Annotated in this window: 51 protein-coding genes (1 of these 51 only partly in view); 21 read left to right on the forward strand and 30 right to left on the reverse strand. The window is 30.4% G+C overall.

From position 1 onward, the window contains the following. The 10 genes from NMK29_RS09010 to NMK29_RS09055 all read right to left on the reverse strand — a co-directional run. Nucleotides 1-1075, reverse strand: the 5' portion of a protein-coding gene (locus NMK29_RS09010) for an amidohydrolase family protein (RefSeq protein ID WP_108804212.1). 269 nt of this gene lie to the left of the window's left edge; the window shows 1075 of its 1344 coding nt (coding positions 1-1075); it begins with the start codon at nt 1073-1075; its stop codon lies off the left edge, out of view. Next, on the reverse strand, nt 1075-2184 hold the full coding sequence (locus NMK29_RS09015) for a serine hydrolase (protein ID WP_108804211.1): 1110 nt from the start codon (nt 2182-2184) through the stop codon (nt 1075-1077). The genes NMK29_RS09010 and NMK29_RS09015 overlap by 1 nt, the downstream gene beginning before the upstream one ends. Before the next feature lie 14 nt (nt 2185-2198). Then, entirely contained in the window at nt 2199-3722 is a 1524-nt protein-coding gene (locus NMK29_RS09020) for an amidohydrolase family protein (RefSeq protein WP_108804210.1), read from the reverse strand. A 99-nt stretch (nt 3723-3821) separates the two neighbouring features. Further along, nucleotides 3822-4949, reverse strand: a complete 1128-nt coding sequence (locus NMK29_RS09025) for an AraC family transcriptional regulator (RefSeq protein WP_108804209.1) — start codon at nt 4947-4949, stop codon at nt 3822-3824. Nucleotides 4950-5038: 89 nt separating this feature from the next. Then, the gene (locus tag NMK29_RS09030) at nt 5039-6082 is read right to left on the reverse strand and encodes a helix-turn-helix domain-containing protein (protein ID WP_159092277.1); all 1044 of its coding nucleotides are present in this window, start codon (nt 6080-6082) and stop codon (nt 5039-5041) included. Nucleotides 6083-6170: 88 nt separating this feature from the next. Then, the gene (locus NMK29_RS09035) at nt 6171-7277 is read right to left on the reverse strand and encodes a type 1 glutamine amidotransferase domain-containing protein (protein ID WP_108804207.1); all 1107 of its coding nucleotides are present in this window, start codon (nt 7275-7277) and stop codon (nt 6171-6173) included. Nucleotides 7278-7555: 278 nt separating this feature from the next. Further along, nucleotides 7556-8482 (reverse strand): YHYH protein, encoded by a 927-nt coding sequence (locus NMK29_RS09040; RefSeq protein ID WP_108804206.1) that lies wholly within the window; start codon nt 8480-8482, stop codon nt 7556-7558. Between the two features lie 43 nt (nt 8483-8525). Next, nucleotides 8526-9311 (reverse strand): hypothetical protein, encoded by a 786-nt coding sequence (locus NMK29_RS09045; protein WP_159092276.1) that lies wholly within the window; start codon nt 9309-9311, stop codon nt 8526-8528. 2 nt (nt 9312-9313) lie between these two features. Next, nucleotides 9314-9643 carry a hypothetical protein gene (locus NMK29_RS09050; protein WP_108804204.1) on the reverse strand — a complete coding sequence of 110 codons (330 nt, stop codon included), beginning with the start codon at nt 9641-9643 and terminating at the stop codon, nt 9314-9316. Nucleotides 9644-9879: 236 nt separating this feature from the next. Then, nucleotides 9880-11082 carry an ATP-binding protein gene (locus NMK29_RS09055; protein ID WP_108804203.1) on the reverse strand — a complete coding sequence of 401 codons (1203 nt, stop codon included), beginning with the start codon at nt 11080-11082 and terminating at the stop codon, nt 9880-9882. Between the two features lie 192 nt (nt 11083-11274). On the opposite strand from NMK29_RS09055, the gene NMK29_RS09060 reads away from it, so the two are divergent. Beyond that, nucleotides 11275-12435, forward strand: a complete 1161-nt coding sequence (locus NMK29_RS09060; protein WP_108804202.1) for an iron-containing alcohol dehydrogenase — start codon at nt 11275-11277, stop codon at nt 12433-12435. A 76-nt stretch (nt 12436-12511) separates the two neighbouring features. Here NMK29_RS09060 and NMK29_RS09065 read toward each other — a convergent pair whose 3' ends face one another. Genes NMK29_RS09065 through NMK29_RS09080 form a run of 4 tightly spaced genes read right to left on the reverse strand, consistent with a single transcriptional unit; the run spans nt 12512 to nt 14855 of the window. After that, entirely contained in the window at nt 12512-12844 is a 333-nt protein-coding gene (locus NMK29_RS09065; RefSeq protein ID WP_108804201.1) for a hypothetical protein, read from the reverse strand. Further along, nucleotides 12841-13413 carry an RNA polymerase sigma factor gene (locus NMK29_RS09070; RefSeq protein ID WP_108804200.1) on the reverse strand — a complete coding sequence of 191 codons (573 nt, stop codon included), beginning with the start codon at nt 13411-13413 and terminating at the stop codon, nt 12841-12843. Before NMK29_RS09070 ends, NMK29_RS09065 begins: the two co-directional genes overlap by 4 nt. Next, entirely contained in the window at nt 13403-13732 is a 330-nt protein-coding gene (locus tag NMK29_RS09075) for a hypothetical protein (protein ID WP_108804199.1), read from the reverse strand. The genes NMK29_RS09070 and NMK29_RS09075 overlap by 11 nt, the downstream gene beginning before the upstream one ends. Nucleotides 13733-13742: 10 nt before the next feature. Continuing rightward, complete coding sequence (locus NMK29_RS09080) at nt 13743-14855, reverse strand: serine hydrolase (RefSeq protein WP_108804198.1); 1113 nt, start codon at nt 14853-14855, stop codon at nt 13743-13745. A gap of 314 nt (nt 14856-15169) precedes the next feature. Here NMK29_RS09080 and NMK29_RS09085 point away from each other — a divergent pair, with 314 nt between their 5' ends. Beyond that, nucleotides 15170-18178, forward strand: a complete 3009-nt coding sequence (locus tag NMK29_RS09085; protein WP_108804197.1) for a GEVED domain-containing protein — start codon at nt 15170-15172, stop codon at nt 18176-18178. A gap of 82 nt (nt 18179-18260) precedes the next feature. On the opposite strand, the gene NMK29_RS09090 is transcribed toward NMK29_RS09085, so the two are convergent. Both NMK29_RS09090 and NMK29_RS09095 read right to left on the reverse strand, forming a co-directional pair. Then, the gene (locus tag NMK29_RS09090) at nt 18261-19169 is read right to left on the reverse strand and encodes a phospholipase A (RefSeq protein ID WP_108804196.1); all 909 of its coding nucleotides are present in this window, start codon (nt 19167-19169) and stop codon (nt 18261-18263) included. Nucleotides 19170-19255: 86 nt separating this feature from the next. Further along, nucleotides 19256-21442: a S9 family peptidase gene (locus tag NMK29_RS09095; protein ID WP_108804195.1), complete on the reverse strand. Its 2187-nt coding sequence runs from the start codon at nt 21440-21442 to the stop codon at nt 19256-19258. 399 nt (nt 21443-21841) lie between these two features. On the opposite strand from NMK29_RS09095, the gene NMK29_RS09100 reads away from it, so the two are divergent. After that, complete coding sequence (locus tag NMK29_RS09100; RefSeq protein WP_108804194.1) at nt 21842-24841, forward strand: carbohydrate-binding protein; 3000 nt, start codon at nt 21842-21844, stop codon at nt 24839-24841. A gap of 128 nt (nt 24842-24969) precedes the next feature. Here NMK29_RS09100 and NMK29_RS09105 read toward each other — a convergent pair whose 3' ends face one another. Continuing rightward, a complete protein-coding gene (locus tag NMK29_RS09105; RefSeq protein ID WP_108804193.1) occupies nt 24970-28242 on the reverse strand; it encodes a M1 family aminopeptidase in 3273 nt (1090 codons plus the stop codon). Between the two features lie 10 nt (nt 28243-28252). After that, nucleotides 28253-29119, reverse strand: coding sequence for an ABC transporter ATP-binding protein (locus NMK29_RS09110; RefSeq protein ID WP_108804192.1), 867 nt, complete (start codon nt 29117-29119; stop codon nt 28253-28255). A 215-nt stretch (nt 29120-29334) separates the two neighbouring features. On the opposite strand from NMK29_RS09110, the gene NMK29_RS09115 reads away from it, so the two are divergent. Next, the gene (locus tag NMK29_RS09115) at nt 29335-30105 is read left to right on the forward strand and encodes a sensor histidine kinase (protein ID WP_108804191.1); all 771 of its coding nucleotides are present in this window, start codon (nt 29335-29337) and stop codon (nt 30103-30105) included. Continuing rightward, on the forward strand, nt 30102-30800 hold the full coding sequence (locus NMK29_RS09120; RefSeq protein WP_108804190.1) for a LytTR family DNA-binding domain-containing protein: 699 nt from the start codon (nt 30102-30104) through the stop codon (nt 30798-30800). Before NMK29_RS09115 ends, NMK29_RS09120 begins: the two co-directional genes overlap by 4 nt. Nucleotides 30801-30828: 28 nt before the next feature. On the opposite strand, the gene NMK29_RS09125 is transcribed toward NMK29_RS09120, so the two are convergent. Together NMK29_RS09125 and NMK29_RS09130 are read right to left on the reverse strand one after the other, a co-directional pair. Beyond that, nucleotides 30829-31536: a LytTR family DNA-binding domain-containing protein gene (locus NMK29_RS09125; protein ID WP_108804189.1), complete on the reverse strand. Its 708-nt coding sequence runs from the start codon at nt 31534-31536 to the stop codon at nt 30829-30831. Continuing rightward, nucleotides 31537-32517, reverse strand: coding sequence for a sensor histidine kinase (locus NMK29_RS09130; RefSeq protein WP_108804188.1), 981 nt, complete (start codon nt 32515-32517; stop codon nt 31537-31539). Nucleotides 32518-32837: 320 nt separating this feature from the next. On the opposite strand from NMK29_RS09130, the gene NMK29_RS09135 reads away from it, so the two are divergent. The 4 genes from NMK29_RS09135 to NMK29_RS09150 all read left to right on the forward strand — a co-directional run bounded on the left by NMK29_RS09135 (nt 32838) and on the right by NMK29_RS09150 (nt 38661). After that, complete coding sequence (locus NMK29_RS09135) at nt 32838-33701, forward strand: ABC transporter ATP-binding protein (protein WP_108804187.1); 864 nt, start codon at nt 32838-32840, stop codon at nt 33699-33701. Between the two features lie 134 nt (nt 33702-33835). Further along, nucleotides 33836-35383, forward strand: coding sequence for an ABC transporter permease (locus NMK29_RS09140; protein WP_108804585.1), 1548 nt, complete (start codon nt 33836-33838; stop codon nt 35381-35383). 120 nt (nt 35384-35503) lie between these two features. Continuing rightward, a complete protein-coding gene (locus NMK29_RS09145) occupies nt 35504-36430 on the forward strand; it encodes a LamG-like jellyroll fold domain-containing protein (protein WP_108804186.1) in 927 nt (308 codons plus the stop codon). A gap of 38 nt (nt 36431-36468) precedes the next feature. Continuing rightward, the gene (locus NMK29_RS09150; protein ID WP_108804584.1) at nt 36469-38661 is read left to right on the forward strand and encodes an acylase; all 2193 of its coding nucleotides are present in this window, start codon (nt 36469-36471) and stop codon (nt 38659-38661) included. A 72-nt stretch (nt 38662-38733) separates the two neighbouring features. Here the strand turns inward: NMK29_RS09150 and NMK29_RS09155 are convergent, their stop codons facing one another. Genes NMK29_RS09155 through NMK29_RS09165 form a run of 3 tightly spaced genes read right to left on the reverse strand, consistent with a single transcriptional unit; the run spans nt 38734 to nt 41669 of the window. Further along, nucleotides 38734-38979 (reverse strand): peptide methionine sulfoxide reductase, encoded by a 246-nt coding sequence (locus NMK29_RS09155; protein WP_108804185.1) that lies wholly within the window; start codon nt 38977-38979, stop codon nt 38734-38736. Nucleotides 38980-39000: 21 nt separating this feature from the next. Further along, a complete protein-coding gene (locus NMK29_RS09160; RefSeq protein WP_108804184.1) occupies nt 39001-40563 on the reverse strand; it encodes a YdiU family protein in 1563 nt (520 codons plus the stop codon). A 56-nt stretch (nt 40564-40619) separates the two neighbouring features. Continuing rightward, the gene (locus tag NMK29_RS09165) at nt 40620-41669 is read right to left on the reverse strand and encodes a DUF3667 domain-containing protein (RefSeq protein ID WP_108804183.1); all 1050 of its coding nucleotides are present in this window, start codon (nt 41667-41669) and stop codon (nt 40620-40622) included. Nucleotides 41670-41866: 197 nt separating this feature from the next. Here NMK29_RS09165 and NMK29_RS09170 point away from each other — a divergent pair, with 197 nt between their 5' ends. Then, nucleotides 41867-43429 (forward strand): M28 family metallopeptidase, encoded by a 1563-nt coding sequence (locus NMK29_RS09170; RefSeq protein WP_108804182.1) that lies wholly within the window; start codon nt 41867-41869, stop codon nt 43427-43429. Between the two features lie 90 nt (nt 43430-43519). Here the strand turns inward: NMK29_RS09170 and NMK29_RS09175 are convergent, their stop codons facing one another. The 3 genes from NMK29_RS09175 to NMK29_RS09185 are packed head-to-tail and all read right to left on the reverse strand — an operon-like array spanning nt 43520 to nt 45402. Beyond that, nucleotides 43520-44434, reverse strand: coding sequence for a DUF5777 family beta-barrel protein (locus NMK29_RS09175; protein WP_108804181.1), 915 nt, complete (start codon nt 44432-44434; stop codon nt 43520-43522). Next, entirely contained in the window at nt 44424-44972 is a 549-nt protein-coding gene (locus NMK29_RS09180; protein WP_108804180.1) for a YceI family protein, read from the reverse strand. Before NMK29_RS09180 ends, NMK29_RS09175 begins: the two co-directional genes overlap by 11 nt. A 4-nt stretch (nt 44973-44976) precedes the next feature. Beyond that, nucleotides 44977-45402, reverse strand: a complete 426-nt coding sequence (locus NMK29_RS09185) for a hypothetical protein (RefSeq protein ID WP_108804179.1) — start codon at nt 45400-45402, stop codon at nt 44977-44979. Between the two features lie 253 nt (nt 45403-45655). Between NMK29_RS09185 and NMK29_RS09190 the strand changes: the two genes are divergently transcribed. From NMK29_RS09190 to NMK29_RS09220, 7 genes are all read left to right on the forward strand, one after another. Then, the gene (locus tag NMK29_RS09190) at nt 45656-46786 is read left to right on the forward strand and encodes a LytTR family DNA-binding domain-containing protein (protein ID WP_108804178.1); all 1131 of its coding nucleotides are present in this window, start codon (nt 45656-45658) and stop codon (nt 46784-46786) included. Between the two features lie 348 nt (nt 46787-47134). Beyond that, complete coding sequence (locus NMK29_RS09195) at nt 47135-47983, forward strand: hypothetical protein (protein ID WP_108804177.1); 849 nt, start codon at nt 47135-47137, stop codon at nt 47981-47983. Between the two features lie 106 nt (nt 47984-48089). Then, nucleotides 48090-48437, forward strand: coding sequence for a cytochrome c (locus NMK29_RS09200; protein WP_108804176.1), 348 nt, complete (start codon nt 48090-48092; stop codon nt 48435-48437). Nucleotides 48438-48447: 10 nt separating this feature from the next. Beyond that, nucleotides 48448-48876 (forward strand): hypothetical protein, encoded by a 429-nt coding sequence (locus NMK29_RS09205; protein WP_108804175.1) that lies wholly within the window; start codon nt 48448-48450, stop codon nt 48874-48876. Nucleotides 48877-48895: 19 nt separating this feature from the next. Beyond that, on the forward strand, nt 48896-49441 hold the full coding sequence (locus NMK29_RS09210) for a YceI family protein (RefSeq protein ID WP_108804174.1): 546 nt from the start codon (nt 48896-48898) through the stop codon (nt 49439-49441). 1 nt (nt 49442) lies between these two features. After that, nucleotides 49443-50357 (forward strand): DUF5777 family beta-barrel protein, encoded by a 915-nt coding sequence (locus NMK29_RS09215; protein WP_108804173.1) that lies wholly within the window; start codon nt 49443-49445, stop codon nt 50355-50357. A 16-nt stretch (nt 50358-50373) separates the two neighbouring features. Beyond that, nucleotides 50374-50772 carry a hypothetical protein gene (locus NMK29_RS09220; RefSeq protein WP_108804172.1) on the forward strand — a complete coding sequence of 133 codons (399 nt, stop codon included), beginning with the start codon at nt 50374-50376 and terminating at the stop codon, nt 50770-50772. Nucleotides 50773-51043: 271 nt separating this feature from the next. Here NMK29_RS09220 and NMK29_RS09225 read toward each other — a convergent pair whose 3' ends face one another. From NMK29_RS09225 to NMK29_RS09240, 4 genes are read right to left on the reverse strand one after another with little or no spacing between them, the layout of a single operon-like run. Continuing rightward, a complete protein-coding gene (locus NMK29_RS09225; RefSeq protein WP_234424292.1) occupies nt 51044-51634 on the reverse strand; it encodes an SCO family protein in 591 nt (196 codons plus the stop codon). A 46-nt stretch (nt 51635-51680) separates the two neighbouring features. Beyond that, nucleotides 51681-52244, reverse strand: a complete 564-nt coding sequence (locus tag NMK29_RS09230) for a toxin-antitoxin system YwqK family antitoxin (RefSeq protein ID WP_108804170.1) — start codon at nt 52242-52244, stop codon at nt 51681-51683. Nucleotides 52245-52281: 37 nt separating this feature from the next. Beyond that, a complete protein-coding gene (locus NMK29_RS09235; protein WP_371924097.1) occupies nt 52282-53061 on the reverse strand; it encodes a YHYH protein in 780 nt (259 codons plus the stop codon). A gap of 39 nt (nt 53062-53100) precedes the next feature. Continuing rightward, on the reverse strand, nt 53101-53400 hold the full coding sequence (locus NMK29_RS09240; RefSeq protein WP_108804168.1) for a hypothetical protein: 300 nt from the start codon (nt 53398-53400) through the stop codon (nt 53101-53103). 190 nt (nt 53401-53590) lie between these two features. Here NMK29_RS09240 and NMK29_RS09245 point away from each other — a divergent pair, with 190 nt between their 5' ends. The 4 genes from NMK29_RS09245 to NMK29_RS09260 all read left to right on the forward strand — a co-directional run bounded on the left by NMK29_RS09245 (nt 53591) and on the right by NMK29_RS09260 (nt 57633). Beyond that, nucleotides 53591-54643, forward strand: coding sequence for a sensor histidine kinase (locus NMK29_RS09245; protein ID WP_108804167.1), 1053 nt, complete (start codon nt 53591-53593; stop codon nt 54641-54643). Beyond that, nucleotides 54636-55310: a LytTR family DNA-binding domain-containing protein gene (locus tag NMK29_RS09250; protein ID WP_108804166.1), complete on the forward strand. Its 675-nt coding sequence runs from the start codon at nt 54636-54638 to the stop codon at nt 55308-55310. The genes NMK29_RS09245 and NMK29_RS09250 overlap by 8 nt, the downstream gene beginning before the upstream one ends. A gap of 116 nt (nt 55311-55426) precedes the next feature. Further along, on the forward strand, nt 55427-56536 hold the full coding sequence (locus NMK29_RS09255) for a hypothetical protein (protein ID WP_108804165.1): 1110 nt from the start codon (nt 55427-55429) through the stop codon (nt 56534-56536). A gap of 38 nt (nt 56537-56574) precedes the next feature. Next, nucleotides 56575-57633: an Ig-like domain-containing protein gene (locus tag NMK29_RS09260; protein ID WP_108804164.1), complete on the forward strand. Its 1059-nt coding sequence runs from the start codon at nt 56575-56577 to the stop codon at nt 57631-57633. Nucleotides 57634-57671 lie beyond the last annotated feature (38 nt).

The raw sequence follows: 57671 nt of genomic DNA on the forward strand, positions 1-57671 counted from the left end.
CAATTGCAGATTCTCCTGGTGCAGCAGCTGGAAATGCAGTATCTGTGCCTACAAGAATATTAACTCCAGCATTATGAAAATGTTTTACAATTGGAAAGTAAAATTTATAAACTTTCTCTATATAAGGCCTACTCTTTACATCTCTGGACCCATACCAATCAGCTTTATAAATCCTTTGAATTTTAGGATGTAACCTTTTAGTTTCGGGCAATCGTAAAATCGAATCCATTACTTGTGGTTTCCCCCAAGTAAGTTCTATTTTTTCATAAGCAATAATATTTGCAATTAACCATATGTTCTCTTCTGCAGCTTTTGTGGCAAAATCTTTTACTTCTTGCTCATCAAATTCTGTAAACTGAGTATAAATAAATTCCTCGGTATGAGCCATAGATTTTTGACCAATTCGTAATGCATCATCAGCGGTTAAGTTTCTTGGAATATGTCCCATTGCATGAATACCTTCTCTTTTAGCAATTTTCATCATATGTTCAAATTGTGGTATGGTCATTTTCCCGTATATTTTTATAAAATCATATCCTTTTGCCTTGTCTTCGATAATTCGTTCTTCTATTTTATCTAATGTTACTTTTTTATATTGTGGTCTATTCAACTCTTTTACAACTCCACCTCTACCTGCAGTATAAATATCTGGTCCTGTAATTTGCTTATCCTTAATTTGCGCTCTTAGTTTTAAAACCCTCTTTGAGCCTCCTAAATTTAAAACGGTAGTAACACCATTTACAACATATGAACGCATCCATTCTTCTGATTTTTTGCGATGTAAATGAACATGGGTGTCAGTTAAACCTGGGATGAGATATTTTTTATGTTCACCATCAATTATTTTTGCGTTATCTGGTATGTTAATATCGTTACTATTACCTAATGCAATAATTTTATCATTTTCTACAATAACTGTTTGTGACATTTTGGTAATAGAATCTTGCATTGTTAAAACGTTTACGTTAACAAATGCTTTAATCTGTTCTTGTTCTTTTACTTTATATGTTTGTGCATCTATTGTGAACACGCATATAAAAATCATTATCAAAATAATATATCTTGTATTCTTCATTAATTGGAATTATAGCTGTTGTTGTAATTAGTAGAGGTTATAGTTTCATGAGCTTTCATCAAGTTCAGTAAACCTGAATCCATATTTTTATTGATCAACCAAAACCCTGAACTTAACAAGGAATTTCCGGTGAAGTTTTGTTCTACTAAAGTCAAATTTTTATTTCTATTAATGATCATAAATCGTTCTCCATAGCCATCTGTCCAGATTGTATTTGTATCTGAAACTGTCCACCACTGATAACCAAACCCATCATATCTTCCATAATTAATATGATTAGTAGTAAGATCACTATAGGAGGATGTACTTTTTGTAATCCAATCTTCTGATATAATTTGTTTACCATTCCATTTTCCATTATTCGCTACCATAGCACCGATTCTTGCAAAATCCCGAGTACTGATATAGATATAATATTGTTTATGCATTGTTTTTTTCTTTGGCATAAACCAAGGGCTTCCCATAATTACATTATCCGAATCAAAATCTTGAAGACCAAGTGGCTTGGCCAAATTATCTTCCATAAACTTTCCAATACTAATACCTGTTTCTTTCATAAAAATGGTGCCTAAAACATTTGCATCAAAATTGTTATTAAAAAAATAAGTTCCTGGTTTATGACTTTCTCTTTTTGGTCGTTGAGTTATTTGATTATCATGCTCACCAGAAGCAGGTAAATAAACACCTGATTTACCCATTAATAAATCCCTTATCGTAGCACTTTTTTCTTGGGTAGTTAAAGGAATAAATTCATCTACTTCAAGTTGAGCAAGTGTTTTATCAAGATTTATTAGTTCTTGATCAACTGCTATTCCATATAACAAACTCAGCATAGCCTTTCTAGTAGAATGTCCATTCATTATTTTGTCAGTAGGCCCATACTCATAAATAACTTTTTCATTCTGCATAACCATTATAGCCCTAGTACGTTTAGGTTTTATGGTAGGAGTTAATATGCTATTTATTTTTTCTGAAACAGGAATGCCATAAGTGAGTGCAGTTTCATAATTTGGTGTGGGATTACTAACTTGTGGAATCAAAAGATATATCACAAGTATTAAAATTATAGTGCATACACCTAGTATAATTCGTTTTATTTTTATGCTCATTATTTTTTCTTTACTTAATTGATATATTGATTTATACTCATTTTTCTACTTCTGTTATTAGCTTCTTTTACAGATTCTAACATATTATCTAGTGTAGTTCGGTTTAGAAGTTTTCCATTAATAATTACTGACTGAATTGTTTTAGTATTAGTGATATCATCTAAAGGATTCTTTTTTAGTATCACTAAATCTGCATTATAACCAACTTCAATTTTACCAATATTATATTGCATCCATTCGCCAGCATGTACTGTTGTAGACTGTAATACACGAGAATTCGTTAAACCAACTTTGTTAAGAGAATGTAATTCTTTATGCAATGAAAAACCAGGAATAGCACATGCTACATTAGCATCGGTCCCCGCTACAACTATTACATTATGCTTAATTAATGCTTTGGTCATGATATGATGAGCTTTTACATAGGTTTCCCAATATCCTTTAACCCTTTTTTGAAGTTCAGGGTCGTTTTTTGCATTCAAATTCTCGTAGTAATTATTTCCTGGTGTCCAACCTCTAGTAATACTCGACCCTTCAACAATACCTGGATTAGCATATTCTAAGGGAATTGTTTTGATAAAACTATCTAATTCTAATTTTTGTTTAGGAAAACTTTCCACTAACCATATTGTAGAAGATACTACGATATTTTTTTCTTTAATTTTAATAGCTATAGTGTCAGCTCTTTCCTTCAAAAACTGAAGATATTCTTCTGTTTTATTATAATAAACTACACCAAACTCATTCATGGTGTTTTTAACAATCTCTTCTACATGAGCAAGTTGAGACTGTCCAGAATTGTACAAGCCATCTAATCCTACTTCTGAACCTAAATGACCTATCGCCGGTATATTTTGTTTTACAGCTTCATCTACAATAGCCTCATATATTTCTGGATTTAAATTAGTAAGTTTAATTGCATCATAACCTTGTTCTTTAAATTTACGAACTGCTTTGCGCGCTTTTCTTTGACTTGTATAGGATTTTGGTGCTCCAAACCAACTTTTAATCTTTGATATCATACCTTTTTCACTACCAAGTTTTCTAGTTGCTACATAAAGGTTTGGACTCAATGTTCCACTTTTTGCCTCTTCCCTCCATTCTAAATGTGACTTGTCACCGAACATCTCTCCTACGGTAGTAACTCCGTTAGCTAGAAATAATAAAAGATCATTCTTACTTTTCTTTAAGTGTACATGTGTGTCAATAAGACCAGGTATTAAATATTGACCGGTCCCATCGATATTTGTATACTCATTAGTAACATTAGTTCGTTTATCTATTGAAACTATTTTACCTTCTTTGATTAATACTGTTAGACTATCCAACATTTTAGTACAATCTTTAGATAACACACTAATATTGGTAATTGCTAATGGAGAATTAATAGAATTAAAAATTGAGGTATTAACAAGCTCTGTTTTTGCTCCTTGGTGTTGATTGATTTTCGAATTAACTCGGATACAAGAACCAATACTAATTACTAATATAACTAGTACTGTTCCCAAAACCCATTTTTTGATTAATGTTTTTTTCATTTGTTTTGATGAATTTTAAATTGACTATTAAAACAACAAAACAACTGTAAAATGAGTAATGATGGGTCTCTCTGCTTCTAAAGAGACAAGAAAATGAGATTAATTTTGATTTATTTTAAACTCTGATGGAGATTGGCCTGTTTCTTTCTTAAATAACCTATAAAAGCTCGCTTTAGATTTAAATCCACATTCATAAGCTATTCCTTCTATTGTATAATCTTTATATAATGGTAATGCTATTAATTGTTTAAACTCTTTAATCCTATAACTATTCACAAAATTATAGAAGGAAATTTCTAAATATTGATTTAACAAAGCTGATAATTTCTTGTCTGTAATATGAATTCCGGATGCTAACTTACTAAGTGTTAAATCTTCATCTAAATAAGGTTTTTCTTTTTCCATAAATTCTACAAGCAATTTTTCGAAAGAAGAAAACTCAGATTCTAATTTTTCATTGATCATTTTCTTTCTATCCTTACTACCTATAGAACTATCTAATAAAAAATATGGCACCAATACTTTAGATTGCTTAACACCATAATACAATCCATAACAAACAGAAATGGAAGTTAATAACATAATCAAATTTTGAGTCCTCCATCTCAAATAGCCAAATAGGATTTGATATCCAACAAAAAACAGATCGATAAAAATAATAATAAATGGGGCTATTAAAAGGTATCGTACCCAAATAAAATTATTATGCTCGATATGAGAATAATTACACTTTAATGCTTTTTTAAACTTATCAAAAGTTCTAAAACTGATATAGATATATATTAAATAAATAATATCTAATAACGGTCGCTTGATAAAAAGATATTGTTGAATAACATCGATATAGTCTACAAAATATTCTCCCGAAACCATTGCTATCTTGTATGGGGCAGAAATTAGAATAACAAAAACAACAAAAGGAGTTAAATGAATAATTCCATTTTTTAACACCTTTTTATCATCTAAAAATAAGGATTGAATATATAAAAGTAACAAAGGTCCAAGTGCTAATTTTACTCCATACACAATTAAAAAACTGATGTCTAGTAATATCTCGATATTATGTATCGAAGCATACGATTCTAACAAAACGAAAACCAATAATGCAAAAAATACAATCAAAATTGATTTATGAAGTCCTTTATCCTTTGATTTATAAAAAATATAGATATAAATGCACGAAAAAAGCATTCCTATGATAAAAAGAAAATCGTAAACTAATTTCACTTATAAAGTTTAGGCCAAATATAAGTAGTAAATATTTTTAAACCCATATAATTTTATCATTAGGTTTATTCGAAATATTGTATTGTTAATTAAGAATTTTTCTTTCTATAAGACGATGGTGTTACACCTTCAAATTTTTTAAATGCACTATTAAATGAAGAGAGACTACTAAAACCTGTATCAAAAGCTATGGAGGAAATTGTGTATTTATCTCCGATATTTAATAGCTTTTTTTTAGCTTCCTGAATTCTGTAATGATTAATATAATCATTAAAGTTTTTATTAGAATATTGATTAATTGCAGATGATGTTTGCTGTACACTTTTTCCGAGCAACTTACTCAATTTCATCAATGAAAGATCTGGTTCTAAATATAATTTTGTGTTCATTAATTTTGATATTTCATCAAATAACGAATGATCATCACTTACATTAAAAGCATTACCGTTTAAATCTGTAGCCTTTAGTTGAAATGCCTTATAACTCAAGAAATAAATAATTATAGAATACACTACAGGTCCAATAATATAAGGAACTGATTCATCTAATATATTTAGCACATATGTTATCCAAATAATTATAAAACCGAATACTAAAAGGCGCAACCAATCAAATATAGCTTTATGAGATTTAGTTTTCTTAACTGATTGATATTGATTCTTTGCTTTTTTTATAATAATCCATCCTAAGAGAATATAAACCGCAAAATGCAGGTAGATCAATACTAAACCACTACCAAATATTAAAATAACAAAATCACTTGTTTCATACCATTGTTTAGTAACTAAGAGGCTAGCAAAAAACACTAAAAGGAATGGTATAATTTCTATAAAATAGTACTTAGGCAATTTAAAACTGGGAACAGTCATTCCCAAAATATACCATCTAAAAAAAGGGCCTATTAATAGCAAAAAAGCTAATCCTATAAATATAAAAATAGGCTCTAAATTATTACCAAAATTGAGCATTACAGATTTACCAATCCGGAAAGCCATAAATACTAAAATCAGTCCAAGTAATAAATTTGTAAGCGTTTTTTTCTTTTTAAAACCTATCAAATAAAAAGCAAACAATATTCCGTGCAAGAGTCCTGCGCTGCTAAGTATAATAAGTAAAATATCGGAAAAACTCAATGGACTTTTTTTTCAAATGTAGGGATATTTCACATTTCGATGAAGTATATCCTATATAGAAACTTTTTCTATATAGGATATATAATGACTAGCTATGCTTATTTGATTTCTTTTTTGCATATGAAGTAAGACTTGTTAAACTAATAAAACGACCAATTTTTCCTTGCATAGCTGCAATAATCCCATGTTTTGCTATTAATACTCTAGACATAGGTTGCTTATCTTTTGTATACATTTGATCAATAAGTACTCTAGCTTTTTCTGGACCTTGCTCGTGATACGTTTTTAAAACTTTTACGGCATTTTCTTCTCCAGTAACTTTTCTAAATTTGGGTGTATAACCCAATTCAGCAATCATTGATTCTGCTAGAACCCAAGTGGACCAAGGATTTTGACCCGTAATCAGATTTTTATCTTTACTTATGTTTTCTAGATACATCATTCCTTCATTAAAAACCCCTCCTTGATCGACGAGTTTATCTTGTAAAAGAAATGGGAATATTGTTTTTGCATCCGATATTAATAATAATTCTTCTGCATTAGTGAATCCACTTACTTTCTTATTCTCTAATAAATGTTTTCCGGTATTAAGCGTTACATTTACTAAAGCAGCTGGACCATGACATACGGCTCCAACTACTTTGTCGTTTTCATACAAATTTCTGACTATAGCTTGTATTGACTCATTATCTGGAAAATCAAACATAGCTCCTTTACCTCCTGCAAAAAATACCGCCTCATATAGATCAGGGTCAATTTTATCTACAGGAATTGTATGTTTAACTTTATGCTGAGCAACACTATCATTAAGAAAAGCGTAATCAAATTCTCCCATATCCTCCGCATCTATAACTACTGGAGGTTCCCCTCCTAAAGGACTTGCTATATCAACATCAAATCCATTCGCCTGAAAAACATAATATGCTCTAGATAATTCGGTTAATTCATAACCGGTACTTTTTTCAGTATTTCCCATCACATCCGTACTAGTAACGATTGCTAGAATCTTTCCACGTTTATCAATCTTATTTTTTGATATATATGGTAAATCAGATATCTGAGTTGATGTAATGTCTATCCTATTTTCTGATGACGGTATTAAACCCATAAACCACCACCCAAAAATGAATAGAGAAATAATAATACTCCCAAAGGAGATAAGAATCCATTTAAAAATTTTATACTTTTTGAACATGCTATTTGTTTTAAAATTATAGCACGAAATAATAGTAAATACTAAACAAAATATGTCGAAATTATAATTCCGTCAGAGTATATTATACTTTTAAATGGTATTTAATTAATCAATAAGCTCCGTAATTACTTACGGAGCTTATCTTACAAAACTAATTAATTACACAAAACTCTATAAGAGCATATTTAACACAAATTAACTAGACGTAACATTAAAATTGTAAACACTGTTTTGAAATTTAGTATTGTAGAAAATATCTTTAAAAATTACTATGTGATTTATCCTTTTCTTGGTCCTTTGTTTGGAGGAAAAGGTCTTCTAGGTCTTTTCTGTTCTTTAAATTCCCCCATTAAACATCTACTGATATAAGGAAAACTTTCGGTAACTAAATAAATATAATTCCCATTATGTATAATTCCATTACATTCATCTAAATCTCCATAACCTGCGACATATTCGAAATCTGATCCATAGGTACCATCATGATGACCACCAACAGCAATATCCATGCGAGTCATTGGATTTTCATAACTACAATCTTCTCCTTCTCTTGTTCCCTTTAAAAGTTTATAACTAGGCTTATATATTCCACTTTTAGAATAATATATTGGATATCCATCATGAGCAAATCCAATATGTACTAAATCTTTTCCAGTATCAAAATCAGTTATAATAGAAGTTGGAGTGCCATGATAATGATACGCTCCAGTAGGTTGTACATGCGCATGATTAAAATCCAAACCCAAATCAATTAGATCTTGCAAAGCTTCTACTCTGTAATTTTCTCCACTCGAACATTCTACCACTTCTGCAGTTCCTGGTTCAAATTTAACACCATTTAGAGCTACACCTGGTTCTCTTACCCAAACAGACTTACCTGTATAAATTGGATTAACAGGAAAACTATATGTTTTTTCTTGCGCTCTAATCTTATTTGGATTTCCAGAGTTAGGAAAATCACCTGTTTTATGGTTCGGAAGCGCATTAGTAATCATAATTCTTTTGTTCTTGGAAACAGTAACCTTGGTTTTTGTTCCATACTTTTCATTAATCAATGAATACGAATCAAAATAATCTATTGCATCTTGATGTATATGACTAAATCCATCGTGAGAATGACTTGTTTTTTTGAATTGCGTATCACTACAACTGATTATAACAATACTCATGGTAATTAAAAGCGAAGGGATTTTAAACTTTTTCATATCGTTTTTAGTCTTCTTTTATTGTTATTTGCAACTCTGATGATTATTTGGATGTTGTTTTAAACCAAAAATCTATAGTCGATACAGATTCTATTTTTCTGTCTTTAGATCTACCTTGATTTCCTCCTGGGCCATTACCGGATCTTCCTTGGGGAGCTCCTCCTCTAGATCTTCCCCCGCCTCTACCACCTCCTCCAACAGAAGCTTGTTGTGTAGGTCTAGCTCTTTCTGAATTATCTCGTGATCTCTCGACTGTTTTTACTCCAATAGAAAGTTTACTAAAATCAATATCTGATTTTACATTAATTTTATTTTTAGGAATTTTTAAATAATAAATAAAACTATTTCTTTCTTCATTAACTTTTAATTCAATCGCGATACCTTCATTATTAAGAAGTGTATTAAACTCCTTAGTTTTATCATAATATTGATATAGTGCTTTTTGTGGCATATTGTTTTTTAACCTATGCCCTATTTGACGTATTATACTATCATTATCAGGAAACCCTCTAGTTTCATCAGGCGCATCCTTATTTCTTCTTGGAGGCCTTTGATTATTAGCGATTGGATAGGTAATAGATACATTCTTTTTCTTTTTGCCTTTAGTATCAAAATATATATTTATTCCTTGACGTAGTATAGATGTTGCAACTTTAGAATCAATAGTTTCAATACTAAAGTATACATACGCTTTATCATTATATGTTTGATAAGTTTCGGTATTATTAATTACTGTCGTTGTGTCTATCACAATATCCGTATATAAAGAAATTGCGAATGATGATTTCATCGTAAGGATACAAATGAGTAACAAAATTTTCGTTTTCATAATTAGTTATTTGAAGGTGCTAGTGATTCTATTTTTGGATATATAGAGATTCTTATTAGTATGGTAAGTAATGCGATCCCAAGAACAATCAATAACCATATATTTTTTATTGATCGTTTATCTTTTATAAATGATTGTGTGTCTATTTTAAAAGAATCAGCAAAGGTATTTGTTACATTTTTAACTAATTCAAGATTCATTAACTCACCCTTAAAAGAAGAATGATTTATAACTGATGTATATGGATTAAACGGATTAAAAAAAGCTTGTACATATATACTCCCTATAAAAGTAATAATACTGATTGTTGTTATTAATGTGATTTGTTTCATAATCTGTTGATTTGAAATTACACATTAATGACTAAAAAAAACAAGAGAAGTTTAATCGGAAAATTGCATTTTCTATGAAGTGCTGTTCGTTTTCTGTGAAATGAAGATAATATTAGGTAATTACTTAACTAGATAAGTTACAAATATCAATGGTTAACACAATTTTTTATTGAATCAACTATCATTTTTAAAGATTCATAACCTTATTTTTTCTAAATAATACAATTGGGAATTTTCTAAGTTTTTGATATAGAAAAAGTAAATGTACTACCAGTTCCCTTAGAAGAAACAACAGAAATATCACCACCTAAATTCCTAATTATTTTCTTAACGGTAGCTAAGCCGATACCAGTACCAACATTACCATCTCTATCTTCTACTCCTACTACGGTAAAAAGATCAAATATTTTATCTAAAAAATCTTTTGGGATTCCATCACCATTATCCTTTACAGAAAATATATAAAAACTCTCTTCTTCCTTAAGTGCTATATCTATTACTATCTCAGATTTTGAATTATACTTGATTGCATTCGTAATTAAATTAATCAAAATCTGCATCAATGCCGTTTTATTTGCAAAAACTTGATTTACATCTGAAGAAAGATTAAAATCAATTTTATGTTCAGAATCTGTTATTTTCTTTAACTCTTCTATCAAAAGATCAATAGCAATCTCTTCTTCATTATTTTTTACGATATCATCACTTTTATAAAACTTAAGAATACCATCTATATAATCTCTAAGCGAATAAGAAGAAGTTCTTAGATATTCTAAATATTGAAGTGATTCTGCATTAAGGTTATCTTTATTATCATCCTCTAAAAGTTCGGTAAGCGAAATGATATTAGCCAAGGGAGATTTCAGGTCATGAGAAACTACACTTGCGAACTTTTTAAGATCTTCATTTCTTTTCTCCAATTTATCACGAAGTTGAGTTAGTTTTAGATTCTGATATCGCTGTTCAAATAAATTGACTACTTGCTTAGACATTGCTAGTAATGCATTTTTTTGTTCAAGGGTCAATTCTCGTGGTTTAACATCATAAACACACAAAGTCCCTAATTTAAAACCTTCAGAATCAATTAAAGGTGCACCAGCATAAAAAACAGCCTGATGCTCAGTTACAAGAGGATTTCCGTCAAAACGTTCGTCTTCTCTAGAATCTTTAATTATTGTAATAGGATCATCCGAATTGATAGCATGTCCACAAAATGAAATTTCGCGAGGTGATTCACTAAAAGGAATTCCATGATGAGACTTTAAAAAATTACGTTCTTTATCTAAAAGTGTTATTAACGAAATGGGAACATCGCAGATGTATGACATTATTGAAGTAATATTGTCATAGCTCTCTTCTGGTAAAGTATCTAATAAATCATACTTTTCTACAGCAGCTTGTCGAAATTTTTCATTTTTAGGTAATATAGGTGCTATCATTGGGGTAAATCTAAAAAATAATCTGATTCTAATTATTTACAAAACCAAATAAATTATCTGGTTTACTGGTACAAAAGTCGTAATATTTTTGTTTTTCTTACCATAGATCAATTATTAACCGCATATTTATTTTGAAATTTGTAAAATAATATTGAAAACAAGGTTTAATCAACATATATAACAATAAAAATCATGAGGAATTTTGAATTATACGTACCTACTAAAGTGATTTTTGGTAAAGGAGAGATTAAGAAATTAAGTAACGAAATACCAAAAGACAAAAAGATTTTATTATTGTACGGTGGAGGAAGTATTAAAAAAAATGGTGTTTATGATCAGGTAACTGCTGCTCTAAAAGAACATACAGTAATAGAATTTTCTGGAATTGAAGCTAATCCAGAATACACAACCTTATTAAAAGCTTTAGAAGTAATTAAAAATGAAGATATTGGGTATATGCTTGCTGTCGGTGGTGGTTCAGTTATAGATGGAACTAAATTTTTATCTTCTGCAGCTCTTTATGAAGGTGATAATCCATGGGATATATTAGCCAAAAGAATAAGAACTCTAAAAGGATTACCATTTGGAACTGTATTGACACTACCCGCTACCGGAAGTGAAATGAATAGTGGTGCCGTTGTTAGTAGATCAGAAACTAATGAAAAAATGGTGATGGGCGGACCTGGATTATTTCCTAAGTTTTCTATTTGTGACCCAACGGTAGTACACAGTATACCTAAAAGACAATTGGCTAATGGTATAGCAGACGCATATACACATGTTTTAGAACAATATATGACGTATCCTGCAGACGCACCTTTACAAGATCGTTTCTCAGAAGGAATTTTACAAACATTAATAGAAATAGCACCTTCTGTAATAAAAGATCCTAGTGACTACACCGCTGCATCTAATTTTATGTGGTGTTGTACAATGGCATTGAACGGTTATATTCAAAAAGGGGTTCCTACCGATTGGAGTGTTCATATGATAGCACATGAGCTTACAGCTTTTTACGGTATTGATCACGCAAGAACATTAGCTGTCATATTACCTAGTGCATACACTAAAAAATTCGAGCATAAAAAAGAAAAGTTAGCTCAATATGCTGAACGTATTTTTAACGTTACAGAAGGTAGTACGGAAGAAAGAGCTAGAGAAGCTATAAAAAGAACTGAAGGCTTTTATCAATCATTAGGAATAGATACCAGATTAAGAGATTATACTGATGATTACGAAGGTTTTTCTAAAAAAGTGGCAAAAAACCTTACAGATCATGGTATGACTGCTTTGGGAGAACATCAAGATATTACGCCAGAAGTTGCAGCCGAAATAGTGGAAATGGCATATTAAATACATATACATAGATAAACACAGTTAATTATTTTAAAAGATGTTAACTGTGTTTATTTAAAGTGTTACTTCAAGATTAATTTTGTTTTTCATTGAAATGATTTAATCTTATAATACTGTTCATAAAGCACAATATTGTTATAATAATCATTAAAAAAAACGGAGTCTTCGGAATATTATTGAAAAATGAACCAAACATACTGAAATTATGTTCTGGAAAATTGTGAAGAGATCCTATTGCAATAAATAGTAAAATTGAACAAGCAACAATAACAATTTTAAAAGACCAAAAAGAGGACTTTTTAGTATTTTGCTGAACATCAACTTTCTTCATTAATTTATTGATAAAATCATCCGAAGTTTCTACTGTACTTTTTTCTAATATTTTTTTTACATTTTCTTCTTTCATAATAAGTTATTTAAATCATCTCCTAATAACCTTTTTAGCTGGAAATGCATATTTTCTCTCCCTCTATATAAATCTACCTTAATTTTAGAGGTTTTAAATCCTGTAACCTTTTCAATTTCCTTTATTTTATATTCACATAAATAAAAGAGACGGAGTACTAATGCCTCATCCGGGCGCAATTGCTGTAATGCTAAATTTATAAATCTTTTTTGATCAGCTTCATCCATTGCATTTTTTTCTACCAATGGAATTATAAAACCACTCTCTAATTCATCAATATTTATACTATTCCTTCTCTTCTTTAATTCATTATAACTGGTATTAATCACTATACGATATAGCCAAGTAGAAAACGACGATTTGAACCGAAATGTGTGCAACTTATTATATACTTTTAAAAACACTTCTTGTAAAACATCTTCTGCAATAACTTGATTTTTAAGTATTGAAATAGCAAGTGATAGTGATACATCTTTATAGACATACACGAGTTGTCTAAAAGCTGATGCATCACCATCATTTATTCTACGAATTAGATCGTATTCTTGCTTGTATTGACTATTTCTCAAGTCTTTTTCTTATAAAATGAGCAACAATCAATCCAGTAGCTCCAAAAATTAAAATGGTACCCCAAATCAATAAATCCGCGGCATCTTCAGATAAATTAAATGTTGTAAATACCGAGGATACAAATAACCCAATACCTAAACCAAAAATGATACAGCCAATATCTAAATATTTCAATTTATTATTCTTTTGATCTATATATATTCCTTTTTCTATTAATGTCTTCTTTATTAAATACGTATATCTAGCAATTATGAATACAATCAATACAATAGCTATTATCATTGTTATGAATACAAATACTTCGTTTAAATCTTTCATTTATCTTATATTAAAAATGTTCTCCTAAAAATTTCTCTATTGTTTCCAGTAAAGGAAATAAATTATCTGAATTTGCAAAAATCACAAAACCATATTTTTGGTCAGGAATAAACATCGCATATGCCTGAAAATCATGATTGTTACCTGTATGCAAATGCATCAGTCCATTGGGAGTAGGTTTTTGAGCAAAACCAAGACCCCAACCAGTTTGACCGGTTTCTTTTAACAACTTATTATCAGGTTTAAAATGATTATGTTCCCGTAGCATTTGATCACGTGTAGTCATCTTAATATTTTTCGGGTTCATCATTTCGATTAAAAACAATGCATAATCTTCTGCATCTGAGTGCAAACTAAAACCAGGACCAACTTTTTTGTATTTATTAATTTCTGGATTTGTTTTTCCTTTTATATGGCCATTTGCAACATCTTCATTATAGATGTTGTTCCAAGTATATATACTTCTATCCATACCGATAGGATGCGCAGCTTCTTTTAAAAATAAAGAATCCAATTTGCTCCCCCATCCTATCCCTAACTTAGTACCAAAAGCTGCGCCCAAATGTTGATAAGCTTCTCCAGAATATGAAAAATCTGTACCCGGTTTGAATTTAATTTCAATTGGCTTTCCTTTTACCCAATTAGGAATACCAGAACCGTGGGATAAAATAATTCTTGGAGTTAAAATCTTATAATTCTCAAATGAGTCTTTATGAATAACTCCTTCAGGAAATATAGGTTCTAGATATGGATATATTGGTTCATCTAAATCCAACACTCCTTTTTCTACCATTTTCATTAAAAAATATGCAAAAAGAGGTTTTGAAAGAGAAGCACCTTCAAAGATGGTTCTTTTTGTAACCGGTTTCTTAGTTTTAAGATTTGCAAAACCAAATGTATTATGATATGCAATATCGTTACCATTTATTATTGCTATAGAAAGACCAGGTAAATTAATAGAATCCATAGCTTTTTTAATATGCTTATTTAATAAAGCAACATTAATCACTCTTCCATCCGGTACTCGAATTGTTTTATTACTATTTTGTCCATAAGACGTTGGTAAGGATATTAAATAAAAAATCAATATCCATAGTTTTACTGTTCGTTTTGATAAAATCATTTTGATTAATTTAAAATGTGATTATTTTTTTGATTGTGAATTCACATGTATTGGACAAAATGATTTTTAAAAAGGTTACAAATTTATTTTTAAACTAAAAATAATACAGAAAACGATAGTAGAATTAATTATGTTATTTGACCATTATTTTTATAGAATATTTGTATAAATTCTAATTCAACTAAGCTAATAAATGGTTATTACTCAGCCATAATATGGTCTTCCCTTTCATTTAAAAAAAACACAAAATAATTTTAAATTACTGTTGAAATTTAAGTTAAATTTAAATCAATTAACCATTTAAATTAACACAAATGAATTTAAAACTCAAGTTATTAACAGTCTTTCTTGTGGTCTCTTTTATGACCCAAGCCCAACAAACTGGAACGAAAGCATTTTACCATGGAAAAGTATCCTCAGTAGAGTACGTATCGTCAATCGCATCAAGGCCTAATGATCTTATTGCACCTGATAATTCTGTTAGGGAAGCTAAGGATAAAAGATCTTTAGGAAATCAAATTACCTCGGGTAAAGACCCACAAACTGAAAACGATTATTTCTTTAGAAACAAAAACAAAATGGAGCAAAGCGTTCAACGTGCTCCTGCTAGTCTTGTTTTTGATACGTATTCATCGAATTCTCAACCAACTGACCCTTCTATTGCTGTAGGTCCAAATCATGTTTTCGTTGTTTACAACACTGGTTTTATGATTTATGATAAATCTGGTAATCAGTTAGTAGGACAAACATCTCCTAATCCTGCAATTTTTCCGTCAGGTGGTTGTTGTGACCTTACTGCTTCTTACGACAATGCAGCGGACAGATGGGTTCTTTCATTTTTAGGATCTGGTGCTCAAGTAGCAGTTTCTGATGGTCCAAATCCTGTAACATCTGGATGGTTTGTATATAACATATCAGGAATACAAGACTATCAAAAATTATCTGTTTGGAGTGATGGGTATTATATTACCGAAAATACAGGTGGAACTAATAAATTATGGGCATTAGAAAGAGATGCTATGTTAGCAGGAGATCCTAATGCACAAATTTTAGGTTTTAATCTTCCTGGCATTGTGACTAGTGGTTTTTTTAGCCCTCAAGCTCTAAATGTTACCAATGGCAATTTACCGGCTCCTGGAGGTGCCACAATTCTATATTTACAGGATAATGCTTGGAACGGTGTATCGGTAGATCATATAAAAGTATGGACCGCTGACGTAGATTGGAATAATCCAAATAATTCTACAGTATCTAACCCGCAAGAAATTGTTACAACGCCTTTTATTAGTGTTTTTGATGGAGGAAGCTTTGTTAATTTATCACAACCAGGAGGAGGTACTTCTATAGATGCTTTACAAGCAACAATAATGAATCAAGCACAATTTAGAAAATTTGCAACTCATAACTCTGCAGTATTCAATTTTGTGGTAGATGCAGATGCTAGTTCTGGAGAATTGGCAGCAATCCGTTGGTACGAATTTAGACAAAGTGGTGATAATCAACCTTGGTCGTTATATCAAGAGGGAACTTATACAGCACCTGATGGAAGACATGCTTGGCATGCTAGTTTAGCAATGGATGGTCAAGGAAATATTGGAATGGGATATACTTCTATGTCTGGTCCTACTACTCCATCGACTGTAAGAGTAAGTTCTTATTTCACAGGTAGATTAAGTTCTGATCCTTTAGGAACTATGACTACAGCAGAAGAACTTATTGCTAATGGATCAGGTAATATTCCTGGAACACGTTATGGTGATTATAGTAAAATTGATGTAGATCCATCAGACGATTCTTCATTTTGGTTTATTAATGAATATGTAAATGGTAGCAGAACTGGTGTAGTAGGAAAATTTCAGATTGAAGCTGGAGTTCCAGATACGCAAGCTCCTACAGACCCTACAAATGTAGTTGCTAGTAATATTACAGCTGGTAGTGCTATTCTTAACTGGACAGCTTCTACTGATAATGTAGGTGTAGCCAGATATACTATTTCGATTGATGGTACTGTAGTAGGAACTTCTACTACAACAGACTTTAATGTTACGGGTCTCTCACCATTAACTTCATACACCGCCTCTGTAACTGCAGAAGATGCTGCTGGTAATGTCTCTGGAAATGGAACTACTACGTTTACCACTATCGATGGTAGTACTACAGTTTATTGTGATTCTGCTAGTACTAACGTAAATGATGAATTTATCAGTAATGTGCAATTGAATACAATTAATAATACTTCTGGAGCTCAATTTTATTCAGATTTTAGTGGTATTTCTACTGATTTAAATGAAGGTCAAGCCTATACTGTTTCTGTAACACCTACTTGGACTGGAACTGTATATGCTGAAGGATATTCAGTTTGGATAGATTATAATAACAATGGAGATTTTGATGATGCAGGAGAACTTGTTTGGTCCAAATCCCCATCTACAGATAGTAGTAATAGTGGATCTTTTACTGTACCTAGTGGAACTTCTGAGACTTCTGTAAGAATGAGAGTTTCTATGAAATATAATGCGATTCCAACTTCTTGTGAGACCTTTACTTATGGAGAAGTAGAAGATTATACAATTAACCTTAGCACCGATGGAGGCGGTGGTGGTACAATACCACCAACTGGCTATTGTGATTCTAATGGACAAATAACCAGTGATGAATATATTTCTAACGTACAAATGGGAAGTATAAATAATACAACCACAGCTGAGGCCGGTGGATATGGGGATTACACAGCTATAACAACAAATTTGAGTAATACTAACACTATCACTATTACACCAACTTGGACCGGAACAATTTACAATGAAGGGTATGCTGTTTGGATAGATTATAACAGAGATGGTGATTTTGATGATTCGAATGAATTAGCGTGGTCAAAAAGCCCTTCTACAGATGCTGTTAATACTGGTAGTTTTACTGTACCATCTGGAGCATCTGCTGGAGCAACCCGTATGCGAGTATCTATGAAGTATAATGGTATACCTTCAACTTGTGAATCATTTAGATATGGAGAGGTTGAAGATTACGTAGTAGTTATAGGAGCTTCTAGCCGTGATGAATTAGTGTCTTTTACAAGAATAGCAGATAAGAGTATCCAGCTTTATCCTATTCCTGCAACTTCGACATTGAACATTGAGATCAATGAAGGGAAGTATGATGAGATCATTATGATTTCTTCTAATGGTTCTATTGTAAAGAAAATAAATCCAGAAAAATCTTCTTTTGGAATTGATATTTCTCAATTCGCAGATGGACTATATTTTGTAAGATTTACTAATTCTAATGGATTAGCTATTACAAAAAGATTCCTCGTAAAAAAGTAACAAAACATATTTATTAGCCAATAAGTATTAAAAAAGGCTGTCGTCATTATGATCGATAGCCTTTTTGTTATTTAAATAAAATTTATCTCCATTGAAGAAGAGATAAACCTATTCCAAAAGTTGTTTGATTATGATTATAATCTATTAAACTTTCGCCATATCCATGAAAAATTTGCGCGTGAACTTGTAGTTGATCTAGAACTTTAATAGCGTAATCAAATCGGATGCTCCCTCTATTTTTATTCCCACCACGCAAAGAATGTTTTGCTAAAACACTAATATCGTGTCTACCTTTTGAAAAAACTGTTAGAAATTCGGTTCTACCGATATAATCCTCTATTCCAGGATTATCATCTTCCACCCTATCTTCTGGTAATCTCCACCAAGGCCTTAGAACGAAACTCCATGAAGGTGTTTCCCAACCGAACTGCAATACAATTCTATTCCAGCTCCTAGATAAAGGATTTGATCTTCCATTACTTTGATGATTAATTCCTATTCCAGCAAATACACCATGTAAACCAAGAATTTCATACGTTGTAGGGAATACTAACATTACTTCAGGCTCGTAATTGGTTTCTCTAAATGGCCTAGAAATATTTGCACTATATAATTGCCATCTAGAAGATTGTGTATATCCTACCCAAACATCACCTCCTACTCGTTTACCAAATAGATTCCTTACGGCTCTGGTTTTAAAACTTAATTGAAACTTTAACTCTGTATCAGAAAAATCAGATGATTCTACTACTGAATTAAGTGGATTATCACTGGTCGGAAAATTATTAATATCAGTCGTATAATTAGCAACTAAAAAATAAACTGGTTTATAAGGCTCTATTTTAAAACGTTTAATACTATCCCCTTTAATTTGCCATCTCTTAGATAAACTTCCTTCATAAGCTTTTGTAACTACTTGACCATAATTAAAAGAAAACATAAGAACTGATATTATTATAGTAATTATTACTTTCCTAAAGTTCTTATTCATTAATTCTACCACTTTTTTCAAATTTATAAAAAAGCCAGTAAGTATTAAGATACCTACTGGCTTTAGATCAATATTTTTATAAATATCTATTTCTCTATTCCTTCTAAATCAAGCATAAAAGCGTACTCCAATGCCACACTTTTATATCTTTCGAAACGTCCCGAAGCACCACCATGTCCAGTTTCCATATCACAATCCATAATTAATAGATTATCATCTGTTTTAAGCTCTCTAAGCTTGGCTATCCATTTCGCTGGTTCCCAATATTGTACCTGACTATCCCAGTATCCAGTTGTTATTAATATATTCGGATAATCTTTCGCTTCTACATTATCATAAGGCGAATATGATTTCATATAATCATAATATTCCTTATTCTTAGGATTCCCCCATTCATCAAATTCAAATGTTGTTAGAGGTATCGTTTCATCCATCATAGTAGATACTACATCTACAAACGGTACTGCTGCAACGACACCATTCCAAAGCTCTGGTTTCATATTTAAAACAGCTCCCATAAGTAGACCTCCTGCACTACCTCCTAAGGCATACATATGATCAGGGCTTGTATATCCTTCTTTTACTAAATAATCTCCAACATCTATAAAATCAGTAAATGTATTTTTCTTTTTAAGAAGTTTTCCATCTTCATACCAATATCTACCCATTTCCTGACCTCCTCTAATATGAGCCATGGCAAAAACAAAACCACGGTCTAACAAACTTAATCTAGTAGAACTAAATCTTGGTTCTGTACTACTTCCATAAGAACCATATGAATATAATAAAAGTGGTGTACTAGCATTTTTTTGTATTCCTTTTTTATATACAAGAGATATAGGAACTTTTACACCATCTCTAGCTATTGCATATAAACGTTCCGATACATAATTATCCTTAGAAAAATTAGAATCTAATACTTCTTGTTCTTTTAAAACAGTTTGCTCCTTGGTATCCATGTTATAATCAATAACGCTATTAGGAGTTGTTAAAGATGTATAACTATAACGTACAATATTTGTGTCAAAATCCATATTAACACTAGTTCTGGAAAAATATGCTGGATCATTAAAAGAAATATAATGATCATCATTACCATCCCATTTTCTTACTCTGATAGTACTAAGACCATTTTTTCTTTCACTTAGCACTAAATGATTTTTAAAAGCAGTAAAACCTTGTAACAAAACATCATCTCTATGTGGTATCACATCCACCCAATTTTCTTTTGTTGTAGCGTTTACTGGTGTTTTTACTAATTTGAAATTTTTAGCATTCAGATTAGTATTTATATAAAAATGATCCCCAAAATGAGCCACATCGTACTCAAGATCTCTTTCTCTTGGTTGAATTACCTTCCAAGTACCATTAGGAGTATCTGCATCTAAATATCTGTATTCTGTAGACAACGTTTGATAGCTCCCACTAATAATATATTTATCCGATCTAGATTTATAAACAAATGTACTGAAGGTGTCATCTTCTTCATTAAAGATTAATACATCTTGAGACTGATCTGTACCCAATACATGTTTATAAATTTTGTTTGCTCTTAGTGTAATGGAATCTTTAGAAGTATAAAAGACTGTTTTATTATCATTAGCCCAAGCTACACTTCCTGTAGTATTTACTAATTTATCAGAAAGCGTTTCGTTAGTTACCAAGTCTTTAAAATAGATAGTATATCTCCTTCTAGAAACGGTGTCAACACCATAAGAAAGCATTTTGTTGTTAGAGCTAACTGACATTCCTCCTAAAGCAAAATAAGCTAACCCCTCTGCCATCTCTGGACCATTAAGCATAATTTCTTCTACTGCCTCATCGTCTAATTTCTTACGACAATACAATGCATAATCCATCCCTTTTTCAAATCTTGTATAGTACGAATATCCATTATCATTATATGGTACTGATGAATCATCTTTTTTAATTCGTCCAACGATCTCATCGAATAATGTTTTCTGTAGACTATCTGTATGCTTCATAGCAGCATCCTTATAATCATTCTCTGCATTTAAATAATCCAAAACATCTTGTGTCTGGGCATCTGGAGTGTCCGCATTCTTCTGGTCATCACTTAAACGCATCCAGAAATAATTATCTACGCGGGTATCACCATGCGCTTTTAATTCTTCAGCTACTTTTTTAGCTACCGGAGCATCTAATGATTGATGTGGTTTTTGTTTTACCTCTGTTTTTTCTTCTCCCGTTTTTTTACAGCCTATAAAAAGTACTGAAACGATAAGAAATAGATTGATGATGTTTGTTTTCATTATAATAGTTTGATTAAAATTGTAAAATGAGTGTTTTAATTTATATGTATAATTTTTAATATTTGGATTTAAAAATACTAGTATTCTGCCACAATTAGCAATTAATTTAATTTTAAATTGAATAAGTCTTATTCCTCACCAATATTTTACCACAAATATTAAACGAATTCTATATTATTCTCTACGTATTCTAAAGACTAAATAATGTTTTGAAATCATATGTTAATTTTAAAGTTAAAATTGGTTAACCAATTAAATATTTAAAACGAATTCACCCTTTTACACCATACCAACCCAACCCAAATTACTTCTATTAATAAGAACCATACCGGTAGTTTGTGAGAAAGAAAGAAGCAAAGCAACTAACTAATACTGAAACAATAACTATACACCATCAAAATGAAAATTTCAAATTATAGCATCTCAATAATACTTGTGATATTCTTACTACTTACAAATACCTCTAAGGCACAAATTCTTGTTTCTCATGATTTTAATAATGGTAATCTTGGTCCATTTAATGTATGTACAACTCAAAACCCTAATTATTCTAAAGTGGTTAATGGACGTCTAAAAACTTGGTGGACATCAGAAGGTTATAATGGAACCAGAATGGACAAAGGAGCCGAAGCTTGCGGAGATCAATGGACAACATACAAAGAAGGATGGTATGGAATGAATTTGGAGTTAGGCTCGGACTATCCTAAAAACAAAAAAGCAGGTATTGCACAAATTTTTGGATTTATCCCTGGCTTTTGGTCTTGGGAATCAATGTTACAGGTCGAAAATGGAGACTTAACAATTATTCATAGGTCTAATGGTGGTAGTAGTAGCAATGTTGAAGAAGTAGTATATTCTAATTTTCCTTACGAAACAGAGGTTCCGATTGTGATTCATTTTATTTTATCTAATCAAAACAAAGGTGAATTTGAGATTTGGGTAAATGGAGTTAGTGAATACAGGAAAACAAATATAAATTTTGGATTCGGAAATTTTGATAGTAATGATAAGAAAATAGGTAATGCTGATGAAGATTTTGGATCCGAAAGTGCTGGTTCATTAACGGTTTTAAAAATGGGACAATATAATTTCCAAGATTCTGAATATGAGACTAATGAAACAAGAACTGTATATTATGATAATGTTTCTTGGTATAATGGTCCTAACGGATATGATATTGTAAATCCTAGCGAAGCTACAGTAGAAATTTGTGAAAGTCATGATGCATTTTCAAAGATTGAAGCAGAAGATTTTTGTGAACAATCTGGTATACAAACTGGAACTACTAATTCTTTTGTAGGATGGGTAAATAATGGTGACTGGGTGCAATATAAAAATATTGATTTTGGTTCTGGTGCAAATTCAATAGAAATGTCTGTATCAAGTGGAACATCTGGAGGGATAATTGAAATAAGACAAGGAAGTATTTCCGGAGCTTTATTAGGAACAGTAGAAGTTACCAATACTGGATCTTTTACATCATGGGAAACTCTAACAGTAAATATATCTGAAGTAAGTGAAAAGCAAGATGTTTATTTTATCTTTAAGGGTGGAAGTGGATATTTATTAGATGTCGATTGGTTTCAGTTTTCGGAAGATACAACAACTAACCTTTGTAATTCACCATTAATAGATGTAACACCTCCTTCTAACCTTACTTCCGGTATTAGTTATGCATATTATGAAGGTAATTGGAATTCACTTCCTGATTTTAATTCACTATCACCAATATCTACTGGAATAGGATCTGCAATTGATCTTAGTAATACGCAAAGTCAAGATAATTTCGGATTGACATTCGATGGCTATATAAATGTCCCAAGTAATGGTAGTTATACATTTTATACAACATCCGACGATGGTTCTACTCTTTGGATTGACGGAATTAAAATAGTAGATAATGATGGATTACACGGTGCACGTGAAGAATTCGGAACAGTTTGTTTAGAAGCTGGGTATCACGAGATAGAAGTTCAATTTTTTGAAAGAACTGGTGGAAATGTATTGTCTGTGGCATATGAAGGTCCAGGTATTTCTAAGCAAAATGTACCTACTTATTATGGAGCTACTAATAATACAATTACCATTCAAGAAGATGAAACTGGATTCTGCTTTGCTGATGGTACTGTTGATAACAATCACACAGGACATACGGGAACAGGATTTATTAATACCGATAATGTGTATGGTAATGGTATTGATTGGAAAATAAATGGATCAACTGGGTCATATACTATTATATGGAAATATGCTAGTACAAGTAACAGATTAGCAAAATTAGTCGTTGATGGGTCTACTGTAGCGAGTAATATCAATTTTAATGCTACAGGAAGTTGGACTACTTGGGAAACAGAATCTATAACAGTAAATCTTTCTGATGGTATAAAAGACATACGCCTAGAAGCTACTAATAATTCAGGACTTGGTAATATAGATTATATACAAATAATAGGACCAAATGTCTCAGCATTGTCTTGCGCAACTATTGGTGAAGATTGTTCAGATTTCTTTGGAGGACTTTCAATTACACAAACTAATCCTGGTTGTAGTAACAATAATGGCCAAATTATTGTCAATTTTGAAGATTCAGATGTGTATACACAAATTCAATTAAGTATTGATGGAGGAAACTCCTACCCTATTACTGTTAATGACAATACTGGCTCTTATAGTTTTACAGGTTTGAGCAATGCAGAATATCAAGTAGCTGCTAGATATGCAGGTGGAGATTGTGAATACAATGTGGCGCATCTAATTCTAATTCAGGATTGTGGAGATATTCCTTTAAATCCTGGAGGAGTTTCTTGGCATGACAGTTATGAAGCTAACGGATTTTGTTGGTGTAGCACTAATTTTGATCACAATTTAGGAAGTAAAAAAGTAATTGTTAATGGAACACAGTACAGTGTAGTTGATATTTGTGATGAATTAGAAAAGCATCCATTATTTAGATCAAGAAATAATGGAGACAATATCTATAATGATGTTCAATGTGGAAATGGACCTATTAATGATTCGAATGACGAACCATTATGTCCTGGTAGAGTTGATATGGGTGTTGAAGGATGTTTAGTAAGAGGTGTACATTGGGATATGGAATGGCTAGCAAGTAGAGATCGTTTTAAAACAGATAACAAATTCCCTGAAGATGTAGCAAAAGAAGCACCAACAGTATACCCTAATCCTTTAAAAGAAAGTAGTTTACTAAACATAACTGTTTCTGGTTTAGGTTTATCTCGAGTAGAAGTTTATAATTTAGCCGGTTTACGGATACACTCAGAGAATATTAATGGAAAATCAGCAGCTTTAGATTTACAACACTTGAATACTGGTGTTTATATCATAAAAATTCTTGATAATAAACAATCATACTTCAATAAAATAAGTGTTCAAAAATAAGTGTTTTAAAACTTAAGATGAATTAGATAAAGATTATATTCTTACATATAAAATCTCTAAAATAAGTAAGCCTTTCAAAAATGAAAGGCTTGCTTATTTAATCATTAGACATTACCTTAACAAATAAATTATTCTACTTTTTCAAATAAATCAGTAATAATATACTGCAAATCTTCTGCTGTAACCTTCCTAAAATATGAGAGTAAATCTTTTGTAGTTGCATATCTGCCAGACACCGTTTTAAGCATCCCATTCTGACTGTGCCAATCTTTTATAAAATCCTCTAATGCTTTGTTAACAGCATTTTCACCTATTTCTTGTTGCAATGTATACATAGCTACGGCTCCTTTGTTATAATAGACATAATCTTCATTCTCTACTAATGCCAGCGGAGGTTCTTGCACATTGGATTTTTTTCGTTTTTTGTTATATGTCTCTTTTTGAAATTCTAAAAACTGTTGCACCTTTTCTTCTGAATAATTATTTTTTAAAACCATAAGAGCTGCATATTGAGACAAAGTTTCTAAAATCATATGACGCCCTTGTACGTTTGCTGCTTCTACTTGCATACCAAACCATTGATGTGCAACCTCATGTGCTGTAACATAAAAGGCCATATCCACATCTTGTTCATCATCAATATCTAATACAAATCCTATAGCTTCAGAAAAAGGAATAGTATTAGGAAAAGACTGAGCAAATACTTCGTATCTAGGAAATTCCATAATACGTAATTGTTCATATTGATAGGGACTGAAATTAGTACTATAATAGTTTAAAGAAGCTTTCATCGAAGCCATCATTCTATCTAAATTATATATATGATTATTGTGATAATATATTTCTAACGATACAGGTTTAGTAAAATCAGTGATAGACGACTCCCAAACATCTTTTCTTGTTTCATATTCTGCAGAAACAATAGAATAGAAATTTATTATCGGAGAATTCGTTTTATAATGAAAATAATTTCGACTATTCTCTTCCCATTGGTTTATTAAAGTACCAGAAGTAATTGCAGTTTGCTTATTATTTGTACCAATAACAGCTTCAAAATTAATTCCATCAGAATCGCCACCAGAAACTGCATTAACCAATTCACGTTCATCCTCTCTCCTAGCCTTATTTTGTCTAGTACCAAGTTTATATTCCTCCCGCTTATCCTCATCACGAACTTCATATTTTTTATTATAACCTATTGTTGGGAACTCCTGATTATTCAAAAAAGTACCATTATTTACTATTTGCGTACTGGAATTATCATCTTCGAATCCTATGGGGTTATAAGATTGTCTAAAATTCATTTTAATGGAATCACCCGGTTGTAATGTTTCGGATAATGAATAAATGGAATAATCAAATTGACTGTATTTAGTATTTAAAGAGACATTATTCCCTATGAAAATGATAGAATCCAATTGTACGTGTGATGCTATTTTTTTTTGAATATGAATATCACGTATTGGTTGATCCAATGTATTCTTTAAAATAAAATATCCATGAACTTCATAAGACCTATTTTCAGGAAACAATTCAACGTTTAAATGCACTTTGGTAATCTTGGGTTGCGGTATGTACTCATATTGTTTTAGTGCCTTTTCATAATTAACACGAAATGTTATTTCTTCTGAATTTGTCCAATAATCATTGAGTATGTTAATATTATAAAATATATAAGTTCCTATACCTATGAATACAAAACTGGCAGAAATAACAAACCGCTTTATTGGTTTAGAAAAACGATATCTAATAGTTTTAAAACGTTTAACTAACCCTGTTTCTGATCCTCTGACAGAGAGAGTGGCACTAATGATTAATAACAAACTACCAAATACCAACCAATAGCTTTTAATCCAGAGATATGGTTTTAGAAAATGTCCATAACCATTCATGCTCGAATATGTCCCCAAAGTTTTACCTCCAAACTTGTACAAGCTATGTTGAAACCCAAAATATTCAGAACTTATATTGATAATAAAAAACAATAATGTAAGTAAAATTCCAATAAATTTATTATTACTTATAACTTGAAACAAAAATGCAATGACGGTATAAAGCATCAAGAATGGTAATATTTCTAAAAAGAATCCAAAGAAATAAACCTTAAATTCAAAATTATAATACCCCTTAGCAACCTGAAACAATATCCCTGTTACAATTAAGCTTAACATCAATACGATATAAATACTAACAAGAGCAACGAATTTACTAATCAATGGAATGGTATCAGAAATGGGGGTAGCATCAAATATTAAGTGTAGTTTAGCATTTCTTTCTTTCCAAATAAGCTCTCCAGAATAAAAAAGAAGAAGAATTATAAAAAAATAAAGAGACATTTCCTGTAACTCTTCTACAATAAAATATGTCGCAGGATAGCTATCCACTCCGTAAACAGTTCCTAAACTCACAGAATTGATCAAAATAATGATCATTCCACAGATAACGATTGCCCAAAATGAAGTTTCTTTTAATAAGGAAATAATATAAAATTTAGAAAGTGCTATTAATTGAAGACAATATGTTTTGATTGTATATTGTACGCTTATATTGGGAATAGAATACCCAACTACTGATAATCCTTCTTCAATATTTGATTTTTTAATCTTATTTTTTTTAGAAGTTTTTGAACTAATAGTAAAGGAAAATTTACGATAACCTATCACTAAAATAATGCCCCCTAACACCATCCAAAATAACTTATTATGAAGCATCACACCATTAAATAATATTTCTAACGAATTACGTTCCGTAACAGACCAGTTTTTAGAAATCTTGGTTAATGTAGTTAGTGAAAATGGATCTAAAAGTGCTTGCAGGTATTCATTCTTAATGGCTTTTGTAAGTAAAAAAACTACAAATAAAAAGATCCCTTGGGTATAGACAACTAATAATTTTCTACTTAACATTCCGGTAACAAAAAACAAGGAAGCACCAAAAAATAATATTGGAAGTACTATAACTACAAACGATTGCACATAATTTATTAGCATAAAAGGTAATAAATCTTGATGCCAAGGCATGAATTCACCGACAATCATACCACACAATACCCCACTAAAAATGAATAATAATACTGTAAATGATCCTAAAAATCGCCCAATGATATAATCACTTTTTTTAATAGGATTAATAAAAAGTAACGATTCTATATTATATTGAAAATCACGAAGTACAGGAACTCCCATAATCATTGATGCCATAACCATAAAAATGCCTGTAATGGCTCCCATAGTTTTGCCAATTACCAACGGAGCATTTTTTTTTACCAATCCCATCTCTACTCCTTGAAAAACAAAATCTACACCAACAATGGAAAACAAAAAAAGGAATACAAAAAACACATACGTTTCTGGACGTTTTGCTCTATATTTAAGTTCAAATTTGAATACTTCGTACCACATAACTTTTGAATTAATTATTAATTTGTGAAAAATAAACGTCCTCTAAACTTGCATTTATAGAAGCAAAACCATCTTTGGGATCCTCATTACTAAGAACATGAATAACAGGTTTCCCCAAAAACAGTTTTTCATTGATAACCTTATATTTCTTTTTGTGGATATCTAATTCATTTTTAGCTATTGTTTTTTGATATACTTTACCTTCAATTTTTTGAATAAGCTCTAAGGGTTTTCCTTGTAGTACTACTTGACCTTGATTAATGATTGCCATATTAGTACATAACTCCTTTATATCATCCACTATATGCGTTGATAAAATAACAATTGTATTTTCGCCTATTTCACTTAATAGATTATAAAATCTGTTACGCTCCGCAGGATCTAATCCTGCAGTTGGTTCATCTACTATAAGTAGCTTTGGGTTATTCAATAAAGCCTGAGCAATCCCAAAACGTTGTTTCATTCCACCGGAATATCCTCCTAAGTTTTGATTTCTTACATCATATAGATTTGTTTTATGTAATAAATTATTTACAACTTCTTTTCGTTCTTTTTTATTAGTTATACCCTTTAAAACTGCTAAATGATTGAGTAATGTGTTTGCAGATATTTTTGGATAAACACCAAATTGTTGTGGTAAATAACCAAGAGTTTTTCTAAGTTCATTTTTCTCTTTCAAAACATTGATGTTATCGAATTGAATTGAACCTGTATCAGCTTCTTGCAGTGTTGAGATAGTCCTCATTAAAGTGGATTTCCCTGCCCCATTGGGCCCTAATAATCCAAACATCCCTTTAGGAATATGTAGTGTAACATTCTGTAATGCTTTTACACCATTTGTATAGGTTTTTGATAAGTTATCTATGATTAGTTCCATACTGTTCGTTTTTTAAATGATTCTATATTTCCAACAAACCTATGATCAAGTAACAAAAGAGGTAAATAATAGTTACTAACGAATTCAAAATAGGGATACAAACACGAACTAGAAATAGCAAGTAAATTCATCCCTAGTTTGATCAGGTTTATATAGCGTTAAATAGTGTTCATCAACTTCTTTGGTGGATATACTTTATTTAATTAATATTGAATATGAGACCTAGAATTCTAAAAATTATTTTTTGGCTATTTGCTATATGTACTCCTTTTGTTTTAATGGTTTTAGTGGCCACGGAAGAAGAATTAATTGCTACTCTTTTATCATTCTTTTACTTCGGGATTCTATTTGTTGTCGGAATTCGTTGGGTATCCAGACAATTAAAGACAATCATTAAACTAAAAAACGAAAAATCTAAAACTGAATTATTACATCTAAAAAGTCAAGTGAACCCTCATTTCTTTTTTAATACTCTTAATAACTTATATGGTTTAGTAGAAGAAGATTCTAAAAAAGCTCAAGAACTAATACTAAAACTATCTGATATGATGCGGTATAGTATTTATGAAGGACAACGAGATTTTGTAACGGTTAAAGAAGAAATAGAATATCTTAAAAATTATATTGAGCTTCATAAAATGCGTTATCATAAGAAGACAGAAGTCAATTTTAACCTACATATTCAATATGAAGAATCTAAGGTTATGCCATTACTGTTTATCATACTCCTAGAAAATGCATTTAAACATGGAGTAGAGAATTTAAGAGATGGAGCTTATATTCATATAAATATGACATCTGGCATCGATGAAATTCATTTTGCGATAGAAAATAACTTTGATGCATCCGAGGTTACCAAAGAACCTGGCATTGGTCTTAATAACTTGAAAAGAAGACTAGAATTAGTGTATCCAAAAAAACATTCTTTATCTTTTGCAATAACAGAAGATGTGTATAAAGTACAACTAACCCTTAAGCAATTATGATTAAGTATTTAATTATAGACGATGAACATGTAGCACATGGTATTATAAAACGTTACTGTGATTTATTACCAAACATGAAATTACTTAAACATTGTTATGATGCACTAGAAGCTTTTGAATATATGAATACTAATGAAGTGGATTTGATTTTCCTTGATCTTAATATGCCCAAATTAAAAGGATTCGATTTTTTAAAAACACTTTCTAATCCTCCTAAAGTTATTGTTACCACAGCTTATAGCGAATTTGCTTTAGAAGGATATGAATTGAATATTCTGGATTACTTATTAAAACCTTTTAGTTTCGAACGTTTTCTAAAAGCAGTAAATAAGGCTACAGCATCAGAATCAAAATCTATTTCCCCTAATCATCTCCGTACAGAAGCTCCTGAAAAAAGTATTTTTCTAAAAAGTAATAAAAAGTACATACAAGTTTTAATTGAGGATATTAAATACTTGGAATCTGCTGGGAATTATGCTAAGGTTGTTACCACTCAAGAAACCATAACTGTAAGAGAAAAAATAACTGATCTATTAGCTACAATAGCCAGTGATGATTTTTTACAAGTTCATAAATCATTTGCAGTAGCCAAAAAACATATAAAAAGTATCGAAGGAAATAGAATTTTAATTGCGGATCAAGTAATACCTATTGGCACTATGTATAAAATGAACATCACCCAATTATTTAAATAAAACTTAGGTATATATCTAATTGATATCGCTAAATACCATCTATTCTATTTAGAATTAACTTTCTATAAGATTTACTTATAGGTAATTTACTATCATTTTGTAATACTATTTGATTTCCATCAATTAACTTAAGTTTATTAAAATTGACAACATATGACTTATGAATTCTAACGAAGTTATCAGATAATTTTTCTAAAAAATCGGATAATGTTAGAGGTGTTAGAATCATTTGATTTGTATATATTTTGATATAGTTACCATAAGCTTCTATATAGTTAATAGTTTCTAAGTCTAATTTAATAATCTTCTTATCACTCTTAACATATACAGATTTTGCACTTTTTTCTTTTTCTACAACAACAGTATCCTGAATAGGACTTGTTTGCTGTTGCACTTTTAAAACAGCTTGTAAAAATCGTTCCAAACTAAAAGGTTTTAGTAAATAATCTGTTACCGATAATTCAAAACCTTCTACTGCATACTCAGGATATGCTGTAGTAATAATCACATGAGGTTTGTGACGAATTGTTTTTAATAAACTAATACCAGATAATTTTGGCATATTGATATCTAGAAACAATAAGTCGACCGTATTATCCTGTAAAAACTCCATTACTTCAAACGCATTTTTACAGGTATTTACTACCTCTAAATATGGTATTTCTTTAATGTAACTCTCTATAATTTGTCGAGCTATTGGTTCATCATCTGCTATTAAACACTGTAGTACTTTCATTTAAAAATTAAGACTTAATGCCACTTGATAAAAATCTTTTTCTTGTGTAATTTGTAACTTGTTTTTGTCTGTGTACATCAAATCTAAACGTTTTTTCGCATTTTGTAAACCAATGCCACTTTTTCCTTTTTCAATATCATTATTGGTTGTATGAATAGAATCTATAGTATTCATACAATTAAAATTAAGAGAATCCTTTTCTATCTCAATATTTACAGACACTTTGCTTTTTACTCCTTCTAAAACTCCCAAATGCTTAAAAGCATTTTCTACAAAAACAATAAATAACATCGGGGCTATAATTTTATCAGAAGGATCATAACCTTTAATGTTTAATTGGATATCTGCTTTATCTTCTAATCTTATTTTCTCTAATGAAATATAGTTTTCAAGGTATTTGATTTCTTTCTCTAAAGGAACAAATGTTTCCTTCGTTTCATACAAGCTATATCTTAACAAATCAGAAAGTTTGAGCATCAAGTCTGGTAATTTTTCGGATTTAATCACAGATAAACCATATAGGTTATTCAAGGTATTAAACAAAAAATGAGGATTTAATTGTGCTTTCAAGAGCTTTAACTCAGCCTCTTTTTCTTCCTGACGTCTGTAAAAACTATCTCTAGCCAACTTCAAAGCGGTTCCAAATAGTATTACCAATAGAACAGCTCCAAATATATTTAATAACATTCTCCATTGAAAGCTTTCAAAAAAACTACTTAACAAAGCAACTCCCAAAAAAGTAAAAAATATAATATTTAAAGAAAATAAAACAACTCCTAGTACCCTTTTATTCGTAAAAAACAGCGGTAATATTTTCAGGTTACTGATATAAACAGGAGGTATTATAAAAGCAATAATAGCAGAAGATGCCAGCAATCTATTTTCGGCTTGGATAACCATCAAAAATATAATCATCAAAAACAACCAAACGAGTATGTTTTGTACAAGTTTATTATCAACCCAAGTATCTAATCTTGACATATTAATTTTTTAAATTTTACATTCAAAAATAAGTTTTGGTTTATGAAATACCTCTTTTTCATGATGTAAGTACTACTTTTTTATTCAAGTTGATCAATTTAAGGGTTAAACGGACATTTGTTACTATATCACGATACACCTACCTCTCATCATTCTTTTTTCTTTCTATTGGTATAATATATCACTTTTGATCTCAATCAATTAAATATCATATATATGAAATCGCTAATAGAATTTATCATTGAATTAACCATCCTTATAATAGAAAGTATCGGAATGTATTAAAATCTAGTTATTAATAATTTAATAAATAACAAAACATGAAACTGGAAATCAAAAACGTATCAAAAAAATACAATAGAAATAAATATGGGTTGAAAGATTTTTCAATTACTATAGAAAAGGGAATATTAGGGTTATTGGGTCCTAATGGAGCAGGAAAATCTACGCTTCTTAAAATGATAGCAACCATTAGTAAACCAACAAATGGCACAATAATTTTAAACAGAAATAACATTCTGAAAGATGCAAATTACATCAGAAAACAATTAGGTTTTCTTCCTCAAGATTTTGGTGTATACCAAAACCTTAATGCCTTCGAGTTTTTAGAATATATAGCAGCTTTAAAAGGTATTGGAGGTCCAAATCTTAAAACAAAAATACAACAATTACTAGAAGGACTTAATTTATTAGAGGCCGCTAAAAAACCAATAGGAAGCTATTCTGGAGGTATGAAACAACGCGTAGGAATCGCACAAACACTTTTAAATGATCCTAAAATTATAATATTTGATGAACCTACTGTAGGGCTAGATCCAGAAGAAAGAGTTCGATTCAGAAATCTTATTTCGGATTTGGCGCAAGATTGTATCGTTATTTTGTCATCACATATCGTATCCGATATCGATACCATAGCGGATCAAGTGGCTGTAATGAAAAACGGTACGCTATTATCCCTAGGAAACCAAGAACAACTCATAAAATTAGTTGATCAAAAAGTTTTTGAAATCATTATCAATAAAGAAGAATTAAAAGACTTTAAGGCAAATCATATTATCGTAAGCACGGCTAGAAAGGAAGGAAACTTATCCGTTAGGTATATCTCCGAAAATCCAATCATTGGATCTAAATCTAAAAAAGCAAATCTAGAGGATGCTTATTTATACTTAACAAAAACAAATTAATATCATGAAAAAATCAACAAATAAAAAAACTATAGCAACTATATCTATTACCACAATATTATTAATAATTGCAATTATAATTTTCCTAAAAAAAGCACATATAGGAGTTTATTATGCCTACTAATACCATCATTATGAAAACATTCTTATCAACTATAAAATTTGATTATCTGCAACGAGTTAGAAGTTACAGTTTTCTTATCACCTTATGTATAAGTCTAGCGGTAGCATATACATTTGTACCAGAACCTAATGCCAATTATTCTACTATTAGAATTGCTGATCATGTTGGATATTATAATGCAGCTTGGTTCGGATATGTCACTGCTATAATGACTAGTATATTCTTATCATTAATTGGTTTTTATTTAGTTAACGGTAGTATTAATAAAGATTTAACCACTAAAATTGGGCATATAACTGCTTCCACCCGAATTACTAATTTCAAATATCTTTTATCCAAAGTACTCAGTAATTTTTTGGTATTAGTTACGATAGTGTTCATTGTTTTTTTAATGAGTATTATACTATTTTATTTATATAATGATGGTTATTCATTAAAAATATTAGACTTTTTAATTCCCTATCTATTAGTTCCAATTCCGGCAATGTTTTTTATAGCTGTTTTGGCAATAATTTTTGAAATAGTATTTAGAAAATATTCAGTGCTACAAAATATCGGGTTCTTCTTTTTATTTTCAGCATTAGTATTTTCAGCTAATAATGATAAATCACAATTTGCTCTAGACCCATTTGGTACTAAAATAGTAATGCATCAAATGGAAGAAACGGTTAGAAGCATTATAAAAGTAGATGAAAAAACAGATTTATCCATCGGATATGCTATTGGAAATATAAAAGAGACTAAAAAGTTTGAATTTAATGGAATATCATTTTCCACAGTATTTATCCTAAGTCGTTTCATATGGGTATTACTAGGTATGATGATGATAATGACCGTTACGCCATTATTCCACAGGTTTAGTATTAAAGAGAAACTAAGAAGTATTAGTTTGACTCCTAAAATTCTGAAGACGCAAAATAATCAAGAGATCATAGTATCTGAATTAAAAAAATCCACCACTAATTATGGAATTATTTCTTTAGTCAAAACAGAACTAATGCTACTCTTTAGAAAAGGAAAAAGATGGTTATGGATTATTAACATAATTGGAGTTATATCCTTGGCAATTGCACCTATTAATATAGCATATCCATTGATCCTTCCAGTCCTATGGTTTTTACAAGTTCATAGACTATCAGAAATATCTTCAAAAGAAATATATAATAATGTACATCATATTACATTTACATCGTATAAACCACTAAGTAGATTATTAAGTTCACAGTTAATAGCTGGAACCATACTAATGCTATCACTAGCTTCACCATTAATTATAAGACTATTTATAACATTTGATTTATTATCCAACGCTCATATAATCATTGGATCAATTTTTATTGTTTTGTTGGCATCAACTTCGGGAATACTGACTAAAGGAAAAAAGTTATTCGAAATAGTATTCTTTATGATAACGTATGCAAACATGAACAAAATACCATTTACGGATTACTTCGGAGGACTAGACCATAATAACAATTACATAGTATCCTTAACAATAATAACTTTTGTTTTGGGTATGATCGCATTCTTAACAAGAAGACATCAATTAAAAAATTGAAAAACTAATATTATAATATCATAAAGTTTATTTAAAACTCTGGTTTCAACTACCCACCCTAGTATTTGGTGGGTATATTTTTATATATTTATAACCATCTAAACACACATCTATCATCTCATGAAATCTTCAAAACCCTCCCTTCAGTGTAGTCTTATTTTTACCTTAGCGTTATCTTTTATGGCAGTTTCCTGCGGGAATGACAAGGCAAAAAAAGACAAAACCCAAAACGATGTAGTTAAAAAGGATACTACAAAAACAACATTAAAAAAAGCCCTAACATTTTATACTTCTTTTGACAACGGAATCGATGCTGATTTTTCCTTAGGAGACCCTAAACTGTATACCGTTCCATCAAGAAAGGCAAGAGATTCTGCCAAAGTAGGTTTGTACAAAGAAGGAATTAGTTTATCAGAAAATCAAGGTTTGAAAGGTGGAGCTCTGCTTTATGAAAAGGATAGTAAAGGTTATATTTATTACACCAGTAAAGATAATATTGCTTACAATCAAAACGAATGGAATGGAGCTATTTCTTTTTGGCTCAGTCTTGATCCTGCTACAGATTTAGAACCGGGATATTGTGATCCAATCCAAATTACGGATGTAAGTTATAATGATGCTTCTATTTGGGTAGATTTTACCAAAGAGAATCCAAGAGATTTTAGACTTGGAGTTATTGGAGATAAAATTTCTTGGAAAAAAGATACTACCATATCTGATAATGATGACCCTGTTTTTAAAAATCAATTAATTCCAGTCTCTAAACCTCCTTTTGCTAAAGGAACTTGGACGCATATTTTTATAAATTTTAAAAATTTAAATTCTGGAAAAGGTGAAACTTCTTTATACATTAACGGTGTATTAAAAGGACAGCGAGATGATATTACAGATCCTTTTTCATGGGAATTAGAAAAATCTAATATTTATTTAGGATTAGGATACATAGGATTGATGGATGAACTGTCTATTTTTAACAGAAATCTAACTCAAAAAGAAATATCTACATTATTTGCTCTAGAAAATGGAGTTCACACAATTTTAAAATAACGTTAGCACTACCATTTATTTATTATATGATTAATCCTATGAAAAGCTCAAAAATCACTCTTTTTTGTATTATCTCTTTCCTATTTTTCTCCTGTAAAACTGAAACAAAAATAGAAATTAGTGATGAAGAAAAACGTTGGCAAGAACATTCAATAAATACTACAATTATAAGAGATGATTTTGGTGTACCTCACATCTACGGAAAAACAGACGCAGATGCTGTTTTTGGATTGTTATACGCGCAATGTGAAGATGATTTTAATCGTGTAGAACAGAATTATATTTGGGCTACGGGTCGATTGGCAGAAGTAGAAGGAGAAAAAGCTCTTTATAGTGATCTTAGAGCTAAACTATTTATGACTAAAGAAGAAGCAATAGCTAATTATGAAAAGAGCCCGCAATGGCTTAAAGAATTGTGCATTGCTTTTGCTGATGGTATCAATTATTATCTAAAAACACATCCTGAAGTAACTCCCAAATTATTAACACATTTTGAACCATGGATGCCAATGTATTTTAGCGAAGGTTCTATAGGTGGTGATATAGAACGTGTTTCTACTCGTAAAATTAAAGCGATGTACGAAGGCGGTATGGAACTCCCAATATCAGAAGAGATAGCTTTAAAAAAGGAAAAGGAAATGCTAGAACCGCAAGGTTCTAATGGAATTGCTATTTCTGGATCATTAACAAAATCCGGAAATGCTATGTTATTAATTAATCCACATACTTCATTTTATTTTAGAGGAGAAGTACATGTGGTAAGCGAAGAAGGTTTGAATGCATATGGAGCTGTTACTTGGGGACAATTCTTTGTATATCAAGGTTTTAATGAAAAAACTGGATGGATGCATACTTCTACCTATACAGATGTTATAGATGAATTCATTGAAACAACTACTAAGAAAGATGGTAAACCCATGTATAAATATGGAGACGAACTAAAATCTATAAAAGAATATGAAGTTGTTTTAAAATATAAAGAAGATGATACTTTAAAAGAAAAAACATTTCCGGCTTATAGAACGCATCATGGTCCTATTACACATCTTAAAGATGGTAAATGGGTTGCAACCTCATTAATGTGGGAACCTATAAAAGCATTAGAACAATCCTATATACGTACTAAACAAAATGGTTATAAAGGATTTAGAAATATGATGGATATAAAAACGAATTCATCAAACAATACCGTTTATGCAGATGCTGAAGGAAACATTGCTTATTTCCATGGTAATTTTATCCCTGTTAGGGATCAATCTTTTGATTATACCAAACCTGTTGATGGAAGTAATCCTAAAACCGATTGGAATGGATTACATCCTGTAAATGAAGCTATAATGCTTTTGAATCCAAAAAATGGCTGGTTACAAAATTGTAATTCTACACCATATACCGCGGCATTAGAGTTTAGCCCAAAAAAAGAAGAATATCCTGCATATATGTCTATTGACAGAGAAAACTTTAGAGGCGTTCACGCTATTGAATTATTGAAGGACAAGAAGAATTATACGATAGATAGTCTTATATCATTAGCCTATGATCCATATTTACCCGCATTCGAAAAATTAATTCCTGGACTCGTAGAAGCTTATGATAAAATTGATAAAACAAAAGAATTAGGCAGTGCTATCGAAATTTTACGTAATTGGGATTACAAAACTTCCGTAGATTCCAAAGCAATGACGCTAGCACATTTCTATGGGACAAATTATGCAAAAAAAGGGAAAAGGCCAGAAGAAAGAATTAGTGATATGGCACTACTCACCTATTTTGGTGAAAAATCTCCGTTAGAAGAAAGACTGTCTATTTTTAAAGAAACTCTAGCTCAAATAGAAGAAGACTTTGGAAGTATACTTCCATGGGGAGAGGTAAATCGCTTTCAACGTATTAATGGAGATATAAAACAACCATTCGATGATAATAAACCTAGCACTCCAGTTGGATTTGCATCTGGACGCTGGGGAGCACTTGCAGCATATGGAGTTCGGTATACTAATAATACTAAGAAAATTTATGGTACTAGAGGAAATAGTTTTGTTGCAGTTGTGGAATTTGGTGATAAAGTAAAAGCAAAAACTAGTTTAGCTGGTGGACAAAGTGGTAATCCGGATTCTACACATTTCGACGATCAAATAGAACCGTATGTAAATGTTCAATTTAAAGAAGCTGCATTCTACAAGGAAGATGTAGAAAAACGTGCTAAAAAAACATACCACCCAGGAGAAAAATAACCTAAACTAAAACAATAAATTAAATACCTTAGATTGCTTAAAATCAATTATTTATATTTTAAAAATAATTGATTAAACTAAGAATACATTATCCAGAAAATCAATAACCTTTTGTTTTGGCATTTCGCAAGGTTTTAATAATTCGGAAGTAGAAGTGATGTAATAATTTAAACTTATAAAATCATTTCCTTGTAGTTCTTTTGCATATATTTTAAAAGACTTTCCGTTATTAAAAACTTCTTTGGTTATGCTATACTTAACATTGTTATAAATCCCTTCGGAATATCCTTCTTTAATATTATTTATTACATCTAACATAAATTTCACTAATACTTATTATTAGGAACTACAAGATAGCATAGAACAACCTACCTTATCTCTTGCCCAATCGGGACGTTTAGCAAACCATTTATCGTATTCAGGTTGTTCACTATAGGGTTTTTTAAGCATTTTATACAATTCATCGATTAACATATAATCACCTTTATCAGCATCGTCTATAGCTAACTGAGCCATATAATTACGTAACACATACTTAGGATTAATAGTATCCATTTTTTCTTTGCGTTGCTCATCACTTAAAACCTCTACATTCAATCTATTATCATACATTAAAAACCAATCATTCCAACGTTGTAGAACATCCTCCTTTACATCACTAAGTGTATAAAATGCTTCCGAAACTATTTGCATCCATTGATTATAACTTCCTTTTTTATAAGTACTTAAATTTCTAAAAAAAATAGTCATATCAGTTTCTACAACCTGAAGTAATTCTTCTAATTGTTCTATAATATGCTGATCTTCCGATTGCTTAGTAAACAATCCTATTTTAGATGTCATCATATCGATATATTCATTCTTATAAGAATTTTGATAAGCGTCCAAAATATTTTCTAATGGATCTGTTTCTTCAATTAACGGGAACAACGCATTTGCTAATTGATAAAGATTCCATAGAACAATTTCTGGTTGTGTACCATATCTATAACGTTTAAACTGACTATCTGTGGTATTAGGAGTCCATCCATGATCATATACTTCTAACCATCCATAAGGCCCATAATCTATTGTTGCACCAAGAATAGACATGTTATCAGTATTCATAACTCCATGAACAAAACCTACTCGCTGCCAATCTATAACCATCTTCAAACTTCTTTCACTAACTAATTTAAAGAATGAAATATAGGCCTCCTTGCCTGTGTTTGTTATCTCAGGATAAAAGTATTTGATGGTATAATCTGTCAATAATTTCAACGTTGTATGATCTCCATGAGCGGCTAATACTTCAAAATTACCAAACCTAATGAAAGAAGGTGCAACTCTCGATATAACGGCTCCTTTTTCATATGCTGCATTACCATTATATAATATATCCCTTAATACTTGATCACCGGTAATAGACAAAGATAAAGCTCTAGTTGTAGGAACTCCTAAATGATACATGGCCTCACTACATAAATACTCGCGTATCGAAGAACGAAGAACTGCTAAACCATCAGCATTACGAGAATAAGGCGTCTCTCCTGCTCCTTTTAATTGAACTGCCCAACGCTTAGAATTATGTACAACTTCCAATAAGTTAATAGCACGTCCATCTCCCAATTGTCCTGCCCAGTTTCCGAATTGATGACCTCCATAATGCATTGCATAAGGTTTTGTGTTTTTCATCACCTTATTACCAGTCATTATATGTAAAAACTCTTCAGATTTATCATCATCTTGACTTAACCCTAAATCTTGCATTACTTCATCAGAAACATGCAAAATTGTTGGATTACTTGTTTTTCTTGGAGTAACATAAGAGAAGCAAGCATTTCTAACCTGTCTACGAGAGTTTTCAAGTATCGGGTCCGAAGGCAATTCTTCAGAAAATGTATTATTTATATTCAATTTCATCATTACTTCTTTTAAAATTCACTTCTTTATTAACAAGAAAATTTAATCTCTAATCTTTAATATAAAAATATAGACACGAAAATAATACCTGTAAAAGCTAATGGTACAATAATCATCATATATACATAACTAACTACAAAACCTTTAAGAATTGCTCCAATCCAACTACCTTTATAGAAGTTCCTAAACGCTAGAATTAAATAAATAATAAAGGATAAAAAGAATAATACCTGTAACCAAATAGGAATCTCAATAAACGAATTAAAACAAATTAAAAAACAAAACGATGTAAAAATAAATGTGAAAAAATAAAAACTAAATACCATATGATGTGCAAAGGTTCCTTTTGTCCAAAAGAATATTTTCAACAAAAAAGCGAATAATGGTAGCATTAAGAACATTGTAATAGGAATCGTATCATAAAAAGTTTTTAATATTCCTCCACCCTGTTGCTCATAAAACTTCAATATTTGAGTAAAAAATTTTTTAGTAATCGCTCCATCATTTTCATCAACCCCCATAATCTTGAGTTTCGCACTCTGGGGAGCACCAATAGTTATCAATGAATCTAACTGTTTGCGTTTAAAATTAAATGAGAGATTTGGATTTTTTTGTTCCGCAGAAATCACAGAATCAAGAGCTTTAAGATCTTCACTTGCAATATTAGCAAGTGCAGCGTTTTCAGTTATTGCTTTTTTAGCAATTTCGATACCAATTGAATCTTTTTTAAAATCTAAAGAATCTAACTTGATATCCTTACTAAATTCTTGCTTAAACTTCTTATTAAGGGTATTATCGGCCTTCCTCACAGTAAATGAGAAAATAAAAAAGAACACAACAGATATGAATAAGTAAAATTGAGCGGGATGTAAGTATGAAAGACGTTTTCCATCTACAAAACGTCTCGCTAGTACACCAGGTTTAGTCATTAATGGTATGAAACTTTTAAAGAAACGAGCATCAACCGCAAAGTAATTTCCAATAGTATTACTAAATAAAACTCCAAAAGTTAATTTATCAGCTGCCTCTTGTCCGCAATATGGACAATAATCAAAGGACCTATCAAAAGACTGTTCACAATTTTTACATTGGTTAGTACTAGACATTTTTTATCAATTTATTAAATGTATAAACGAAATTACAAATATAATTTGATCTATTTATGTTAACATCTATCCACTTAATCTAGAATTAAAACACCATAAATGATTTGATCAAGTCTATTTTTTCAATCACTTAATAAAATCATATATAAATTCTTGTATTTTTGGCTAAATCAAAAAAATAATATTCACACATCTTTATGAAAAAAGTATTTTCTGTTTTGGCTATAACAGCTCTTATTACAGCTTGTGGTACTACCAAAACAACAACAAAACCGGCAGAAACAAAAAAAGTTGCTAATGATCCAGTAACATATGCCAAAACAATTACATCCGAAGATTTAAAAACTGCATTATATAAATATGCATCAGATGAGTTTGAAGGAAGAGAAACTGGTAAGCCAGGTCAAAAAATGGCTGTTAATTTCCTAAAAGAACACTACATGAAGTATGGTCTTCCTGCTGCTAAAAGCGATGGGAACTATTTTCAAGAAGTACCTCTTGAAGTTGCTGGAAACCCTGAAATCAAGCTAACTGTTAATGACAAATCATTTGCATACAAAGAAGATTTTATATCCTTAAGTTCTGGTAAAACAGATAAAATTTCTATCAATGAAATTGTATATGTTGGATTTGGAATCGATGATGAAAAGTACTCCAGTTATTCTGATGTTGATGTTAAAGATAAAGTTGTTTTAATTAAATCAGGAGAACCTAAAAACGAAAATGGAACTTTTATGGTAACTGGAACTACAGAAGCATCTAAATGGTCAAACATGAGACAACAGTTTGCTGCTAAGCGTACTGCCGCAATAGACCAAGGTGCTAAAGCTATTTTGTTTTATTTCCCAGAAGTATATCAGATGGCAGTTGCACAATTTACTAACTCCTCTGGTAGAATGTCACTTGCCGGCAATGACGAAGATCCTTACTTTTTGCTTCTCAATGAAGATTTAGCAAAGGCATTTGTTAATGATATTGCTACAAATGATAAATCTAGCGTTATTAAGACGAATTTTTCAATGGATTACAAAAATGTTTCTGAGAAAATAACTTCAGAGAATGTAGCTGCATTTATCAAAGGATCTGAGAAACCTGATGAGATTATAGTAATATCTGCACATTTAGATCACGAAGGAATAAAAGACGGAAAAGTATATAATGGTGCTGACGATGATGGATCAGGAACTGTTGCGGTGGTAGAAATTGCAGAAGCTTTTGCCAAAGCTGTAAAAGATGGTAATGGACCGAAAAGGTCAATATTATTTCTAAACGTTACTGGAGAAGAAAAAGGTCTTTTGGGATCACGCTATTATACTGATAAGGATCCAATTTTTCCATTAGAAAACACAGTTGCAGATTTAAACATCGATATGATCGGTCGAATAGATCCAAAACGTAAAAGTGAAAATAGAAATTATGTATATTTAATAGGAAGTGACAAGCTAAGTACGGAACTTCATAATATTTCTGAAGAAGTAAATACAAAATATACAAATGTAGAATTGGATTACACATATAATGATGAGAACGACCCTAATCGTTTCTATTACAGATCTGATCATTATAATTTTGCAAAAAACAACATACCAGTAATATTTTATTTTAATGGTACTCACGATGATTATCACCAACCAAGTGATACACCTGATAAAATTGAATATGATTTACTAGAAAACAGAACTAGACTAGTTTTTCATACAGCATGGGAATTAGCTAATAGAGAGAATCGAATTATTGCAGATAAAGCAGAAAAGAAATAACAAAAAGGTATTTCTACTATAATAAAAAAAGAGACTTAACAATTTATGTTAAGTCTCTTTTTTTATCAGTTATCTATTTGTTTTTATATGTTAAGGTTGTTTTTGCTTTAGATGTAGCGCAAAAGTCGCCGTAAAGCCAAAAGTAAAATTACCATCCTGTAAATTAAAATTATTAGGCGTTTGTGTTATAAATACATCTTCTACAGTACTCCAAGCATTAGTCATGTGAAATTGTAGCATTAAATCACTTAACTCCCAGTTTACTCCTAGCGCAAAGGCTCCATAAGTATCTGCAGATTTTATAGGATTCGCAACATAATAATACTCAGATACGATAGATACATGACCGCCTACTTTATATCTTCCTCCAATACCTATGGCAAAATGATTATTAGGATCTTCATCTGATATTGAAGAACTTCTATGAATAAAAGTTGGAGAAATCTGTGCAGAAAATTGAGGAGTAAATTTACGAGCAATTAATACTTGAGTAGTAAACGCTAAACGATCGCTAAAAGATGTATCCTCGAAACCACCATAAATTGGAGACCTACCTTCACTCTCACTTCTATAAGATGCATTTTGAAAAAGAGTTACACTAACAAATGATTTTTTAGATTTTTTACGCTGACGCAATAAATTATATTTCAAAAAACCATCATACACATCTTCTAAAGTGGTCCAACCGAATCCTGTACTCAGTCTATTAGAAATTCCATATTCTAGAGCAATTCTTGCACTCCATTTATCAGCTATAAAACTCTGCCCTTGATAATTAGGTATATTCCAATACCTATTCATAGCCATTACTTGCAAAACACCTTCTTTCCTATTCTCTATGGAATGGCCTATTGCAATTCTTGTAGATTTAAAAGTAGCTATTTCATACTGAGGGACATCTGGATATTCTTTTTCTAAAGTTTCTAATAAATCCTGAGCGTTTATAGAAATACCAAATCCAATTAGCATAACTATGAATAAAAGAAAAAACTTATTATTTCTCATATGGTTGATATTCAAATCTAAATTTAATTGATATTACTTCTGCGATATTGGGTCTAAGAATAGGTGGAATTTTAATTTCAAAATCCTTCACAACCACCTCAAAATCTCCTGTTATGACATGTTTTCCATCGATATTTTCAATACTCGTTTTAATCTCGACCTCTTTTTCTATATCGCGTATCGTAAGTGTTCCTTTTACAAACTTCGTCTGAACACCTTTTATCTCTGGATCATAATCCAATATTTCTCCTTTAAAAGTAGCTTTAGGGTACAAATCTGATTCAATATAACTTTCATTAAAATGTTCATGCATTAATGACTTTTTAAATACAAATGCATTCATAAGCATACTAATCGCTATTTCATTTTTTGAAAGGTCTATAATACTTAAAACCTGATTGTTTTTGGCCTCTATATTTTCTACAGAAGTGTATGAAAAAAATGAAACCTGTCCCTGCCGAGTTATAATCTGATCAGATTTAATATCAGAGGACCCCATATTAGTAACAAGAAAAAGTAGAGCAATAATTTTATTCATTGGTTTATTGGTTGATAAGCATACAATTTAATAAAATAACATCTTTCAGAAAGCCTTTGCAAACCCCTTTTAATTCTATTTTTTGACCTTTTTTCAGATTTTTTACCATCTTAAATTGATCAGACTGCATATCACATAATACACTAGAGTTTTTATTATCACCCTCTAAAACGATAGTATTTCTATCATTAAGAAAAGTAACTTCTTTTACAACTCCAACTACTTCCACAATTTTATCCTTATAAATTAAATTAGCATCATTTTCATCATTTATAAACGACGCCGTTAATTTTTGGGAATCCGTACTTATTTCTGTAGATGCATTATTGATATCAATATGTGATGTATTATAGTATTCAATATAAAAGTATGCCCCTGCTATTAATAGAAGACTAAGAAGAAATATCGTTATTTTATTTTTTCTGTTCATTAATTAAAAGCTGGTTTTCATTTATTTATTATTCGAGTTAATTACGATTGCAAATAAAGAGGAATTAATATACTCTTGAAAAAAAAACAATGATAAAGATGAAAAATATGTATTAAAAAGGAAAAAAAGAGATTGAAATGAATTATTATTGTTCGTTGTTTTAAACACTATAGTAAGAAAATATCTTATTTTCGTTTTTTTTAAAATTCTGAGCGTTTTGCAGCTTTTAATTATCTTAAGTAGATATTAATCAATGAGAAAAGATCGATTATATTTTTTGACTTTTATTTCTATATCAGTTATATTTCTAATTATCGCATCATTTGGCGTAAAATACTTTATTAAAGTAAGTGCTAATCAGCTCATCGAAATCCAGTTAGAATCCAGTAAAAGAGAAGCTAACGAGATTTCTAGATTATCACATTATCAAATATCGGGAGGTATTGATAAACAAGTTGTAATTAAAAACATCCAAAATACAATTGCAAATACACATAATGAAGCTTCTTTTATTTGTGTATTTGATTGGTCAGGAAAAGAAGTATGTCATCCGGACAGAACCAAAGTTGGTCAGAAAGTAAACTCTGATCAATCTCTTATTAAATCACTAAGTGAAGAAGATAGTTCTGATAAACTTTATGATCTATTAATTAATCAAAGAAAAGAAACTGACAGTGTACCTACTATTGATAGATTATCGGAAATTGTATATATAGCGCCAGTAAAAGATTCTGATCTTATTGTTGCAGCGCACGTTAATTTAAACAAGGTTAGTGGTCAAATTAGAAAACTGAAAACAAGTTTTTATACAATTTTTGCGTTAATGGGAGGATTAATTATTTTATCTTCTTTTATGGCTGTTCGAATAATAGGAAGTTATTATGAAAAACAATTAGAACAAAAAAATATAAACTTAGAAAGTGAATTACTCAATCTATCTAAATTAAACACTGATCTTATTGCTTATCAACAAAAAGTAGTTGAAAATACAGAGGAGGAATTATTAGACTCAAACATAGAGTCTAATACTGAAAATATAAAAGAATCAAGTAAAAAGAGAATTCTTACTTACATTAGAAATGAGTTGATTCCTGTTCCCATAAATAACATATCATACATTTATACGGAAAATACAATAACATATATTGTATGTTTTAACGGTAAAAAATCGACAAGTAATGATAGTTTAGATGACATGCTTATGAATCTGGATACCTCACTATTCTTTAGAGCAAATCGTCAATTTATAATAAGTATTACTGCTATTGCAAAAATTATCAAATACGGAAATAGTCAGCTTAAAATTTTGATAAAAGACGCAGATGTAGAAATAATTATTAGTAAGAATAAGGCTGCTGAATTTAGACAATGGTTAAATATCTAAAAAGATATTTTTTGACTATTAAATAAATTATTTCTTCTTTTTTCAATACTACTTCTCCACTACCTTTAATTTGTTATTTAAAGCATAAAATCCACTAATTTGAAATGTGATTTAGGTAGACAATAGGTAAACATAGTACCCTTCTAACATCATTTATTCAATATTTAGGATTTAGTTAAACTCCATTCATTATATAGGTTTAAATAAACTCACAGGAAAAAAAAGGGTTGAATATTTCAAGTCTTTTTTTTCCTTTTTAAGGCTACTTTTTCCTTCTCACATATATTTGTTTGATTCTACCTCCTTCATTGCCGGTTATTTGCATCATAAATCATAAATAATCTAAAAATGAAAAAATCAATTTTCTTATTATTCGCTTTCATATCATTATTAACAAGTTGTAGTAGTGATGACAATGATACTATTATCGAACCAGATCCAACTCCTGATGCTAACGCTGTGCGATTGGTTGCAGATCCTGAATTCGGAAATATCCTTACAGATGCTAACGGAATGTCTCTTTATTTCTTTTCTAGAGATACTAAAACACAATCAGAATGTAATAACGACTGTAAAACAGCTTGGCCAATATTTTATCAAGCAGATTTAACATTAGATGATGGTTTAAACGCTTCGGACTTTGGAGTAATTACAAGAACGGATGGGGATAAACAAAACACTTATAAAGGATGGCCTTTATATTATTTCTTTAATGATAATGTAGCTGGTGATACTAACGGAGATAAAGTGGGCAACAATTGGTATATCGCAAAACCTGATTATTCTTTAATGTATGCGGAAGCGCAATTAATTGGTAGAGATGATGCAGGAAATGATCTAAACTTTACTAGTGGCTATGAAACTGGTGATGAACTTACATTTTACTTGACTAGTAGCACTGGTAGAACAATCTATGCTTTTGTCAATGACACCAAGGATGATAATAATTATACACTACAGGATTTTTCTAATGATCCAATTTGGCCAATTTTTCATATCGACATCAACAACCTTCCAAGTATATTGGATGTTAATGACTTTGGTACTATCGATGTATTTGGTAGATCACAATTAACCTATAAAGGAAGACCTCTTTACTATTTCGGACAGGATATAGAAAGAGGAGACAACTACGGAGTTAGCGTTCCATCACCAGGTATATGGCCAGTAGTTAATACGGATACTACACCATTATAAAAATTTAAACTTGATATCGTCATATAAATATTTAAGTAGTTAGTTGGTTATAAGAGGAAGATAAGACTTCTTGCTTTCTTCCTCTTATTTTAAATTTTAAAAGAAAATGAATGACCTGTTAAAAATCAAAAACATACTAATAATTACAATAGGTATCACCTTTCTTTCTTGTGAAAGGAATGTAGAAGAAGAATCTGGTATTATTTCAGAAGAATTATGCGATCCAGCAATATCTTTTTCTACTGATATTAAATCAATTATTGATAATAACTGTATAAGTTGTCATGGAGGAAACCAAGCTCCAGATTTAAGAACTTATGAAAATATAAGCGCTAACTCAGAACGAGTTAGAACGCAAGTAGTAAATAGAACAATGCCATTAGGAGGTTCTTTAAGCAATGATCAGATAGAATTGATCCGTTGTTGGATAGAAAATGGAGCTCTAAATAATTAAATCTAATATTATGAATAGTAAAACAAGAAGCATACTTAGTATATCTATGCTACTACTGATTCTGACAGGGATATTTATTTATAATAATATATATAATAAATCTTTCGTCGATATATCAGAATCTAAACCTAATATATCGATAGAATCTAATGAATTGGTAGATAGCTTTTCTAACAATGAAAATGAAGCAAATGCTAAATACTTAGAACAAATTATTCAGGTTCAAGGTTCTATTACAGAAATAACTTCTGGAAAAAACGGAAATAGCATCATTACATTAGGTAATGATAATACTATAGGCAATGTAACCTGCTACATCTCTTCTGAAGAAAGCTTAAAAACAAACAATCTAAAAATAGGTCAGCATATCAATATTAAAGGCATCTGCACGGGATACTTAATGGATGTAGTATTGGTTAAATGTGTGATTATTGAATAAACCATAAACTTAAAAAGAAATGAAATCTCTATATATATTATTATTCACAATATTACTTTCCACTGTCTCCTTTGGACAAGGAAAATTTTTAACAAAACAAGGATATACTTCTTTCTTTTCTGCCACACCAATAGAAGATATAAAAGCAGAAAACAATCAGGTATTAAGTATTATAGACACATCAACAGGTACAATAGCAATATCTATTTTGATGAAATCATTTATGTTCGAAAAATCGTTGATGCAAGAACATTTTAATGAAAACTATGTAGAGTCTGACAAATACCCTAAGGCAATATTTAAAGGCCAAATTCTGGATTTTAATGCACTAACTAAAAATGAACAAACTGTATCAATTGTTGGTGATATTACTATCCATGGAGTAACAAAAAAAATTGAAACCAAAGGTATAATTAGCAAAAACAAAGAAAATATATTCTTAAAAGGAACCTTCCCAATAAAGGTGGCTGATTTCGAAATCGAAATACCATCCGTAGTAACTAATAATATAGCAGAAAGTATAAAAATAACATTTGAACTAGATCACAAACCTTATAAAAAATAATATGAAGAATTTTTTAATTGTTTTTGCACTTTGGGCATTGAGTTCTAATTCATATGCACAAGATCTACTAGACATTCTAGAAGATGAAACACCACAGACAAAAAGTTATACTACTTCTACTTTTAAAGGAACTAGAATATTAAATGGTCATTCTGTAGAGAACAGAAATAAAGGTACTTTAGAATTTGTTATATCACACCGTTTTGGACGAGTTAATCTTGGAATTGATGAATTATATGGATTAGATCAATCTAATATCCGTTTTGCTTTTGAATATGGATTGTCTGATAATATAATGTTAGGAGTAGGTCGAAGTAGTTTTGACAAAACATATGATGGCTTTATTAAATACAAATTCTTAAAGCAAAGTACTGGTGAAGGATCATTCCCATTTACAGCATCACTTTTCTCAAGCATTGCTTATAGAACATTAAAGGATTTTGACCCAGAAAATGAGCCTACTTTTAGTCAAAAATTATCATATGTTTCACAAATACTAATTGCCAGAAAATTTAGTCCTGCATTTTCATTACAAATTACCCCAACTTATATTCATAGAAATTCTGTGAAAATTAATGATGATCCACACGATATTTTTGCTGTCGGTATAGGTAGTAGATTAAAGCTGACTAAAAGAATATCTATAAACGGAGAATACTTTTATACTGCTAATCCGTTAGAGTCTATCGACGCAACAAACTCTTTAGCGTTTGGGGTAGATATAGAAACAGGAGGACACGTATTTCAAATAATTCTATCCAACTCTATTACTATGATAGAAAAAAGTTTCATCACAGAATCTACAGACAATTTCTTTGAAGGGGATATACATCTTGGGTTCAATATATCTAGAGCTTTTCAGGTAGGAAACAAGAAAAAACGAAAACTTAACAAAATGAAGAATTCCGGAATATAATATCAAATAAAACAAAATGTTTAGAAGAAATTTTAAAGTTAAAGGAGAGGATGTTGATGATTATATGGTAATGCAAAATTCTGCATACATTGCTTATACATCATCCGTATTACTTGCCTTCTTATTTGACAAAGGGTATACTGACAAAAAAAGAAACAAAACAAAACTTAATGTACAGGAATCTATAGAATCCCTAAGCCAAAGAAAACATTTAATGTTTATGCAAGATTTTTTTATAAACCTGGAACTTATTTGTATTGATAATGACAGTCAAAAATTAGCCATTAGAAATCGTTTTTTTAATGCTAATAATGAACTATGTGCAACTATTAATAGCTATTTATATTGGATTGATAGTGTACATCAAGAAATTATCACACCACCAAAAAAAATAATAAACCGATTATTTAATTAAACTATTGGGTTAACCGAAGCAAGGGGAAAAAAATTGCTATGAACATTAGTTAATATTGGATAATTGGTGGTTAGAAAGGCTGAGTTGATATCAACTCAGCTTTTTTTTAATAATTCTCGTTTATTGATTTTATTTAAAATAATACTTTAACAAAATAACCCCTGCAATCATAGAGACTACAGGGATTCAGATTCAAACACAAAATCTATCTATAAATACAAAAGCAACTAAATCTTCTGTTTCTATATCATTAGTTTTGGGGTAAAAAAATTTAAAATTTTTTCTCTGATTTTAAAGTATTTATATCAGTGATAAGCTGATTAATAGATGCTCTATTTAAACCATTATAAATACCTCTTATATGTTTCTTTTTATCTACCAAAACAAAATTTTCGGTATGAAGAAAATCCTCTTTCGTTTTTGTTTCTCCTAAATTCTCTTCAACGAAGTAGGAATTACGTCCTAGATCATAAATTACATCACGATCTCCAGTTACTAAATGCCACTTAGAATTCAGAACACCTTTTAGTTCTGCATACTCCTGTAATATCGGTATTGAATCTCTTTCTGGAGTTACAGAATGTGATAATAATAAAATATCTTCATCATTTTTAAATTCTTCTTGCAACAACAACATATTGGATGTCATTTTTGGACAGATTCCAGGACATGTTGTAAAGAAAAAATCAGTTATATAAATTTTATCATCGAAGGTTTTACTAGTCACAATCTCTCCCTCTTGATTCACTAAAGAAAAATCAGGAATTTTATGAAAATCATTAAGTTCTTTTGCATAAGGAGTTAGCCAATGCGGCGTAAAACTAGCATCCTGATAATATGGTAGTACTTCTACTCTACTCATATTTTCTTTTTGCTTACAACTGAAAAGCAAGCAACATAAAATAATACTATAACTTTTTAAACTGTACAATTTCATTTTCCAACTTATAACATAAATTAGCTCTTTTTAAGCCAAAAACACGTCCGTTTTTTGCTTCGTAGTTCACATATAGCTTTCCATTCTCTAACCAAGCCTGCTGCATTCCATTTTCTTTTCCATTAATCAAATTAGTTCGTTTAGACAGTTGACCATTTGTAAACCATTTTTTTTGAACTCCATTCCGAGTTCCTTTTATATAATTAGATTCTGAAGCTATATTACCATTTGGCCACCAAATTTTTACAACTCCATCAAGGTGGTTAGCTATATAAAATGATTCTTTTTGCAACAAACCATCAGAAAACCATTTTTGAGCTAACCCTTCTTTTTTACCTTCGTAATAACCTACTTTTTCTTCAAGCATTTTATTAGAATGAAACTTTACAGCATAACCAGAAAAAGGTTTTTGCTCATAGTACCATTTTCCTTCACTTGCATTTAAAATCAACAAGTCCTTAGGCACCAAAACATTATTGATTATTTTTTTATCCGTATCAACAATATGATTTTCCCCATCTGTTTTACAAGCCATAAAACAGATAGAAAAAAAACTACTTATAAAAAAACATTTAATTAACCGCATTGGGAGTTCCATTAAATGGTCCAGCAAAAACTATATAACTACCTGTATTAGAATATAATTCATTAATAACATGATAATGATACTCAGCTTCTTCTGAATGTTGTGTTATATGAGTATGACCTCCAGAAGCATCTAAATCCGTAGGATACGTACCTGTAGAATTACACTTTCTACCATAGATAAAAAATCCATCCGATATAATCCCGATCAAATTTTCATCATCATTAGACCATGCTCTTGGTTCTAAATGATAATGATATACTCCAGGTCCTATATGTCCTCCTGTATAATCCAAAGACCCTGCTGCCTGATCTAGCGCACCATTTCCTTCTTGATCATTAAAAAGTGCTGCCCCACTTACAGCTATCCCAATTGTTCCCAAAGATGTTGCTGTAGTGTTATTAGCTAATTGTGGATTTGCAGAAACTACTAAAGTAGCAGAAGCATCAAAATTAGGTATTATACTTGGCGTTGAGGCAACATCAGGTTCTTCAATATATAATGCATTACCTTCACCCCAATAAGATGTTGTATGATTGGGTCTTCCTGTAGTTTCAATAACTACATTAGATCCATCCAAATAAATATCTGTCTCATCTGTATCGAATTCTGTAAAAGCAGCGTGCAATTCTGCAACAGTACCATCATCATCCGTTGTAGATGTTCCATTATCATCACCACTACAAGCTATAAAAACGATGCAAACGGTACAAACTAACAATGCCAGTGGAATAATCTTTTTAGATATAAGTTTCGTATTCATCATATTCTTAGATTTAGTTAATTCTATATTAGTTTTATAATCTTATTGCTCTCTTCTTGGTGGTCCTTTTCTTTCAGGTTTAGGAGCTTTTTTCAATTCTTCTTTAGTAATAAACCCATCTTCATCTAAATCAATTTTTGCAAAATCTCTTTCTAAAGGTCCTTTAACTTCTTCCTTTGCTAATTTTCCATCTTCATTCTCATCCATCATTTTAAAAATCTCTTCAACACTAGGTCTTTCTTTTCCTTTCTTTTCTTCTTTTGATTGTGCATTTGATTTACACGAAAACAGTAATAAACAAAGTGTCATTAATAATCCTAGATTCAACAAGTTACTTTTCATTTTTTTTATGTTTATGTTTCTTGTATAGACTATAAATTTCGGTAAAAGTATAATGCAAATGAAGAGTTTTCTGTCGACCACATATAGTTTTAGGCGAATGTTCATTTCCATTCTGTGAACGAACTAAAAGATATAGCTCTTAATCATCTATTTTGAAACTCAACTATTATATTTTCATTTAATTTGTACTATGAATAATTATAAAAGGTTTCTTTTTCAAATAGTTTTATGGGGAATTATTTGGTTTTTTTTATCATTTGGACAAAATAATAACGAAAAGTTCCTTATCGAAAACTCCATTCTTTTTGCGTTCCAAATTGGACTTATTGGGTTATTAATTTTTTTTATTGCCAAACATTTTTTATTTAAAAAGAAATACTTGTTTTTCTTTTTAATTTCTTTAAGTATAATTTGTGTGTCGGCATTGTCATCATCTACGATATCTTCTAATTTATCCAGTAGAATACTCCCTCCTCGTAATAATCCTAGAATGGTTGATCCACCTTTTAAAAGACCTCCAAGAAGAATAAAACCTCCATCTATTTTAATGGTTCATTTTTCTAATTTGATGATTGCATATTTGATTGCTACGTTTATAGAAACTTTTTTGTTCGCACAAAAAAAGGAAGAAGAAATGATTAGAAGTAAAAACGAAAACCTTCAAACCGAACTAAAACTATTAAAATCACAAATCAACCCACATTTTCTATTCAACTCTCTCAACAATATTTATGCACTCTCTGTAATAGATTCTGATAAAACACAGCAAAGTATAAGTTACTTATCAGAAATGCTTAGATATGTTCTTTATGAATGTGACCGCCCCTATGTTTCTATACAAAAAGAAATAACTTATATTAAAAATTATATCAAATTATTTTCTTTAAAAAACAGTAAACCTTATGAAATTACAACAAAGTTTAATGTAGATGACAATACTGTTCCTATTGCTCCTATGCTTTTTATACCATTCATAGAAAATGCATTTAAACATAGTAATATTGAAAAACCAGGATCTTTTATAGAGATTCATATAACATCAGACACATCTAATATCAATTTTGAAATTGTTAATAGTATTCCTAAAGAAAAAATAATGAAAGATAAAATCGGAGGAATTGGGTTAGAAAATGTTAAAAAACGATTGGGTATATTGTATCAAGAAAAACACAAATTATTAATTACTAATGACAATAATATTTTTAAAGTAATACTAAATATAAAATTAGAAGATAATGCTTAGGTGTTTAATAATTGATGACGAAGAGCTGGCTAGAACACTCTTAAAAACCTATATAGATCGATTGGATTATATAGAAATAGTTGCTTCACTTGAAAATCCTCTCAAGGCAATAAATATTCTAAAAAGTGAGCCTATTGATGTCATATTTTTAGATATACAAATGCCCGAATTAAAAGGAACTGATTTAGCTAAAATAATCCCTTCTACAACTCAAATAATTTTCACAACTGCCTATTCTGAATATGCGTTAGAAGGGTTTGAATTAAATGCATTGGATTATTTGTTAAAACCAATCACCTTTGATCGATTTTTAGCCGCCATACAGAAAATAAAAAAAGATCCTAAAATAAATGAAAATGAGGTCGAAGGAAAAATTACGGTAAAATCCGGATATGATCTACATAAAATTAAATACAGCGATATACTATACATCGAGAGTGATAGTGAATATGTTATTTTTCATACCACATATAAAAAAATAATGAGTCATCAAACACTAAAATCTCTAGAAGAGACATTACCGGAACTATTTATGCGGGTGCATCGATCTTTTATTATTAATAAGAACTATGTTACTGCACTAAAAGGAAAAGATCTTTTTCTTACTGACATTAGGATACCGGTAAGTTCTAGTTACTATGAACTTGTTAAAAATCAGCTGTTTTGATCCTAAAATAATTCTGTGATTTTATCCTAAACATTCAGTATTGGCATTTATTTAACTCTAAACATATTTCATTTTTATTATTTTGTGATCAAGGATTTATTCATATATCACTCATCATGAAAACACTTATCACTCTAACTGTTACACTTATCTTATCATTTTTCTTTAGTCAAGCCCAGGCTAGTTCTACCTTAAAAAAGGATTTTATAACCGGCAATCCAGGTATTGTTTCAATACATAAGATGACTTTTGGGCCAGAAGGTATTTTATTTATTGGGGATAGTAATGCTGCACAAGTTGTAGCTATAGACTTTAGTGAACATCCTAAATTGGATAACTCGAAAGTGAAATTAGACAATCTAGATAAATTGGTTGCTGATATGATGGGAACCACTATTGATCAAGTTCAAATTACGGATATGGTGGTTAACCCAAATAACAATAATATTTATCTTTCTATTAATCATAGCTCTGGAATACCTATATTATTAAGAGTTGAGGACAATGTCCTAAAGCAAGTACCTCTTGATAATGTGTCTTATACTAAAACTACGTTATTAGATCCTATTTCTAAAGAAGCAGAAGACCGAAGAGGACGAAAATTAAGAAAATGGGCCGTTGCGGATATTAAATATATAGATGGAAAATTATTATTATCTGGACTAAGTAACAAAGAATTTGCCTCTACATTTAGAGCTATCGATTTTCCGTTTTCTGAGACACAAAATTATAGTTCTTTAGAAATTTACCACGCTGCACACGGTAAGTACGAAACACACGCACCTATTAAGACATTTATTCCAACAAAAATCAATGGAGAATTACAAGTTTTGGCTGGTTATACTTGTACTCCATTAGTTATTTTTCCTATGAATAAAATGAAATCAGGAGAACATCAAAAAGGAAGAACAGTGGCTGAACTTGGAAGTGGCAATTCTCCTATTGATATGATAGAAATTGAAAATGAAGGAAATCGATATTTATTAATTTCTAATAGTAACAGAGCATTAATGAAAATTGATTTTAAAGATTTAGAAGCATATCAAGGTGAGTTAACTAAACCTGTAGTGAAAAAAGGAGCAGCCGAAGGTGTAGATTATGTAAATCTTCCATATGTTAATGTACAACAGTTAGATAAAATGGGTAATAATGGTTTTGTAATTATCCAAAGAGAATCTAACGGAAATCTGGCTCTTAAAGCAGGTAATAGCTGGTGGGTAAAGTAATCTGTCCCATTGTTAACCTGAACTATTGACTTGTTATTGTGAAACGATATTATTTTGGAATTTTAGCATTAGTTGTTACTAACTTATTGTTAGGTCAAACATCTGAAAATTACATTTTTAATAAAAATGAAGTTATTATACCCAAGAATATATCGGTAGCTCAGGATGTATCTGTTTTTAAAGGAGAAATTCCTGAAAATAAAATAGCTGTTTCTACTAGGATTCTAGGAAAAATTCAGGAAAAGCAAAATACATTAAGCTTTATACCTGTAGTCCCTTTTGGGTGGAATCAAAAATATACCGTGGTATACAATCATACCATCAACTATTTTTCTTTACCAGTTCCTAAAGGTTACGAATCATTAAAAATACTAAAAGTGTATCCGAGTACTTCCAGAATACCCTCCAATATTTTAAAATGGTACGTTAAGTTTTCTAGACCAATTAATGAAAATAATATTTATAAATATATTCAATTTGTAGATGAGTCTGATAAACCAATAGATAGAACAATATTACCCCTACAAAACGCTTTAATCTCCAAAGATGGAACTTTATTGACCATTTGGATAGAACCAGGAAGACAAAAACGAAATCTAATTCCAAATAGACAGTTAGGGTCTGTGTTCATCCCTCAAAAAAAATATAGATTGGTGATTTCGGAAGAAATTAAAGATCATAACGGCGTAAATATGGTAAAAAACTTCTCTAAAGAGTTTACTACTACCGTTGCAGATAGAAATAAACCAAACATAAATAATTGGGAAATTAAAATTCCTAACATTCATTCTGTATCCAATCTACTAATAAATTGTGAAGAACCAATAGACTATGGCAGTAGTATTGGTAATATAAAAATACTAGATAGTGCAGGACAACTTATAGATGGTATCTGGGAGCTAAAGAAGGATGAAACAGTAGTTTCATTTATACCAAAAAGAAACTGGAAAAAAGGGAAATATACTATAATTTTTGGACCTAGTATAGAGGATTTAGCTGGTAATAATCTAGATCACTTATTTGATAATGAAATCCAAAAAACTTCAAAAAATAACCATCCATATAAAACCTATACACTAGAATTTGAATTAAAATAAAAAAAGACAGTAAAATACTGTCTTTTTTATAACTAAGT

It is taken from the genome of Aquimarina sp. Aq107 (genome assembly GCF_943733665.1).
Lineage (GTDB): Bacteria > Bacteroidota > Bacteroidia > Flavobacteriales > Flavobacteriaceae > Aquimarina.

Coding starts and splice junctions, on each gene's coding strand:
- NMK29_RS09210 (WP_108804174.1), top strand. CDS start 48,896: ATGAAATCTCTATATATATTATTATTCACAATATTACTTTCCACTGTC.
- NMK29_RS09255 (WP_108804165.1), top strand. CDS start 55,427: ATGAAAACACTTATCACTCTAACTGTTACACTTATCTTATCATTTTTC.
- NMK29_RS09230 (WP_108804170.1), bottom strand. CDS start 52,244: ATGGCTTGTAAAACAGATGGGGAAAATCATATTGTTGATACGGATAAA.
- NMK29_RS09135 (WP_108804187.1), top strand. CDS start 32,838: ATGAAACTGGAAATCAAAAACGTATCAAAAAAATACAATAGAAATAAA.
- NMK29_RS09140 (WP_108804585.1), top strand. CDS start 33,836: ATGAAAACATTCTTATCAACTATAAAATTTGATTATCTGCAACGAGTT.
- NMK29_RS09190 (WP_108804178.1), top strand. CDS start 45,656: ATGAGAAAAGATCGATTATATTTTTTGACTTTTATTTCTATATCAGTT.
- NMK29_RS09130 (WP_108804188.1), bottom strand. CDS start 32,517: ATGTCAAGATTAGATACTTGGGTTGATAATAAACTTGTACAAAACATA.
- NMK29_RS09075 (WP_108804199.1), bottom strand. CDS start 13,732: ATGAAAGATTTAAACGAAGTATTTGTATTCATAACAATGATAATAGCT.
- NMK29_RS09020 (WP_108804210.1), bottom strand. CDS start 3,722: ATGAAAAAAACATTAATCAAAAAATGGGTTTTGGGAACAGTACTAGTT.
- NMK29_RS09170 (WP_108804182.1), top strand. CDS start 41,867: ATGAAAAAAGTATTTTCTGTTTTGGCTATAACAGCTCTTATTACAGCT.
- NMK29_RS09085 (WP_108804197.1), top strand. CDS start 15,170: ATGAATTTAAAACTCAAGTTATTAACAGTCTTTCTTGTGGTCTCTTTT.
- NMK29_RS09225 (WP_234424292.1), bottom strand. CDS start 51,634: ATGAGTAGAGTAGAAGTACTACCATATTATCAGGATGCTAGTTTTACG.
- NMK29_RS09090 (WP_108804196.1), bottom strand. CDS start 19,169: ATGAATAAGAACTTTAGGAAAGTAATAATTACTATAATAATATCAGTT.
- NMK29_RS09115 (WP_108804191.1), top strand. CDS start 29,335: ATGAGACCTAGAATTCTAAAAATTATTTTTTGGCTATTTGCTATATGT.
- NMK29_RS09060 (WP_108804202.1), top strand. CDS start 11,275: ATGAGGAATTTTGAATTATACGTACCTACTAAAGTGATTTTTGGTAAA.
- NMK29_RS09240 (WP_108804168.1), bottom strand. CDS start 53,400: ATGAAAAGTAACTTGTTGAATCTAGGATTATTAATGACACTTTGTTTA.
- NMK29_RS09015 (WP_108804211.1), bottom strand. CDS start 2,184: ATGAGCATAAAAATAAAACGAATTATACTAGGTGTATGCACTATAATT.
- NMK29_RS09250 (WP_108804166.1), top strand. CDS start 54,636: ATGCTTAGGTGTTTAATAATTGATGACGAAGAGCTGGCTAGAACACTC.
- NMK29_RS09110 (WP_108804192.1), bottom strand. CDS start 29,119: ATGGAACTAATCATAGATAACTTATCAAAAACCTATACAAATGGTGTA.
- NMK29_RS09055 (WP_108804203.1), bottom strand. CDS start 11,082: ATGATAGCACCTATATTACCTAAAAATGAAAAATTTCGACAAGCTGCT.
- NMK29_RS09155 (WP_108804185.1), bottom strand. CDS start 38,979: ATGTTAGATGTAATAAATAATATTAAAGAAGGATATTCCGAAGGGATT.
- NMK29_RS09105 (WP_108804193.1), bottom strand. CDS start 28,242: ATGTGGTACGAAGTATTCAAATTTGAACTTAAATATAGAGCAAAACGT.
- NMK29_RS09125 (WP_108804189.1), bottom strand. CDS start 31,536: ATGAAAGTACTACAGTGTTTAATAGCAGATGATGAACCAATAGCTCGA.
- NMK29_RS09160 (WP_108804184.1), bottom strand. CDS start 40,563: ATGAAATTGAATATAAATAATACATTTTCTGAAGAATTGCCTTCGGAC.
- NMK29_RS09050 (WP_108804204.1), bottom strand. CDS start 9,643: ATGAAACAAATCACATTAATAACAACAATCAGTATTATTACTTTTATA.
- NMK29_RS09045 (WP_159092276.1), bottom strand. CDS start 9,311: ATGAAAACGAAAATTTTGTTACTCATTTGTATCCTTACGATGAAATCA.
- NMK29_RS09175 (WP_108804181.1), bottom strand. CDS start 44,434: ATGAGAAATAATAAGTTTTTTCTTTTATTCATAGTTATGCTAATTGGA.
- NMK29_RS09165 (WP_108804183.1), bottom strand. CDS start 41,669: ATGTCTAGTACTAACCAATGTAAAAATTGTGAACAGTCTTTTGATAGG.
- NMK29_RS09185 (WP_108804179.1), bottom strand. CDS start 45,402: ATGAACAGAAAAAATAAAATAACGATATTTCTTCTTAGTCTTCTATTA.
- NMK29_RS09215 (WP_108804173.1), top strand. CDS start 49,443: ATGAAGAATTTTTTAATTGTTTTTGCACTTTGGGCATTGAGTTCTAAT.
- NMK29_RS09150 (WP_108804584.1), top strand. CDS start 36,469: ATGAAAAGCTCAAAAATCACTCTTTTTTGTATTATCTCTTTCCTATTT.
- NMK29_RS09220 (WP_108804172.1), top strand. CDS start 50,374: ATGTTTAGAAGAAATTTTAAAGTTAAAGGAGAGGATGTTGATGATTAT.
- NMK29_RS09145 (WP_108804186.1), top strand. CDS start 35,504: ATGAAATCTTCAAAACCCTCCCTTCAGTGTAGTCTTATTTTTACCTTA.
- NMK29_RS09180 (WP_108804180.1), bottom strand. CDS start 44,972: ATGAATAAAATTATTGCTCTACTTTTTCTTGTTACTAATATGGGGTCC.
- NMK29_RS09095 (WP_108804195.1), bottom strand. CDS start 21,442: ATGAAAACAAACATCATCAATCTATTTCTTATCGTTTCAGTACTTTTT.
- NMK29_RS09200 (WP_108804176.1), top strand. CDS start 48,090: ATGAATGACCTGTTAAAAATCAAAAACATACTAATAATTACAATAGGT.
- NMK29_RS09035 (WP_108804207.1), bottom strand. CDS start 7,277: ATGTTCAAAAAGTATAAAATTTTTAAATGGATTCTTATCTCCTTTGGG.
- NMK29_RS09235 (WP_371924097.1), bottom strand. CDS start 53,061: ATGATGAATACGAAACTTATATCTAAAAAGATTATTCCACTGGCATTG.
- NMK29_RS09120 (WP_108804190.1), top strand. CDS start 30,102: ATGATTAAGTATTTAATTATAGACGATGAACATGTAGCACATGGTATT.
- NMK29_RS09205 (WP_108804175.1), top strand. CDS start 48,448: ATGAATAGTAAAACAAGAAGCATACTTAGTATATCTATGCTACTACTG.
- NMK29_RS09100 (WP_108804194.1), top strand. CDS start 21,842: ATGAAAATTTCAAATTATAGCATCTCAATAATACTTGTGATATTCTTA.
- NMK29_RS09065 (WP_108804201.1), bottom strand. CDS start 12,844: ATGAAAGAAGAAAATGTAAAAAAAATATTAGAAAAAAGTACAGTAGAA.
- NMK29_RS09040 (WP_108804206.1), bottom strand. CDS start 8,482: ATGAAAAAGTTTAAAATCCCTTCGCTTTTAATTACCATGAGTATTGTT.
- NMK29_RS09245 (WP_108804167.1), top strand. CDS start 53,591: ATGAATAATTATAAAAGGTTTCTTTTTCAAATAGTTTTATGGGGAATT.
- NMK29_RS09195 (WP_108804177.1), top strand. CDS start 47,135: ATGAAAAAATCAATTTTCTTATTATTCGCTTTCATATCATTATTAACA.
- NMK29_RS09080 (WP_108804198.1), bottom strand. CDS start 14,855: ATGATTTTATCAAAACGAACAGTAAAACTATGGATATTGATTTTTTAT.